Origin of the sequence: Streptomyces sp. NRRL S-920, assembly GCF_000717945.1 — a bacterium.
GTDB lineage: Bacteria > Actinomycetota > Actinomycetes > Streptomycetales > Streptomycetaceae > Streptomyces > Streptomyces alboniger.
In genome coordinates, this window is sequence record NZ_JODF01000046.1 from 1 (window position 1) to 54,962 (window position 54,962).

Sequence of the window (54,962 nt, forward strand, 5' to 3'; positions counted from 1 at the left end):
ATCGACCGATTCAACTGCCCTTGAGCAGCGCGAATACACCTACACGTCAGTGACATACAACGCCGAACATCCCAGTGACATCACGGCCGAACCTCACAGGTGAGCTTGAAGAGCGGCGCAAGACCCTGCTGGACGCCCCCGAGGCCGGGATGGTGTGGGAGCCGGGCGAAGAGGCATGGGAGAACAAGCTCGCCGTGCTCCGGTCCTACCACCGGGCTACCGGGCACCTCGCACCCCGTCAGGACGCGGTATGGGGCGAGAGCGAGGCCAAGGGCATGGTGCCCATCGGGCAGCACATGGCCAACCTCCGCCGCAAGGACGGCCTCGGCAAGGACCCCAAGCGGGCGGAGGAACGCGCGAAGCAACTGGCCGCGATCGACCCCGACTGGAACTGCCCCTGGCCACTCAACTGGCAACGCCACCACCGCCACCTCACCGACCTCGCCGCCGACGAACCCAACGGCCACCTCCCCCACATCGCCCCCGGGGTGCTGATGGACGGTGATGATCTCGGCAGGTGGCTCCAACAGCAGAAGCAGCCGAGCACCTGGAAGCAGCTGTCGACCGAGCAACAGCAGCGACTGACCAAGCTGGGCATCACGCCGCTCGAGGCGCCTCCTGCCGCCGCGGCGGCCACGCGTGCGACGAAGGGGCAGAGCAAGGCCCAACAGGCATTCCATCGGGGCGTACAGGCCCTCGCGCAATGGGTGGAACGGGAAGGCGCAGACCGTCCGGTGCCGCGCGGGGCCAGCGAAGAGATCGCGGTCGACGGCGAGGCGGAGCCGGTGACCGTGAAGCTGGGCGTATGGATCTCCAACACCAAAACGAGGAGAGACCGGCTCACGGCGGAGCAGCAGGCCGCCCTCGCCGCCCTGGGCGTGCCGTGGGCGTGACGCTCGCGTCGGCGGGTCGTTGAGCCGGTCGGGCATCCCAGAGCACCGAGAGACCCCGGGCCGCAGAGGCCCGGGGTCTCGTGTCTGGCCAGTGGCGAGGGCCGCTCCCGCGGCACGGGTCAACGCCGTTCGGCGGTCTGTCCCGGGGTGGCCGCCCTGTTGCGCGCGGGCTTGCCTTCGTTCCTCTTCTCCGTGCCCACGAGAGCCGGGTTGGCGAGGGAGTCAGTGAGGCTGGGCGGAGGTGGTGGCGGAGGAGGTGGGGCTGGGTTCCCCTGGTTCTGTGTGTCTGTCATGGCCGCCAGTGTGCAGCACGAGACTGACAGTGGAGAGGACGATCGCGGCGGCGACAGCGGCCAGGGCGACCGTCCATCGTTTGGTCTTCCGCTGGTGCAGGCGGGCGTTCTTCTCGAACATCCCCACACGCGTTCCGGCCAGGGCCCCCAGCGTCGCGCCCTTTTCCGAGCGTGCGTAGGTGTCCAGGACGTCCCGCGGCTTGATGTCCTCGTACTCGGCGAGGTTGAAGACCGAGATGCCGAAGCCGGCGGCCACCGCGTACGCCGCGAAGGCCGCGGTACCGGTGAACAGCTCGAAGCTCCGGGAGGCCAGGAACTGGGCGCCTGTGGCCGCGAAGCCGACCAGGAAGATCGCCTTCGTGTCCACCTTCACGCCCGACTCCGACTGGCGTGCTAGACGCGCCGCGAGTTCGCTGTTGATCAGCTCCAGGGTCTCTTTCTGATCCTCAAGCTCTTGCGGCGTCATCGTCATGTCCTGAGCGTATGTAGTGCGGAGCGTCCGTTCAGGGTGCCTCGATGAACGGCAGTCCGACTGCGGCGAGCTTCGTCTGGAGGTTGATGTCGTCGCTGGCCACGTAGACGGAAGAGCCGGGATGCCGGGACTGCAGCAGCAGGGTGGAGGCCACCAGGCGGTCATCAGGCACGTCTAGGTCCAGCCAGTTCGGCAGCCCGTCGCCCTTGGGTTCGATGTGCTCGAAGACGGCGTGCACGTCGCCGGCGACTCGGACGCCACGCCGCACGTCGCCGTTGGTCCGCAGTCCCTTCAGGCGGCGGTCGGCCTTCTTCGCCGCATCTCGGACATCGGGGTTGCGTCCGGCGCGCTTGTGGTCGTCCAGTTCCCGCAGGACAGCGGGCATCAGGTGAACCATGTACCGCTTTCCCAGCAGCGGCGTGTAGATCGCCACGTCGGGGTCGTCCAACAGCACGTTCGTGTCGACCACCAGGCGCACCGCCCATGGGTCAGAGGGCAGCAGCTCACCCAGTTTCCGGAGTGTGGTCACTGCGTCGCGCACGTGGTCGGTGGCCTTGTCGATGGTGGCCGGCACCGTTTTGTCACGCGGGCGCTCAAGCCAGCGCCGCAGTAGGTCAAGGTTCTCCTCAAGGCGCTTGGTGACCTCGGGAGTCGGATGCGGGAAAAGCAGGCGGAACAGCGGCTCCCAGTCCCGCACGCGCCCCAGCAGTTGCATTCGTCGCGCCTCGAGTTCGGGGCTGCTGGGCACCCATCCCCATTTGGGAGCGCCAAGGTGCATCACGTAGTCGCGTCCGCGGTTGGGGTCGGTGTTTCGGATCTGTGAGTCCGCGAGGATCTGCACGAAGTCCGCTTCGATCAGGTCCAGGTCCGTCCGGAGGCGATCCAGGTAGGTCGGTGGAGCTGCTTGCGTGGCCATCTGCCGATGATGTCGCACGCCACTGACAGCCCTCACCGGTCGGATGTCCCAGAGCACCTCCGTCGCCGGGCTGACGGGGGCGCGGCGGGGCGCGGCGGCACTGGCCGACGCGCAACCGGGCTGGGCGCGCCCCGATCCCCGGCCGCGACCGCGCCGCCCATCCCGCCCGTCCCTTCCTCCTTCACTCCAGCCAAGGGACATGGGCAGAGCAGCCGCAACGGGGATGTCAGCGATCCGACCACGGCAAAACAGCGTGGTGACCTGCGCGGACGCGGGGACGATCCTGCGGGCCGCGCAACACCTAGCGCAACATCCAGCGCAACAGATAGGCGCAACCCTTGGCGCAACCTCGTGCTCCTGGTCGACCGGGGCGACCGCTCACGCGGAGCGTCCTCTTCGACTACAGCCCGAACTGGCTCATCAGGTCCGCGCACAGTTCGTCAGCACTGCTGCGTCCTTCGTCATCCGCCGCCGCAGGGGAAAGCACGGTGTGAGCGGGCTGGAGATGGTGGGGCCTGCGGGTGTACGGCAGCTCCGTCTCCGCCCCATCTCCCCAGGTTGAGGTGAGCGGTGTCATGGCCCTGGGTCCGTCTGGAGAGATGATCAGCGAAGTCAGTTGCAGGGTGCTGTCCAGGCGCAACTTTCGCTGGTGCTCCTGCGCGGTGCCGATGAAGTCGTAGCAGCATGCCGTCACCAAGCGCTCGGATACTTGGAGGACGTCGTCCTGTCCTGGGAGCTCCTCGCCCCCCGCGCGGATGAAGGACAGATTGGCGGCCATCACCACAGTGCCGTCGTAGTGCAGCTCAGTGATGATCTCTCGGTTCATGGGTGACTGGAGGTTGTTGCACACCCAGCGGCGCAGGCCGGGGCGCGGGTTGAGTCGGGTGTCCGGCCCCATCCCGACCAAGGGGCCTGGCACCAGATCTCTCGCGTGCAGAACGCGGGCTCGCATCTTGGCGGCCTCCAAGACCTCCCGTGCCTGATCCCGGCTCATCGTGTAGGCCCCGCGTGGCAGGGGCCTCTGGGGTCGGGAGACCGCGATGAACCAAGCTGAGGGCACGTGGGCGTGCGCGGTGACGGTCTGGGTGGTGAAGTCGATGTGGCGCTGGATCTCTTCTTCTGCCCGGCCGACGCGGGCGAAGCGGTCGCGGTAGGCCCGCTCGATCTGGTGCTCTGCCATCCAGGCGGTGTGGTCCTTGTCCCGGTAGGGGACGACCGCAGCCTGCTGTTCCTTGTCGCGTGCTGCGCCGCCGTACACGAAGTGCGGTGCCATCTCGCTGGCCGGCACATCGACGACCAGGACCGTCTTCGTCCCGTCGGTCAGCTCGAATATGTCCAGGTCCGGCAGGTAGGGCTGGACGTGGTTGCGGATCCACTGGGCGTACTGCTGCCGGTTGACCCCGTCGGGGTCGATGCCCGTCAGGACGGTCGTCTTGTCCTGGACCCCGAAGATGATCAGTCCGCCACGAGTGTTGGCCATGGCGGCGACGTCCTTGGCGAACTCGTTCCACCGACCGTCCCGGGGCGGCTGAGGAAGCATCTCCTTCCAGTCCAGGTCGTCGGACTCCTCCAAGTTGTCCGCTGCGGCCTGGCGGACCATGTCGAAGGTGAGGGGACCGGGCGGGCATCCGAGGTGTTCGTGGAGTCTTGTCCATGTGTGTGCCATGCGCGGCAGCGTAGAGGGCGTATCGAACCCTGTCAGAGACGCTTTCCCCCTCGCGATGGCGGTCGGTGATCAACCACGCCAGGAAACCCGCCGTCAGGAACAAGGCCGTCGTGCTGCACTTCGCCCAAGCCGCGCAGGGTCCAGAGTCCCGCCCGGGGCCTCAGCAACCGATCGCCAAACGTGAGGTCAGATCCTGGTCGACGGCAACGTACGCCGATAGCGGCCCGTTGCTGACGTAGCTGAGTTCACCCCGCAGTACGGCGGACTGAAGGTGTGCACGCACGGTCTTGCGGTCGCGCTGCGCAACGACGGCCGCGTCACCAGTCCGTAGCCCTGCGGTGCCTTTTGGTCGGTCCAGGCGAGGACGGCCTTGACGAGGCTCTCGTACGGTTCGCGATCGAGCGGGAGCCCGGCTTCGATCAGGCCGTCGGGGTCATGCAGGACCGTGTGGCTGCTGGTGTGCATGGCGGGCCTCGCTGCCGGGAGCGTCGTGTGCGGGTGGCCTGCGGTCACCGCTGGGGGTCCTCGCTGCCGTCGGCTCCGTCGTCCTGGTCCTCGCCGTGCTGGCCGAGGAACGGGTGAACTCCGCGGGCAGGTCGTGTCCGAGCGGGGCCAGGCCGACCACGCCGTTCCGCAGCACAGCCTGCAGGCATTCCTGGACAGCGCGCACCACTGGTCCCTCGCGCGGCCTGCCACCGTTCCAGTACGACTGACAGATGGGGTCGGTGCCCTGCACTGGAACCAGCGGCGGTCGCGCAGCTCGGCAAGCCGCAGCTCATCGCGGCGGGCCAGCGGATCGTCGGCGCGCAGGACAACGCCGACCGGATCGCTCCGCAACGCACGCACGGTCAGGGCGGTCTCGTTGAACGGCGCCCGGGTGAGAGCGACGTCGACCAGCCCAGCGCGCAGTCCGCACGTCGGGTCAGTCAGATCGGTGTCGCGGATACGGATGTCGACTCCGGGGTGGTTTCGGCGGTAGGCCGCGGCCAGCCTGGCCACTCCCGGATCGGTGCCGTCGCCCAAGATGCCGATGGTGATAGTCGCGACGCCGGCTGCTGCGCTCACGCGCACCCGGACACGGTCGGCGTGGTTGAGTAGGGCTCGCGCCTCGTCGCGCAGCACCGCACCCACCGGAGTGAGCGTGACGCCGGTGGTCGAGCGGGCCTCGAAGTCGGCGGGCAGGTCGTCCTCCGGGTTGCGCCACCGGTTCGCGCCCTCCATCCAGATCTCCCGCCGGCGCAGGGCGTCCCGCAAGCTGACCAGCACGCGCAGCTCGTACGGGATGCGCTCCACCCGGCCCTTGTCGTCGACCACCGCCGCCCGCCACTGCTCGGGCACCACCCCCTCCAGCGGCACCGTCTCCGCCGCATCGAAGAAGGCGCCCTCCTTCAACGGCTGCTCCAGATACCGCTTCAGCAGGTCGATCGCGTCCATCACCGGCCGGTAGGCGGTGTTGTTGCACTTCAGCTCCAGCGCCCGCAACAACGGCGACGGCATCCGCCGCCAGTGCGCCGAATACAGGGGCGGTCCACAAGTTGTGATTGTGGGCGCTCCGCTTGTTCAGGCGGCGGGCGCATACGACGCCCGGACTCCCCCGCTCTCGGACTAGTGGGCACCGCAACGGAGCCTGCACCCGGGCGGAGAGCATGCCAGCGTCCTCAAGCCCTCCGCGAGTACTGGCCGACGCGCTGTGCGGACGTTTCGCTGATTGGCCTCGCTGCGATCGGTACAGCAAGTTGGCTCCGTGCTGTGGTTCGCCGCAGCCTCAGCGCACGCCCCGCATCAGGACGCCCAGTCGGCGGGAGCAGAGGAGGAAACAACCTCCGGCGATCAGCGCAACGACCGCCCACAGCCCGTAGTAGGCAGTGTCTCCCATCGGTTTGTTGAGCTGAGTGACCCAACCGTTGATCGCATGCCCGGTTGCCCCCGCCATGTACCACACGCCTAGGAGCTGGCTGACGAAGGCTGCGGGCGCCAGCTTAGTGGACAGTGCGAGACCCACAGGTACGAGACACAGTTCGCCGATGGTCTGCAGAAGATAGACCGTCAGGAGCCACAGTACTGACACCTTCGCCGCCCCGTTACCTCCTGCGAACCATCCGGCGACCGCCATGACGCCGAAGGATGCGCCGACTAGCAAGAGCGCGACGCTGAACTTCGTCACCGTGCTGGGCTCCTTTGAGCGTCGTGCTGTCGAGACCCAAAGCGCGGCCAGAGCCGGGCCCATCAGGATGACGAGGGCGGGGTTTACTGACTGGAACCAGCTGGCCGGGAACTGCCAGCCGCCGAGGTTGCGATCGGTCTCGCCATCTGCGAAGAGGGACAGGAGCGATCCGGACTGGTCATAGATCATCCAGAACAGAACGGCGACGCCGAAGAACCACATGTACGCCTTGATGCGTGGTCGGTCCTCACCGGCGAGCCCGCCGTTTCTTAGGATCGAGGCGAAGTACAGCACGGGGATTCCCACTCCGAGGATGGGCATCACGTTCACGATGTGGTCGATTCTGAACGCCCCGCTTGCCATGTCTACTGCAAGGAGGACGGCGGCCCCTGCTACCCAGATGCCTGTCCGGCGGAACGTGGTGTTTCGCTGGCGCGGGTCCAAGGGGGCCGAGGGCCCGCCGATGCCCGACAAGGGCTGCCGGTTGAGGAGGAGCGTCAGCAGAGAGACCAGCATGCCGGCACCGGCGATCGCGAACCCCATGTGCCAGTTGATCTTCTCGGCGATGGTGCCGACCACGAGGGGCGCGGCGAAGGCACCGATGTTCACTCCGACGTACAGGGCGGTGAAGCCGGCGTCCTTGCGCTCCGCCATGCCGTTCCGCTCGTACAACTCGCCGATCATGGCCGCAATGTTGGGCTTGAGCAGGCCCGTTCCGACGGCCACTAGCAACAGGCCGCAGCAGAAGGTGGCGATGGTGGGAACGGCCATGGAGAAGTGCCCAAGGGCGAGGACCGCTCCGCCGAGCAGGACCGCTCGGCGGGGACCAAGCACCCGTCCGCCGAGCCACCCGCCTGGTACAGCCAGCATGTACGCGGCAGAGTTGTAGATTCCGTAGATAGCTACGGCCGTGGCTGGGGTTATGGCGAGGCCGCCGGATGAGACGAGAAAGAGGACCAGGATGCCGCGCATCCCGTTCCAGCTGAACCGTTCCCACAACTCCGCGAAGACGAGGGGGAGAACCCCCTCGGGATGGCCGACTGCCCCGCGGCGCAAGGGCTCCGTGCCACGCTCGGTTGTTCTGTTCACCGCGCCCTGGGTCACGGAGTTCTCCTGACGTGGGTCACGGGGAGCAAAGGGCGCCGTCGGCGCTCGTACTCCTCGATGTCGCTGGTGTACGTGAGGGTCTCGGTCACCGAGTCTTGGCCGGCCAGCAGGCGGCGCCGGGCGCCGGGGTCGAGGGTGAAGGACTGGGTGATATCTGCGCAGCGCACTTCCAGGTGCTGGACGTCGACGCTGAGGGGGGTGGAAGGGTCGTTTTCGATCACGCCCCACAGCCGCTCGACTACGTCCTCGGGGACGGTGGCCGTGACGACGCCCCGCATCAGTGCATTGCCGGTGAATATGTCGCCGAAGCGCGGGGCGATGACCGCCACGAATCCGGCGCGCTGCAGGGCCCAGACAGCCGACTCGCGCGAGGAGCCGGTGCCGAAGTCGGTGCCAGAGACCAGAACGGTCGCCCCTTGGTACTGGGGGAGGTTGAGTACGAACGAGGAATCGTCACGCCAGTCGGCAAATAGCGCATTGGTATGCCCGTGCCAGCTGAAGTACGGCACGTAACGTGCGGGGATGATCTGGTCGGTGTCGATGTTGCTGCGGCGTAGTGGCATGCCGGTGCCGGTGTGGGTAGTGAAGGGTGTCATGGCGTTCCCGAGGGCTCAGAGGTCGGCGGGCTGTGCGAGGTGACCCGAAACTGCGGTGGCGGCCGCGACGGCCGGTGACACGAGATGGGTGCGCGAACCCTTTCCCTGGCGTCCCTCGAAGTTGCGGTTGCTCGTGGAAGCGGCCCGCTGCCCGGGGCGCAGTCGGTCCTCGTTGAGCGCGGCGCATAGTGAGCAGCCGGCCGCGGGCCGGAAGTCCGCGCCCGCGCGGCGGAAGATCTCGTCCAGGCCCTCGGCCTCGGCTCGTGCCCGGACTCGAGCCGAGCCGGGAACGATGAGCAGGTGTACGCCGGGGTGGACGCGCCTTTCGCGCAGGACGTCTGCGGCGGCTCGGAGATCCTCGATGCGGCCGTTGGTGCAGGAGCCGATGAAAACGGTGTCCACGGCGACGTCTCGCATGGCCGTGCCGGGGGTGAGCTCCATGTAGTCGAGGGCTCGTGCGGCCGCTGTCCGGTCGGCCGGATCGTGGAAGTCCTCGGGGCTGGGGACGTGGCCGTCCAGGGGCACGCACTGGGCGGGATTTGTACCCCAGGAGACCTGGGGGGCCACAGCGGAGGCGTCGATCGTGACGCGCCGGTCGAAGACTGCGTCGTCGTCGGTGGCCAGGGAGCGCCAGTAGGCGACCTCGTGCTCCCAGTCGTCGCCCGTCAGCATGCCGGGGCAGGCTGCCAGGTAGTCGAACGTGACTGCGTCCGGGGCGATGAGTCCTGCCTTGGAGCCGGCCTCGACGGACATGTTGCACAAGGTCATCCGGGCTTCCATGGACAACTCGCGCAGAGCCTCTCCCTGGTACTCGATGATGTGGCCCTGCCCGCCGCCGGTGCCTATTTGCGTGATGAGCGCCAGGACAAGGTCCTTGGCGGTCACACCTGGGTTCAGTCGACCCGTGACGGTCACGAGCATGTCGCCAGGGCGGCGTGCCAGCAGCGTCTGGGTAGCGAGAACATGCTCGACCTGGGCGGTGCCGATCCCGAACGCCAGTGCGCCGAAGGCACCCATCGTGGTGGTGTGCGAGTCACAGCAGACAACGGTCATGCCGGGGCGGCTGAGCCCGAGTTCGGGGCCGATCACGTGGACGATGCCCTGGTCGGCCTCGCCGAGCCGATGCAGTGGGATGCCGAACTGTTCACAGTTGCTGCGCATCAGGGTGGTCTGCCGTCGGCCGGCGGGGTCCTGGATCACCTTGTCCAGGGCGACGGTGGGGGTGTTGTGGTCCTCGGTGCCCAGGTTGAGTTCGGGCCGTCGCACGACCCGGCCGGCGGCCCGCAGGTCGTCGAAAGCTTGCGGCGTGTTGACCTCGTGCAGCAGTTGCATGTCGACGTACAGGAGGTCGCTGTGCTCGTCAATGGACCGCACGATGTGCGCGTCCCAAATCTTGTGGGCAAGGGTCTGGCCCATGGGATTCCTTCACGTGTTCACTCGGCGCCACTACCGGGCGCGTTCGGGCATCGCGACGTGTTTCGCGCGTGCCTGTGCCGGTGTGCTAGCAAGGGCCTATCCGGTGGTTCGCCCGGTGTCGCACGCGTGCGACACCGGGCCGTGCTCCCGTACGTCAGGCAGGCGGGCAGCACGGTGGCACGGCTCAGTCGGCGACGAGGCCCCGGACCCCGTCCACCCAGGTCCCCTCGTGGTGCCTTGCCTTGCTTTCGTCACGGAACGCGTACGTCTTCAGCAGCCAGCGGCTCTTGGCGCGCTGTGCATCCTGTACGTCGATCTTCTCCCGGTTGTGCAGGCCGTCCTGGTTGGCGAATGAGAAGAGGTCGCCGACGAGGATGCGGTGCCGCTTCTTCTCCGCGCGAGCGAGCGCGTTCTTCAGTGCGATGAGCGCGTCCTTGGCCTCCACCGGGCTGTCGGGCGCGACGGTGGTGTGGCTGTCCAAGTAGCGGAAGCTGTGTTCGTTCTCCAGAATCGGGTGCGTCTCGGAGACGGTCAGACTGCCGTTGTTGTGCTTGGAGAATACGTCGAAGGGGGTGACGAACCAGGGGGTGCGCAGTGCCTGCTGTTCGTCTGCACTGAGGTGGGCAAGCAACGCCCGACCTTCCACGAACCCCGTGTATACGAGCTCCTCGCTCGGGCAGCGCATGCCCAGCAACGTGATGTAGTCGGCTCGGACGCGGTGGGCGGTGCGGTCGTTGTGATAGACGAGTTCGCCGTCGCTGAATCCCGTCTGCTTGCCGCTGTAGCGGTTGATGGCTACGACGTCGGTGAAGAAGTCTCCGTTGAAGCGGGAGGCGTACGCGAGCAGGGGGGTGCCTGTGAGCTGAGAGAAGAGTTCCATCAGCACTTCGCCGATGAAGGTCTTCTTCTTTGCATACTTGTCGGCGAGCGGGTCGTCGTGATCCAGGAAGGGTATTTCTGCGTCCAAGGGGCAGTTGCGCAGGGCGTGCGCGTCCGAGACGCCGTCTTCCCGTTCACGCTGGATGGTGTGGCAGGCGCCGATGAAGGCGGAGGGAACTAGCGGCCCTTCACGCAGGTCGGCGACTGCCTTGGAGAAGGCGGTGTAGTCCGCGTACGGGTTTTCGGTGACCGTCTGCAGAGCGGTGAAGAGTTCGTCGCGTTCGTTGTCGGTGAGGACGTAGGTGGGCTGCACGATGCTTTCCTTTGGTGAGCGATGGGTGCGGGGTGCGAGTGCCGGTCAACCGGGCCTAGGACGGGCAGTAACGCCGCCCGGGGCAGTCACCAGGTGACCGGCAACCGTGTGACGCCGGTGATCGACTGGTCGTTCTTGAACTCCAGTTCGGTAAAGGGCACCGCTAGCCGCAGGGTCGGCATTCTGCGCAGCAGGGTGGCGAAAACCACTTGCAACTCGACCTTGGCGAGCAGGTGTCCCAGACAGTGGTGGGGCCCGTAGCCGAAGGCGAAGTGCTGGCGGAGCTTTGCGCGGGTCCAGTCGATGGTGTCCGGGTCAGCGAAGTAGGCTCCGTCGCGGTCGGCGGACGAGGTCAGGGCGATGACGCCTTGCCCCTCGGGGATGACGACTCCGCCGATCTCGACCTCCTCCGCGGTCACGCGCACGGCGGTCTGATGCACGACGGTCAAATAACGCAGCAACTCCTCTACGGCATCGGGTAGTTGAGTCGGGTCTGCCCGTAGTGCCGCCCACTTCTCGGGATGCTCCAGCAGGGCCAGCGTGCCCATGCTGATCATGCTTACGCTGGTCTCGTGGCCCGCGACGAGCATCAGCCGGGCGGTCGCGTTGAGGTCCTCGCGGTCCAAGTCGCCCGTCAACAGGTGCTCGTGGACGAGACGGCTGAGCATGTCGTTCTCGGGCTGTTCCCGCTTGGTGTCGATGAGACGGTCGAGGTAGGCGATAAGGCCCTCCACCACCTCTTTGGTTTCCTCGGGCGTTGACTGGGTCGACATGTACCGGGTGGTGAGGTCGCGGAAGTAGGCGCGATCGTGCTCGGGGATGCCGAGCATCCAGCAAATGACCCGGGTGGGTATCTCTTCTGCGATCTTGGCCACCAGGTCGAACGGTTTCCCGTCGCCCAGGAGCCGGTCGATGATGCCGTCGGTCAGCGTCTGGATGTCGGGCCGCCAACGCTCTACCGCCTTAGCGGTGAAGTCCTGAGCGACCATCTTGCGCAGCCTGGCGTGCTCAGGTCCGTCCATACGCATGAAGTTTCGGCGACCGACAGAGCGGAAGGCGAGCCCTACTGAAGGGCGCATGAGAGGGAAGCCCTCGCGTGTGATGTCTGCGCTGAAACGCTCGTCGGTAAGGACCGTACGCACATCCTGGTAGCGGCTCACCGCCCAGATGCGCTGGCCGCTCCAGAGGGTGACCTGGCGTACCGGGTCTTCCTCCCTCATCCGCCCGTATTCGGCAGGAGGGCTGAACGGACAGCTTCGTGTTGGCGGAAACGTCCGCTCCTGCTGGTTATGAGTGCTCATCGCTCCTTCTCTCGTCTTTCCGGCACGCTGGCTCCTTCTGCCTCAGGGCCCGGCGTGGGCCGGCACCGGGTCGTCAGTACGGACACCGGACAGGACGCTCCGTGCCACGTCGTCCGCGTCCTGGTCGAACTGTGACCAGAAGCCTGGGCGGCGACCGCCCACGGTCATGAACCAGCGGGTGTGCTCGGTCGGAATGCCAAGTACGCAGATCCCTTCGTCCGTTTCCCCGTGCGTCGACAACGGGTGGTATGGCGCCTGGCTGACGTCCACGCCTCCGGTCTCGAACTCTTCGCGCGGAGCGTCAGGGGGCTCCCACGCGTTGCGGTACGGCCGGATGACGCCGCGGGCGTGAAGGTTCACCATCAGCGGTGAACTGTCCAAACGGACGTCGGTTGGCGGTACCCGGGCGTCTACCACCGTGTCCAAGAGCACGCGCGAGCCCGTGACGGCCATGGATTCCCCGGCGAACCGGTCGTGAGCGGAATCCATGCTGAAGCGGGTGTCTGGGCCAAGTACGTTGAGCACGCCGCAGTCCATCAGCGCAAGCGCCTGACGCAGCCGAATCCGCGGAGGGCCGGACACCAGGAAGGCGCTGCGCTGCGCGTACCAGCCAATGAAGTCCCGCTCGTGTGATGAAGGCCGGAGCGCAGCGAAATCGACGAGGGCACAGATCAGCCAGCGCACGTCCCGCAGCACGTCGAGTGCAGCTTTCCGGGGTGAGAGGAGATTGCCCCGGTCGGCTTCGCGCAGGTCAGCGTCGATCACCTCCGTGAGCGTGCGCCGGAAATGCTCCGTGTCGGTGAAGAAGTGTCCCCGGAACGGCTGGGCCAGCGCGTCAAGGTCGGGGGCTGGCATGGGGGACAGCCCGTGCTGCTGCGCCTGGGAGGCGACGTCAGGGAAGGCGCGTTCGGCCTCGGCTGCCACAGCGCGCACAAAGGTTTCGCGCTGGGCTGGGCCGGTGGTCGCACGATTGTGTGCCACGGTGGCGACGAGGTCCATCTCCGCGCGGAGCCAGGGGAAGACGTCGCGGACGAAGTCCAGCCTCGGGCCGGCCTTGAGTCGGGCGACACGGGACTCGGTGAAAATGGCGGGGGCGTACACCTGGTCCGGTGGTTTGTGGTTGACGCCGCGGCCAGGCATGAGGAGGCCGCTGCGCGATCCGGCGAACAACCGTGGTTCGTCACCTGAAGGCCGGTAGGCCAGTGACCCGTTCGCTGTCTCGGTGAATCGGCCGCCGCGGCCTATCGTGAGGGCCGCCATTACGTCGTAGAAGGTCAGCCCAAGGCCTATGACGCCCACGGCGGAACCGCCGGGGAGCTCGTCTAGGTGCATCTCCGCCGCCGGACCGGCTGGAACGTAGCGCAGGTGTGGGCGCCGTGCCACGAATTCTGAGCGTTCCTGGGCTGGGCCGGTCAGCCGCGTCCGGGCGTGACCCGTGGTGAGGACAACGCGATGCGCAGCCAAGACGGAACCGTCTGCCAGCTCGAGCTGGTAGCCGTGGTCTCGGTCGCCCTGGAGCCGGGTCGCGGCCTGGCGTCGGCGCACCAGACTGACTCGTTCAGGGAGCTCCGCCTCGACACAGTCGAGCACGAAGTGCAGGTAGCGGCCGTACAGGGCTCTGGGAGCATATGAGTTGGGACCGGGATAGTCTGTCGCGTACTGCTGCCACCATTGGGCCAGCGACGGCCCTGCTCCGGGGCGCCCCCGCGTGCCGGGCACGCGGGGGCCGGAGAACATAGAGATCTCGTCGGCCACAGTGTTCATCAGCAGGTATGCGGGCTGGTCGGTGCGCCAGACACGCCCGCACCCCACCTCGACGGCGTCGATGAGGTGAATGACCACCGGGGTGCGCGGCGGTGACTGGGCGAGACGCACCGCCATGCGCTCCAGGACACTGAGACCGCGCGGGCCGCTGCCGATGATGGCGACGGTCCAGGGATCGTCGCCCGGCAGGGTGTGCTGCGAGGCCAGGGAAGGGTGCATGGGTGCTGTGTCGCCAGTTCTGCCGAGGTGTTGGTAGAGGGGGCTACTCTTCGAACCGCTCAGATACCTGCCATCTGCGGTCGCGGGCGAGCGGATCGTACGACTTGGTGCCTCGGGTAGCTGCCCAGCACGTGGACGGATGTCGCTCTGCGCCGGACGGCCGCGACGGCTTCGGACACCGCTGGTTCCCGGATGTGTCCGTCCAGGTCGAGGAAGAAGTAGTAGCTGCCCAACCCCGATCCGGTGGGCCAGGACTGGATGCCGGTCAGGTTGACCCCGCGTGAGGAGAACTGCTGCAGCAGGTCGACGAGGACACCCACCGCCAGGCCTTCGGCCGACACCACCAGGCTGGTGCGGTCGTCACCGGTGGCCGGCTGGAATGTCCGGCTGTTGGTGACGACGATGAATCGTGTCACCGCGTGGCTACGCTCGCCGATATCGGAGGCGACCAAGTTCAGGCCGTAGGACTGTGCCGCGGCGTCGGACGCGATCGCTGCCACGTGGCGCTCACCGCCTTCGGCGACCGAGCGGGCAGCCGCGGCAGTGGAGGTCGAGAAGACAGTGTCGGCGCCGGGCACGTGCAGGTCCAGCCACTTGCGGCACTGTGCATGCGCGTGCGGATGACTCAGGACCGTGGTGACATCAGCCAGAGATTGCCCCGGCGGGATCATGAGGTGAAAGGTCACGGGGAGTTGCACCTCGGCACCGATGTGCAAGGGGCTTTCACCACTGACGAGTTCCTCCAAAGTGGCGGGAACGACGCCCTTGACGGAGTTTTCCAGCGGGACCACGGCGCAGTCGCTCTTGCCGGAGCGCACGTTCGCGAGTGCCGCGGGCACGGTGGCACGGGGCTCCGCGCGTATCTCCGAGGAGTTGGGCAGACTCCGGAGGGCCGCTTCGGTGAAGGTTCCGCGCGGGCCCAGATAGGTGTACTTCATGTGTCCGCGCCCGCTAGCCAGCGTGCCGGGGTGTCAAGAGAGCCTCGCGCTTCCCGAGTTCGAGTGCAAGCCGACGGCGCAGCACGGCCAGGTCCTCGCAGTCGCTGCCGCGCCGCTCCGCTATGTGCCTGAGGTAGAGGTCGTCGACCTCGCTATCGGTGAGGTGTGCGCCCAGGTCGTTCAGCAGGTGGCGCAGGATGCTGCGGCCGGAATGGCGCCCGATCAGCAGCGAGCGCCTGCGGCCGAAGATGGACGGTTCCACGTACTCATAGGTCGCCGGGTTGCTGAGGATGCCCTGTTGGTGGATGCCCGCGACCGTACCGAAGGCGTAGGTGCCGAAGATGGGCTTGTTGCGGGGTTCGACGAGCGAGATCATCTGGCGGAGCGCCGTGTAGGCCTCGTGCATGCCAGCCAGATGTATGTCGGTGTGCATCTTGTAGAAGTCGCCCTTGTAAGCGAGGACCGCGGCGAGTTCCTCCAGGGGTGTGTTCCCGGCACGTTCGCCGATTCCCCCGAGAGTGACCTGTACTTCGTCTGCGCCGTACTCGAGTCCGGCCAGGGCGTTGGCCAGGGAGAGACCGAAATCGTCATGGCAGTGGGTGGAGACGCGAATGGGGTCGGGCACCCAGCTGCGGATCTTGCCGATGAGCTCGCCATACTCCTGCGGAAGCATGCACCCAGTGGTGTCTGCCAGAATGATGCAGGTGGCGCCGGATGTGACTGCGGTATCGGTAAGTTCCTTGAGAAGTTCGTCGTCGCTGCGGCTGGCATCTTCGATGCCCACGGAGATGTGGGTGATGCCGAGCGAGGCTGCATGGGCGACTGCGGTGGAGACCTCGGCGACGGCCTCGGAGCGGGTGACCCCGCGTTTGTATTTCAGGTGAATGTCGCTGCCTGTTGCCACCATCTGCACTTCGTGGTTCTCCGTGCCGCCAGCCTCTACCGCAAGGTCGATGTCCTCACGACGGGTCCGGGAGAAGGTGGCGAATCTGGCGGTGGTGAGGGCGCGGGAGATTTTGCGGGTGGCCTCGAAGTCGCTGGGCGAGGAGGCAGGGAAGCCGGCCTCCACGCAATCGGCTCCCAACGCCTCGATTCGCAGAGCCATTTCGAGTTTCTGGTCCGGGGTCATCCCGTTCGCCGGGGCCTGTTCCCCGTCGCGCAGCGTCGTGTCGAAGATGCGGATCCTCTTGGACGTCGACTGATGATGCATGCTTCCTCCGTGCGGGCAATGGGGTGCGGAACCAGGCGCTCAGCGGAACGTGGAGAGGGCATCGCACAGGCGGTTGAACCCCGCTTCCACCGTGGCGGTGGGCGGCGCCAGCGACAGCCGGATGTGCCCCTCGCCACCGGGACCGAAGGCGGATCCGGGTGTCACGACGACGCCCGCCTTGTCGATGAGCCACTGGGCGCAGGTGTGGGAGTCGGAAAATCCGAGCGCGGATATGTCGGGGAAGAGGTAGAAGGCGCCTTCCGGTAGCGCACATTCAATCCCGGGAACCTGATTCAGCATTCCGTGTGCCCATTTCCGGTGGCGATCATACTGCTCTACCATGCGGCGCACAGGAGCATCATCGCCGAGTAGTGCGGCCACTCCTCCCCGCTGGATAAACGATCCGGCTTCCCCGACGGAGTGTTCCTGCACCTTGAGTACGGCGTTCACGAACTCGCGCGGGCCAGAGACATAACCGAGCCTCCACCCGGTCATGGCGAAACTTTTAGAAAATCCACTGACGGTGAGCGTCCGTTCAGCGCACTCGGGAAACGCGGCAGGTGATCGGTGAACTGTCTGTCCGAATACAATGTCCTCATAGATTTCGTCCGAAATCACGACGAGATCATGCGCGGCGACAACTTCAGCAATATCACGCAGCTCGGGCATACTGGCTACTCGGCCGGTTGGGTTAGTGGGGTAATTGAGGACGATGGCCTTTGTCCTCGGCGTCAGCTTGGCTTGTAGGCGTTCGCGCGAGAGCGTGAAATTATCGTCGGCGCACAGCCGAACGGGTACCGGCTGGCCACCGGCCAGCCGCACCATCTGCACGTAGCTAACCCAGCTCGGTGTGGGGATGAGGACTTCGTCGCCGGGGTCGAGCACGGCCATGAGAGAGGCGAAGACCGCATGCTTCGCCGACGGCGTGATGATGACTTCGCGGTCGGGGTCGCGGGTAACCCCTAACTTGCGTGAGAGCCGATCGGTCACGGCTTTTCGCAGCTCAGGCAGGCCGCGGCTGGAGGTGTAATGCGTGAACCCCTCGTCGAGAGCGTCCCGCGCCGCCTCCAGGACGTGCGCGGGCGTGCCGAAGTGGGGATCACCGCCGGCGAGGTTGACGACCTGGCGGCCGCTTTGCCTCAGCGAGCGAGCCTGATCAGCGAGCGCCATCGTGGCGGAGCGCTCGACACGGGCGAGCTTTCGCGCAGTGCGATGTTCCACAGCGATGCCTTTCGAGTTTCCAAGAAGATTGGCGATAAGCCGCCGTGGGGGCAGCAGGGGCCCATGCCGCATCTGCAAAGTCCCGGTCGCGCGTCCACCAATTCATTGGCCGGAAGCCGTCCCAAGGACACCCGAAGACGATCACCCGCCGCAACCCTCTGTCAACCACTGCGGAACCCTCCGTTCGCCCCGCCTGCGAATATATGTCCACTTTTAGGCAACCTTTTTTGCTTTCCGTTGACCACCCTTTTGGGGTCCGGTGGCTTTACCTGGATCGAATACGCGACTGTCGGCCACCTATACGAAAGAAGGCTTAACAAGACGCCACTGACCGTCGAAAGTGGCCTGCGTCACACCCCGTTGCGGCAGGCGAGTGTGGTGTGAAAGGGTTTTCAAGCGAAATATATTGATGCTTGAATTAAGTGCGGTCACAGTCGCGTAAGGCATCCGCGAATCCTGACGTGTTCGGCAACCGCTGGAGGCGTCGGCCGCAGCGGTAAGAGGACCTTCTATGCACCAACGAAGAAGCCCCGCACGGCCCCGTGCTCTGCGTCTCCGCCCACAGATGAAGCAGGCCTCACCGGCCAAGCCGGTGCCCGATCACCATCTGGCCCGGAGCTGCTGCATGTAGTAACTCGGCCGTGCCGCTGGGCCCCTTGCGCGGTGCCCCAGCCAGGCCAGTGCTTCCCCAAAGCCCCCGTGCCGTCAGCCCGCTTACTTCAGCGACGAGGGCGACGGTCTCGGTCCCATGCCGGTCGAGGTGCGCCCGCTCCGGCGACATCGAATGCTGCTGCGTTCTCGGACGCTGTCACCGTCGATGCTCGCCGCTGCTTGCAAGCCACACGCGGCCCCCCATATATGGCGCCTCGCCCCTGACGGATTGGCAGTTCACCTCCATGGTCAGACTCCCCCTGCCGGCTGACCGCAACGCTCGGCTCCTGGCCTTCGTGTCGCTGGCGAACGCGGTTGGTCGCGGAGCGTTCGTCACCGCCTCAACGCTGTATTTCACGCGGATTGTGGGGCTGTCGCTCGCCGAACTCGGCACGGGGCTCACGGCGGCGGCCGTCTGCGGCCTGCTCTCCGGAGTTCCCTTCGGATACCTGGCCGACTGGCGGGGGCCGCGGGTAACCGCAGCGATACTGCTGGCCCTGGCGGCCTTTGTCAGTATCTGGTACCTCGTCGTGGACTCCTTCTGGCCCTTCGTGGTCTGCGCGTGTCTCATCTCCGTGTTCCAGGGCGGCGGCAGTGCCGCGCGACAAGCGGCCCTGGCCAAAGTCGTTCAAGGAGCGGAGGCAGTCACCACGCGCGCCTACCTACGCGCAATTGGCAACGTGGGCATGGGGGTTGGCAGTGGCCTGGCGGGCATCGCCCTGGCCTTTGACACTCGCACTGCCTACCTGTGCGTGATGGGGCTCAACGCGCTGTGCCTCACTCTGTGCCCTCTGATCATCCTCCGGCTGCCCCGCTCGCTAGCCGACGCGCCGGGGAACGCGGCCCGGCGCCCGGCCCTTCCCCCGCTGTCCGTGCTGCGCGATGCCCCCTACGCGGCCGTCACGCTGATCAACGCAATAATGATGGTGCACTTCCAGATCACCGAGATCGCACTGCCGCTGTGGCTGGCCCGCCATACCCAGGCCCCGGCCTCCATGGTGGCGGCCCTGGTTCTGCTCAACACCGCGTCCGTGGTGATCTTCCAGGTGCGGGTCAGCCGAGGTATCACCACGGTGGCTCACGCCGTGCGCAGTTGGCGCCGATCAGGCCTGACACTCTTGCTGGCCTGCCTCGTCTTCGCCGCATCTGCGGCCGGATCAGCCACGACAGCCGGGGGCATCCTCGTGGTCGCGGCCGTTGCCCACGTGTATGGGGAGATGGTGCAGTCGGCTGCCGCCGCTCTCCTTAGTTACGATCTCGCGCCGGCCGACCAGCACGGTCAGTACCAGGGCTTCTTCAACACCGGTATGTCCTTCTCGCAGATGATCGCTCCGGCGGTACTGATCCCGCTCACCGTGGCGTGGGGCGTGTACGGGTGGGTGGTCCTCGGAGGCCTCTTCCTGATCACAGGCCTCGCCATGGGTCCTGCTGTGCGGTGGGCACAGCGTCGTCAGACCTCAGCTTCCACCGCAAACTCCGAGGCCCCCGCGTGAACGCTGCTATGCCGAACGAAAGCACCTTACGCACGCCACCCCCTAATGAGGTTTCCTTGCCCCAACACCTGCGCAGCCCACATCCCTTCATGGAGCACCGACCGCTTCTGGTGGGCTTCAACCGCCTACTCGTCTCCGATATCGATGCCATCCTGCCGCCCGGAAGCCTGACCGTCGTCGAAGAACCCGACGTCTACCGCAAGAAGGACCTGGCCCGGGCCCGGCAGTCGCTGACCTGCGTGGGAGAGGTGATCCTCGCCCCTTACCAACAGTCCGACGAGTGCCTGGATCCGGTCCTGGCCGCCCACGCGCAGAGGCCGTTCACCGCGGTAGTACCCGGCAACGAATACGCCGTGGCGCCAACTGCACTGATTGCCGAACGCCTGGGGCTGCCAGGCGCAGGAACCAAGGCCGCCAACACCCTCTCCGACAAACTGTCGCTGCGCCGGGTGACCACAGCCGCTGGCATGCCCGGCCCTCGTTTCGAGGAGGTCCGCAGCCTCGAGGACGTCACAGCGTTCGTCGCCCGGGCATCCGGCCGAGCGGTGCTGAAACCGTCAAACCGCCAGGCCAGCCTGGGTGTCACCCTCATCGACAGCGCTGACGAAGTGGCTTATGCCTGGAAGGAACTCGTCAGCGCCGAGGAGCCCCGTCAGGTGGCCGACCGCCCGTGGAAGCATCGCTACCTCGTCGAAGAACGCCTCACCGGACCGGAGTACAGCGTTGAAGCGCTGGCGTCCGAGGGAGAGCTGATCTTCTTCAACATCACGCAGAAGACCGTCGCCCCCGGCCCGCACCCCGTCGAGACCGGGCACCTCGTTCCCGCCCCTATTCCCGCGCCCGTGCGGGAGGCACTTCTGGATTCCATGCGCCGCCTCGTCGACGCCGTCGGCTACCGCACCGGGATCCTGCATGCCGAGTGGATCGTCCAGGACGGCCAGCCGATGGTCATCGAATGCGCCGGCCGCGCGCCTGGCGACAGTATCAGCGAACTGATCAGCCAGGCCTACGGTTTCAACTTCGTAGGGGCGGCTTGGAAACTGCTCGCCGGGGACGCCCCCGAACCCCCTTCGCAGGCCTTGCAGGAAGCTGCCATCGCCTTCCTCACCTCCGCTCCCGGCATCGTCACCAGCGTCACCGGAACTGACGAGGCCCGTGCGGTTCCCGGCGTCGTGCAGGTCTGTCTCTCAGTTCGGGAGGGCGACGCCATCCCCAGCCTGCGTAACAGCTGGCTCGGACGGCAGGGATACGTCCTTGCGGTGGCACCCCCCGGCTCCGCGGCCGGAGCAGCAGCAGCAGCGGTGTCCCACATCACCATCACCACGTGCGACGGATAGGGCCGGCGATTGGCGCCCAAGCCGCAGGCTCACCGCTACTCATCAGCCTGAACGTCACTGCACCCTTAAACCCGCGGCGTCGCGCGCGGCACTGTCCGCCACCCACGACGCATTCCGTCCCGGAGATTGCACCATGCTCCTCGCAACCCCACCGGTCCCACCGCTGCCTTCCCACCAACTGTTCGTGTTTCTGCTCCAGGCCGGACTGCTCGTGCTGCTCGCCGTACTGTGCGGTCGCCTCGCCACCCGGCTCCGGATGCCGGCCGTGGCCGGCGAACTGTGCGTCGGAATCCTGCTCGGGCCGACCGTACTGGGCAATGTCGCCCCCTCGGCCGCCCACTGGCTCCTGCCCCAGGACGCCGGCCAGTTCCACCTGCTCGACGCGCTCGGCCAGATCGGAGTGCTGCTGTTGGTCGGCATCACGGGCATGGAGATGGATCTCTCGCTCATACGACGCCGTGGTTCCACCGCTCTCAGTGTCGGTTTCGGTGGCTTGGTCCTGCCCTTCGGCCTCGGTTTCGCCGCAGGTTGGGTGGCGCCTACCCGCCTGCACCCCGACGGCGTCGACCGTCCCGTCTTTGCGCTCTTCATCGCTGTGGCGCTGTGCGTTAGCGCGCTGCCTGTTATCGCCAAGACCCTTGCGGACATGAACCTCATTCACCGAAATGTCGGCCAACTCACTTTGGCCGCAGGCATGGTGGACGATGTCATCGGATGGATCCTGCTGTCCGTGGTATCGGCGATGGCCGTCGGCGGCGCGGGAGAAGACAGCATCATCAGGCCCCTCCTCGCCACAGTTTTGGTACTGGCCATCACCTTCGGCCTGCTCAGACCTTTGGCGAACCGGGTCATGAAGGCGGCCGAGCGCACCTCAGACACCGCGTTCGTCGTGGGCAGCGCGACTGCCTTCGTCATCCTGTGCGCTGCGGCCACGCACTGGCTGGGGCTGGAGGCCATGTTCGGAGCCTTCCTAGCGGGCATGCTCATCAGCGCAGGCCCGCGGAGCGTCCGTGCGCGGCTTGCGCCCCTGCGTACCGTCGTCCTTGCCGTGTTCGCGCCGCTCTTCTTCGCCACCGCAGGCCTGCGCCTGGATCTGGGTGCCCTCGCTGATCCGGTGACCCTCGCTGCCGGTGCAGCCCTTCTGCTGGTCGCCGTCATCGGGAAAATCGTCGGTGTCTTCGCGGGTGCCAAAGCAGTCGGCATCGGCACCTGGGAGTCTCTTGCACTGGGCGGTGCCCTGAACACCCGCGGCGTCATCCAGCTGGTCATCGCAGCCGCAGGACTGCGCATCGGTGTGCTGAACGCTTCCTCGTACACACTCGTCGTCCTGGTAGCCATCGTCACATCGCTCATGGCGCCTCCGATCCTGCGATGGACCATGGGCCGCATCGAGCACACGGCTGAGGAGCATCTCAGACAGCAAGACCGCTCGATACTCGACTGGCAGCCTGCCAAACAGGCCCCGGATGCCCATGTCTGAAGGGCCTTTCCCGCACGCTCACCAATCCCTGCGCATCCAGGTACGACCGCTTCTCTCGTAGGCACTTCCAGGCTGCCCACGCGCGCCGCTACCTATCTGCGTGCAGATCTCCTGACGGCATTGTCAGGGGTCGCAACGTTGTTGCAAACCCGCACCTGAACGACCGTTTCACAGAACTGATTCATCTTGAATGGGTCACGGGTTGACATGGTCTTGAATGGCTGTGCAGGATCAATTCCGAACTTGAGCCGTCGAGTTCAGCCTGGCAAGAAATCACCATAAGGTTACTCGTCAGGAGTCGGCAGTTTCCTGCTGTCTGCGCCAAAGGCTGTGCGCTCACGCACTTCGCCGTCCAGGCCGCTTCCTCACAGCCCAAACCGAGTGGCAACCGGCCGACGGCCATGGAAGCTCTCGCCCACCTTCCAAGTTCCAAGATGCGGTCCCTCCTCAGCGTGGGCCTGCCAGGGCTATACGTGCTTGACAGAAAGAGAGTAGATCTCGTGAGCAAGAAGCTTGAAGTGCTCGTCATAGGTGGAGGGCCGGCCGGATCAACGGCGGGTTCGCTTCTGGCTAAGGCGGGCATGTCCGTGAAACTCCTCGAGCGCGCCGTGTTCCCTCGCTATCACATAGGCGAATCGATCACGACGTCCTGCCGCGGAATCCTCGACTACCTCGGCGCGCTTGAGAAAGTCAACTCTCGCGGCTACACCTCGAAGTCCGGAGCGCTGCTGCGCTGGGGCAAGGAGGCCGACTGGGTCATCGACTGGACTCAGCAATTCGGCCCCGACATGCGCTCATGGCAGGTCGAGCGCGCCGACTTCGACCACGTCCTGCTCGAGCATGCCAAGGAGAGCGGAGTCGACGTCGTCCAAAACGCACGCGTCAAGAGGGTCCTCTTTGAGGGAGACCGCGCCATCGGCGCCGAGTGGATTGACCCCGAGAGCGGCGAGACCCTTACCACACATGCTGACTTCGTCCTCGACGCATCCGGTCGCGCCGGACTGATCGGTGCACAGCACCTCGACAACCGTCAGCCTCACGAGATCTTCCGTAACGTGGCGATCTGGGGCTACTGGGACGGGGGCGAGCTGCTTCCTGACAGCCCCAAGGGTGGCATCAACGTCGTCTCCTCTGACGATGGCTGGTACTGGGTGATCCCGCTCAGCGGCGACCGCTTCAGCGTGGGCTTCGTTACCCACAAGACCAACTTTGTCGAGCGCCGCAAGGAGTTCGGCTCTAGCGAGGACATGCTCCTCGCCATGATCGCCGAATCTCCCACAGTGAAGGGCTTGGTGGCGTCCGGGACCTTCCAGGGCAAGGCGCGGGTGGAGCAGGACTTCTCCTACGTGGCCGACCGGTTCTGCGGCGACGGCTATTTCCTCATGGGCGATGCCGCATGCTTCCTTGACCCGCTGTTGTCCACTGGCGTCCACCTGGCCATGTACAGCGGCCTTCTGACCGCGGCATCCATCTCCGGCATCGCCCACGGCGACGTCACGCCGACCGAGGCCCAGTCCTTCTACGAGACCCTTTTCCGCAATGCCTACGTCCGACTCTTCACGCTGGTGTCGGGCTTTTATCAGAAGCACGCCGGTAAGGACCGGTACTTCGCCCTGGCTGACTCGCTGGCTCGTGACGAGGCCGTGTCGGAGGAAACCGCCGACGTGGCATTCGGGGAGATCATCTCCGGGGGCACCGACATGCGCGAGGCTGCGGACGCCAGCGGCAAGGCCAGCGAGTCCATCAATCAGGTGATCCTGGAACAGAAGCAGCAGAAGACACCGGTACGGGAGTTGCTCGACGCCGCCGCAGAGGCGGAAGAGCGAGCCCGCGTGGCTGCCGACCAGCAGGAGCGCCTGACTCCCGACACCGCCATCGACACCAATGATCTCTACGACGTCAGCAACGGGTATTACCTGCGCATGGAGCCCCGCCTCGGTGTGGGCAAGGTCGGTGCCGACGCCTGATCGGGCGCAGGCCGGGTGCGGAGCGACGCGCACCCGGCCCATCCTGATCTACACGTCCGGCCCGCGCAGGCCCCATCGCCGGCGGCCTTGATCCGACCTGCAGGCCACCGCTATCCGCCACGGCCCATCTGAGGCACACCACAGGAGCACAAGTGGAAAATCTGATACTCAGCAATCTGAAGGTGCTCCTGCGCAGCACGCCCGAGGAATGGCTGGCCGCGACGGAGGGTACAGCCACCCTCGTCACCGGCACTGATGCCCATCACGACACGGAGTGGCTGGAACGGCACTACGGATCCGCCTTCTCCAAGATCCACGCCTTCCCGAACTACACCATGAACGATGGGGTCCTGAAGTATGTGGACAAGATCGTGGCGGAGGGCAGCTTCCGGCGCATCATCGCAATGTCCGAAGCGGACGTGATGCGTGCGGCCCTCTTGCGCGAACGGCACGGGATTACTGGCCCCAACTGGGGCGAAGCCCTCCACATGCGTGACAAGTACCTCATGAAGCAGCCCCTGAAAGAGCTGGGCATTCCGGTGCCACGAGCCCGGAAGGTGCAGAACGCGCTCGATGTCACCGACTTCATTGCAGAGGTCGGTTACCCCATCGTGCTCAAGCCTGTGTGCGGAGCCGGCTCCACGCATACGTACGTCATCGAGACGGAGCAGGAGTTGGACGACCTCCTCGAGAGAGGCTACTTCTCCGGATTCATCGTCGACAAGATGCCAGTGCTCTTGGCCGAGGAATTCATCCACGGACAGCAGTACCGTGTGGATGGCTTCTACGCTGACGGAAAGTGCCAGTACATCACTGCGGCACGTCTGATCGGAACCAATCTCGAATTCCTGAGCGGCCGACACTTCGCGAACTCCCTGCTGGACGCAGGGAGCGAACTATCCAAGAAAATAACCTCCTTCGCCAGGAACGTCTTGGAGACCGCGCTGCCCTTCGGCCCCGAGGGCATGTTCCATATGGAGGTGTGGCAGCGGCCTAACGGTGAAATTGTGTTCGGCGAGGTAGGAGCGCGACTGGGCGGCATCTCCATCTTCGAGGAGAACCGTTTCGGGTTTGAGGTGGACTACAAGATGGCCGCCGTGCGCGCACTGTGCGGTCTGGGCACGCCCAACTGGCCTTCTGCCGCAGAGCTGCAGAAGCGATTTGCCGGACACGTTGTCATCTCACCGCAAGCAGGTTTCCTCGAATCCGTCCCAGAATCCTGCCCCTTTGAGTGGGCCGTCGATTACAAGTACAAGCCCGCAGGGCAGCGATACACGCTGATGCGCGGCTCCAACGATGAGGCTGCCATGATCATGGTGACCGGATCGAGCGAGGAACAAGTCGAGAAGCGCCTGCAGGAAGCCGCGCAGTGGTTCTACGACACAGCAGTGTGGAGCGAATAAATCCATGCCATTACGCAGCCCCGCACACAGCATCGAGAAGAGAGAAGCGAAGCATGACCAGTAAGCACCTCCTGATCATCACCGGGGCGAAGAACAAGCCCGATCTTGCACGACGGGTGTCCCCGGGCGTACGCATCAGCCTCATCACCCGACAGGAGATGTGGCACAGAGTGTGGGACATGGAGAAGTTCGAGCGTGTCATCGTGCTTCCAGATGACACTGATGAAGCTGAATGGCTGGCCCTGGCGCGGACGATCCACGCTCTGGACCCGATCGACGCTATCGGCAACTTCACCGAGAAGGACCTGGAGAAGGCTGCGGCCATCGCCGCCGACCTCGGCATCAACTGGCATAGTGCCGAGGCCGTGCAAGCGGTAGGCGACAAGTTCACCATGCGGCGCAGGCTGCAGGAAACAGGCGTTGACGACACTCCGTGTGTGCTCGTGACGTCGCCCGACGAGCTGCGCGCGGCAGCCGAACGTCTGGGCTACCCGCTGATTTGCAAGCCGCGCCGCGGCATTTCGAGCCAGGGCATCAGTCGCCTGGTCGGCCCGGAGGACCTCGATGGCGCCTTCACCTGGAGCTCTGAGGGAACTCACGACCTCGACTCGACCGACCTCATCGTCGAGCGTTTCCACACCGGCGACGAGTACAGCGTCGAGTGCCTCAGCGAGGACGGCCGTCACCTGGTCGTCTCCATCACGAAGAAGTCCGCAGACCAAGAGCACTTCGTCGAGCTCGGGCACGTCGTGCCTGCGCCGCTCGACGCTCCCACCAGGAGCCGCATCTCGGACACCGTCACACGCATGCTGGACGCGCTGGGAGTGCGAGACACTGCGACGCACACCGAAATCATCGTGACTGGCGACGCCGTGCGCATTGTGGAGACCCATCTGCGCCCTGGCGGCGACCGAATTACCAACATGGTGGCAGCCGTGACGGGCGTCGACATGCCGGACGCGGCGGCGCGACGCTACCTCGGCCAGTCGGTCCTGGCCGCGGCGGAGCAAGCCGTGGCGGCGTACGAGACTGCCTCCGACAAGCAGTGCGCGGCCATCCGATACGCGATGCCCTCAACCATCGGCCGAGTGAGCGCGGTCGAGGGCGTTGAGGCGGCCCGCAAGCTGCCTGGAGTCCAGGAGGTCACTGTGATGAAGGAATCCGGTTCCGAGCTCACGCAGCTGACCGGCTCCGGCGCGCGCGCCGCCTTCGCCTGGGCGCTCGGTGCCTCTCAGGAGGAGGCAATCGCGCGTGCGCAGGCCGCCGTGGACGAACTGCGCTTCGAGGTGGAGGCCCTCACCTCGCAGTCGTAGGTCAGCTGAGCCGGGCCACCGGGGCATGAACGCCGACCTCGGTAACGATGGCTTTCTCCGGTCGTGAACATTCGCTGAACCTGCCCGTCAGCATGGGCCCCGTAGCGGGCCCATGCATGGTTGCGTACCGGCGATGGAGCGGCTGCTGCTCGATCAGCTCCCAACGGATCGGCCGCGTCAGCGAGGCGCCGAGTGCGGGCCAGCCGGGTGGTGTGTGGTCCGGGCGGGACATGCGGATGCGGCCGATGCTCTTCAGCCGCGGCAGCAAAAGGAAGTTGAGCATTCGGTGAAGACGAGCCCGACGACCGAGGCGCCGTGGGTGTCGACGTACTGGGACTCGATCTCGGCGTCGGTGCCGTGCCGCAGCAGTTCTTCGATCATCGCCGCGACCTCGGATGACGAGCAGGACTTGAGATGGGAGTAGATGCAGACGTTCTTCCGCTCGACATGCCGATGGTGAGGACCAGACGTCAAAACGGGACCGTCAAGCCGCCCTCGCGCAGGCGGATCAAACCCCTGCTCAGACACTCTCCGGCCGACGCACCATCGGCCCTCATGCCACGAGCCAACGGGCCGCCACCTGCAGTGAAAGTCCATACAGGCAGACCAGCTTGAAACCGCTCAGCATCGACTCTGATCATGGCGCCGACGCCTTGTTCACCAAGCCACTCCAAGATGAGCAGCACCGCATCCTCCACGCCGCTATCCGGGTCAGTCTTCGGCCATCGGCCCTTCGAATCAGTCACGGTCATGACCCTACTCAGCGCCCCTGGACGCGCTCATCGCTCCCCATCCTTCCCTCTCACTTCAAGATCTAATGAAGTGAGGAGACGAGCGGCTCTGGCCGTTTCCAGAGATCCCCATCAGAGGCCGGTGCGCACTGGATGCAGCCTGGGCCCACCCACCGAATCGGCTCCCTCGGCGGTCTCGCGGCGAGCGAATCAACACGGTCATCACGATTGATCACGCCGGGATCCGACAAGAGCCTCCCCAGCCCGCCGCGACGCGACTCCCGCTCAAACCTCGATAGCCACATCGCCGACCGCATGCACATGCTGCAGCCGCTGTCCTGCCCCGCCTGGTCCGGCAAGTCGACGACTCGTGGGCCGCGGCCGCCGGAGTACCCCCGCAGCATGCGTCGCGGGGCGATCACGCAACCTCGCTCACCCCCGAGCCGGTACCCCCGCGATCAAGACAGTGGGAGTCGACTGCGGCTGAGACATCGTCCTCGACGACACCATCCTCGCGGATGCTGCGCCAACACGGGCCGCATCACGAGCGGGTGGGCACTATCTCCCCGGTCGCCTGAGAGCGGGGGGGCTTCGACCCAGCCTTGCCGGCTGCCACTGTTCGCGGGTCGACGGCTTCCAGGGGCGAGCCCACACGGTAGGGGCACTCGGGATCGTCGGGCCGGTTGGGACGGTCGTGCGGCAGCAAGTAGAAGGTGCGGCGGGCGAAAAGGCCGCTGTCGGCGCTGCGCGGCGCGTCCGGTGTCAGGTTGGAGTAACCGATCATGCGGCCGTCGCGTTCATAGCGCGGGCAGGTCGCTGCGGGCATAGCCGCGCGGCGGAGCGCGGAACGGCCTATGGGGCTGTGGGCCGAAGCCGGGGAGAACCTTCTGCGGATCGTGCCGCTGATCGGTCCGGATGCGCCGCCGGCGGACGAATTCGAGGACTGCCTGCTGTGCCCTGGCTGCTACAGGCCCGTCTACGAGAGCTCTTCCTCGCACACCTTGATCGGTGCCGGTCCGATGCCGGTGATCGGGCTGTGCAGGCTGTGCGCCGAAGGTGCCACGCTTCGCTCGCTGCGCCAGGCCAACGTTCCCGTCGACCCGCAGCAGCGCGCCGTCCTGGAGACCGTGGCCGTCGCTATGGCGTAGCCGGGCGACCAGCTCCGGGGCAAGCCACCGTTGTGAGGTGGCTTGCCCGACCCTGTCAGCGGCCTATTGGCTCGGGGTAGCACTCGCGGCGCCCGTCCGGGCCGTCGACGCCGATCTCGTACCAGGGATCTCCGCGCTGGAGCCGGGGCAGGGTGTTCACCCAGACCGCGACGGCGATGCCCTTCACGTCGTCGGCGAGCGCCCGGAGGCGGTTGTCTAGCAGGTGCTCCTCCTTGCCCGCCAGGACGACATGCAGGCGCGGGAAGGTCTGGGAGCGGGTGTAGCGGTGGCGCTGCCAGAACGGGAACGTGTTGCCGATCGTGCCGCGGGCGCCTTCCCAGACGCGGTGTCCGGCGTAGCGCTCGTAGTCCCAGACCTCACGTGCGAGCCGAGCCTGGGACATGGTGCCGTTGTCCAGCTCGAAGAGGCGCACCTCGCTGGTCTTCGGCGGCAGCGCGAAAACAGCGTCGGTGTTAAAGCTCAGACCCGTCTCCTTGATGGCGTGGGTGACCTCCACCTGCCAGCCGGTCAGATGCTTGCCCCGTTCGACAAAAACATCCGAACCTAGAACACCGCCCGCGCCATGGGACTCAACAACCTGTCCGTACCCGAACTCGCCACCCTGTTCCGCGCGAAGGCGCCTTACCCACCCACTGGCGCCCCGTCCTGCGCACCCACCCCCTCAAAACCGCACTCCCTACCCCGACCGCCACTCCAACCGGCGCTGCTCCCTCGCTCCAGAGTCCCGCATGCGCTGCCCGGTCGGGAGTCCACCTGTCCCCCGTTATCGCATGTCTGGAGGCGTATGCCCCCTATTCTGGCTCTCGGTGCAACTCAACTACGGGGGAGGAAACTTGAAGGTCACCTTGCAGGTTGTCGGCGGCACGGACGAGGGAGAGGCGCGGTCTCTGCACGAATGGCTGCTCCTCGACCGGAAGGTCCGCAGCACCGCGCAGCTGAGCCTGACGTCCTCGGCGCAGCCCGTTCCCGGTCAGCAGGGCATGGTCTTCGACATCGTGTCGCTGGCACTGGGCAGCGGCTTCAACGCCGCCGCGCTGGGAGTGTCCATTGCCTCGTGGCGGGCCACCCGGCCCCAGCCCCCGGCCGTCACGATCGAGCGTGAAAACGGCGCCAAGGTGACCATCACCGGCACCTCGCCACAGGAGGCCCAGCGTCTGGCGGAGCAGTTGCTGGGCGAGCAGTAGGAGGAGCGCCCGTGTCCAGGCTTCCTGTGTCCGACAGATCCCAGGCCCTGTTCATCGGTGTGGACCGGTTCGACGCTCTGGAGGATCTTCCGGCGGTAAGCCGGAACCTGTCCACGCTCGCTGATCTCTTTGCCGGCGAGGTGTGGGGGCTGGGCCCGTCCCGATGTCACCAGCTGCTCAACCCTGCGTCAATGCGGGAGGTCAACGACCTCATCTTCCGCACGGCCCAGGACGCGTCGGACACCTTCCTGCTTTACTACGCCGGGCACGGACTGCTCGACCTCAAGGGCCGCCTCCATCTGGCCATGCCCGACAGCGACCAGGCATCAGTCCATTCGACGGCCTTCCCCTACGACTGGGTGCGCATGGGCCTGGCGGCGAGCCCCGCCCAACGGTGCATCGTCATCCTGGACTGCTGCTTCAGCGCTCGCGCCATGGGCGTGCAGGCCTCCGGAGCGGGCATGGCGGAGCTCGCCGAGGCGGAAGGCACCTACGTGCTGGCCGCCGCGGCCGAGAACGCTGTCGCCCTGGCCCCGCCAGGGGATCCGTACACGGCATTCACCGGTGCTCTCGTACGCGTGCTGACCGACGGCATCTCCGATGCCCCGGAGCTGCTCGACCTCGACACCGTCTTCATGGGCATGCAGTCCATCCTGAGACGGCAGGGACGCCCCGCCCCCCAATGCCAGGGCCGCAACCAAGTGGGCCGCACGTTCTTCGTCAAGAACCCTGCCTATGTAGCAGAAGAGGAAGAGACATACAGCCTGCCTGGCCCCTTTGAGGACCTTCACCAGGCCCGGAATCTGGCGGACACGCTGCAGGCCGTCGCCGACGGCGTGGTCAACAATCTTGGCTACGAGATAGCCAGCGTGCATCTCGTGCGTCCCGATGGCGATCTCGTCGTCGCCGCCTTTGCGGGCGACACCGCCGCCGAGGCGCTCATCATCGGCCGCGTCGGTTCCCGGGACGCCTGGGAGCTCTGGCTCGCCACAGCAGAGAAATGGGGTGCCCTCCGCTTCATATCGCACACCGCGGCCAGCAAGCTCGACGCTGAAGCCATCCCCCTGTGGCACACGGAGGAACAGTTCGCGCACCAGGGAGAGAAGGCGTGGCAGCCCTTAGATCGACTCTTCGCTCCCATGTACGTTTCTGGAGCCACAGGCCGGGAGCTGCTCGGCGCGATCTGCACGGACCGGCCCCGCAACGGTCGCAGGCCCAGTCCGGACCAACAGGCCGCCCTACAGTCCTATGCCTTTCAAGCCCAGATTGCGATCAGCAACGCCCGGCTCCGCGCCAACATGCAGCGCGCCTTGGTCCGCCTGGAGCGCGAACAGCAGGCAATGCGGGCCAGCGAGGAGTCCTTCCGCCAGGCCTTCGAGTACGCGCCCTCCGGCATGGCCATCGCCGAGATGGGCGGCGACCAGAATGGGCGGATCCTGCGGACGAACGACGCGCTGTGCCGCCTGCTCGGCCGCCCCGCATCCGCGATGCGCCGCTACTCCTTCTCCGACCTCGTCCACCCCGAGGACATCGGCACGCTCCTGCGCACCTCCGCCGAAGGCGGCCGCGCCGAGCTGCGCCTCGCGCGGCGCGACGGGACATACGTCTGGGCCTCCCTGCGCAACTCCGTCGTCGCGGACACCGCCGACGGACCGCGCTTCCTGCTCACCCACGTCGAAGACATCGAGGAACGCAAACTCCGCGAACTCCAGCTTCTCCACCAGGTCAGCCACGACGAACTCACAGACCTGCCCAACCGCAGCGAACTGCGCCGCCGCCTCGACGCGCGGATGTGCAGCGGCCCTCCCGAGACTGCAGAAGCAGACGAGGAAGACAGCATCGTCCCGCACAAACACCTCCTGCCGCCGCAGGATCACGGCAACCAGAACAGAAGCGGTCTGGCCGTCCTGGTCTGCGACCTCAACGGCTTCAAATCCATCAACGACCGCTTCGGGCACCACACCGGAGACGCAGTTCTCATCGAGGTCGCCCGCCGGCTCGTCAGCGCAGCCCCGCCCACCGCTAACGTCGCCCGGATCGGCGGCAACGAGTTCACCGTCCTCGCCGACGACCTCAACTCCACCAGCGCCCGGGACCTCGCGACACGGCTGCGCAACGCGATCATCCCGCCGATCAGGGTGCACGACCACGCGATCCGCGTGGGCGCCAGCTTCGGCATCAGCTGGGCCCACTGCGGCACGACCGCAGACGACGTACTGAAGGCAGCCGACGAAGGAATGTACGCCGAAAAGAGATCACGTCCCTTGCGGCCTCCACACTCACTGTGAGGCACCCTGCCCCACAGCCGCACCAGGTGCGCCCACATGCCAGCCCAGGTATACGTCACGAAGCGGCCCGACACCTCACATCATTGCTCATCCAGCCCCAAGATCTTGGCAAGATCTTTTGCAGACCCTGCCTAGGGCTGGGCTGCTGCGGGGCGGTCGCCCCGCAGGTGTGTGCGTAGTGCCGCACGCAGTTGCGGAAGCTGGGTGCGGGCACCCAGCGTCGCGAGAAAGTCCGGGACCGTCCAGCGGATCAGAGTGCCTTGGCGGGCGAGGTAGAAGCCGACTTCGCGGATGCCGTAGCGGTCGTCGTAGTCGAGGAGGAGATATCCAGCGAGCTGCTGTACCTCTTCTCGCCCTATGCGGTGGGGGCGGGTGAGGGCTTTGCAGTCGATGAGGAACCCGTTAGCGATGAAGTCTGCGTCGGCCTTCACATCAGCGCTTCCTGCGAAGATCGGCCCGCATACGCGCTGCTGGGCCGGCAGGCTCCGCAGGGGGGCGAAGGGCTCTTCTGCGAGCTTCATCTGCTCGTCGATGTCGTCGAGGACGTAGCTCGGCACGGCACTGGTCACGCCTGTGACGGTGGTGTGCTCGTCTACCTGGGCGAGGAGGTTGCGCTTGCGGGAGAAGGAGCCGTTTCGGTAGACGGCTTCGAAGAAGCCGGTGACGAAGCACAGTCTGGTCAACTCGTCGTCGTCGAGTTGTCGGGAAGCGTCTGTCAGGTGTGCATGGAGGCGGCCCAGAACGCTGGTGCCGATCATGTGGAGATTGGCGCGCACCGCGCGGGCAGGTGCTCCGTTAATGGGGAGGTCGCTGCCGATCAGTTCGACGCCGGCGATCGCGGCGGGCCCCGGGTCGGAGCCGAGGCTCAGGCGCAGCCGGTAGTCGATAGTGTGGCCGAGAGCGGCGTAGTCGGGGCGGCGTTCGTTCAGCGGCTGGACGGGGTGTGGCAGACCGCGGATGTGCTGGAGGTAGGAGGCGATGATGCGTTCTGGGTGGGGAAGGTGGCGGGCCAGGAACGTGGAGATCGGGGAGCGTGGGTACTTCAGCTGTCCGGTAAGCGGAAGCCGGGCCAGTGCGATGCCTTCGGGGGTGGCGTCTGCTGTCGCGGCGGTGGCGTGGGTCTGGAGCCGTTTGATGCCGGTGATGTCGAGTTGGGTGCGGGCCCGGGTGACGGCTACGTAGATGAGTCGGGCGGCGGCTGGGTGCACGTTGCGAGGGGAGTCGTCCTCGGGCGGAGTGAAGCCTGCTCCGATCCGTACGCGGTTCCACTCCCGGCCTTTGGCCTTGTGCACCGTGGATACGACGACGCGTGCCTGTGTTTCGTGGCTCATGCGTTGGACTGTGCGGATGATCTGCTGGGGGCCGTAGGTGTCCACGAGTTCCACGATGGCTTTGAGGTCGGCGGCGGCGGAGTCCTGTTCGGCGTACTCCTGCACTTCGCCCCAGGAGGAGAAGAGCGCGAGGTCGTGGTGTGAAGTGCGGCGGCCGGCCTGCAGGTCGATCGCTGCCTTCGCGATGTTCAGCAGGGGTTTCCCTCCGCCTGCCAGGGCGACGGGCACGCCTTGGTCCAGGAAGCGCAGGACCTCGGCGAGGGCGTCGGCGTTGCCTCGGCACAACACCGCGTCGGGGATCTCCACCTCGGTCAGTGTGGACGGTTCGGCGGCGTGGCCGGTGAGCTGCATCGTCGAGGTGGCCGCGCGGAGCCAGTGGTTGGCCACCTCCGCGATGGCCGGCCCGAACCGGAAGGACTGGGTGAGTTCCATCTGAATGCCAGGAAACCCGCTCATGATGTCCTTGGCGTGACGCCATTCGTAGATCTGCTGGGAGGGATCTCCGACGCAGACACGCTGGGCGTCCTGTGCGAGGAAGATCTCCTCGAGGACCGGGTTCGTGTCCTGTGCCTCGTCCAGCAGGACGTAGTCGGCGCGCAGCCGGGGCCGGGTGAGCGCCCACATCTTGAGGTAGTGGTCGTGCTTGAACGGGAGTGTGCCGTGCTGGGAGCAGATGTTGTCCCATGCCCACCGGGCCTTGGGCAACAGGACTCGCGCAAGGTACTGCTGGCCATGCTCGTCGAGGCCGTTGACGGTACCCAGATGACGCGCTGCGACCTGTTCGTCGGTGGAGTAGCAGAAGTGCTTGACCATCTCCATCACCAGGTGAGCCAGCGTCGTCGCCTTGAGCCGGCGCCCGCCGACGGCGAGATCACGATCGACACCAAGGAGCTGCGCGGTGCGCCATAGGGGCATGTGCTGTGAGGCGTCCAAACGGGCCTTGAAGCGGCTCCCCAGCGCGCGGTAGGCCAGCCCGTGGGAGGTGCTGCAGTGTACGTTGCCGCCGAAGCGGGCCTTGGCCTCCTGCGCGATGGGCCTGTTGAAGGCGATGTACATGCCGCGGCGGGAGGTTGCAGCACCCATCATCACCAGCGTCGATGTCTTTCCCGTACCGGCACCTGCCACCAAGGCAAGATCATGACCAGCCGCGAAGCTGTCTCGTGCTGCCGCTTGTTCCTCGGTCGCCTTCAGCGCCACCCTGTCGTCCCTTTCCGCGAGCCTGCTGTTAACTCCGTCTGCCAGACGGTCTCGGCCGGACCGGCTTTGAGCTGGTGAGCAGCATGGCAGGACGCACTGACAGCTTGTCAGAGCGCTGGGAACACTCGTTTGGAGTTTCGAAGAGGTGACCGGAAGTACGGTGTCTATGGCCTCGCCATGCGCATGCCCGCTTTCCTGCGTCGAACGGAGATGCCCGTGCCCAGAGGAATCACCATCGGTATGACTCACTACCCCACCAAGGAGGCTGTCAGGAACATCTGCCGCGGTATCGTCCAGCGATACGGCATAGGTGGTGACGTCACCGACCCTAACGACGATGCCTTCTGCCGCGACCTCCTCGAACGCCACCCCGAATACGACCTCAAGCGCGGGGTCGGCATAGCTCACTTCCGCGTCATCGCCCACACCGACCACGGCCGCAAAAGCGTCGGGATCGGCCTCGTGCGGCTCGACGGCGAAGTGGCTGACTTCTCGTGGAACGCCTGCCTCACGCCGTTCAGCCAGCGCACCCAGGTGCTTGCCGCCCTGCGGCACGCGGTTGCCGATCAAGTGACGGTTGCACGCAACGCGGCGCTCAGCTCCGGACAGCCTCTGCTCTGCTCCGTCACAGGAACGCCGATCCGGTCCGCGGCCGAGCTGCACATCGACCACGCGGCCCCGGCATTCCTCGAGCTGGCGGAGGAATTTATAGCGGACAACGGTGGCGTAGACGCCTTCCGGATACTGCCCGAGTCCGGCGCCGGAGTCAGCTACATAGAGCTGGAGGACAAGGAACTCGAGAAACGATGGCAGGAACGCCATAAGGAGCGTGCGGTACTTCGGCCGGTATTAAAGCGGGTCAACCTGTCCGATCTACGGCGAGGGAATAAGCCAGGTACCGCAACTCCATGAACCTGTTGCGGCCGTCCCACAGGGCGCAGAAACCCAGGCGGTCCGCGTAGAGCAGCGATCCCCCTGCATGCTCCAGCGCACCTCGGTGCCGCAAAGCACGACAGATCGTTGGCAGTTCACCCATGCCCTGGAGCAGGAGAAGGACCGACCGGTCGGTGACGCAGAAAGGGAGCTCATCCGGCTGTTCAACCCGCTGAATGAGTGGTCAGATGCTCTTGCCACAGCTGATCGTGCATGCCCTCATCGTGCGCTCTTGTCCATCTCCTGCGGGGCACGGATCGGCGCGCTGGCCCACGCGCCGCGTATGACCTTCCCAACCAGGGCGACAAGATCGCCAAGATGCCGTGGCCTGCAACATCCGTTGGTCATCGTGGGCATCTGATCGGCTCTATGGCCGCCCGGCTCGTCGCCGCGTTTCACGCCTGCCGGCTTTCAGATGGCGGCGAAGGCAGGGTGCAGTCGAGGGTGAAGGCTGCGACGGGTACACCCTTGTGAGCTCGCTGTGTTTGGGCCTGTTGCTGCTGGTGCTGGTCAACGGAGGTGAGCGTGTGATGAGTTGCGGGGCAGGATCGCCGCTTGGTAGCCGTCCAGCGGTCGCAGTCAAAGTAGCCGGTCAGCAGGACGCCTGCCGTACGCGGGGTGTTCAGGTAACGGCCGACGAGTTGGTGTTCCAAGGCTGTGGGCAGTGTGCTGTTCCAGCAGCCTTTGCACTCGATCACCAGTCTGACCGGGTCATGCCCACTGTCTGGCGGGGCTGGGACCTCGATCTGGATGTCGGTGCGGCGGCCGGCCAGACCCGGGCGGTCGAGCTGGACTTCACGATTGACGACGACGCGGTAGCCGCCGATGTCCTGCAGGAGGAACGCGGCAAGGATGTCGCTGAGATCTTCCTCCCAACAGGGCCACCACTCGGCTTGGGCTGCGGAGGACTCCGAGCGGTTCCACAGGGCGATGCTCAGGCCGTTGGGACGATGCAGGGCGTGTTGGAAGCGGCCGAGAGCCTCCAGCACGAGCGTCAGGAGGTGTCCTTCGTCAGTGACCCAGCGGCGTTGGTGTGAGTGCTCGGCAAGTGCTCTGAGCTGAGGGGGCGTTACCGGGGCATGCAGAGACTGCGCGGCTGCGATTGCGGTCTGCCGGGCGAGGTGGCGTAGACGCCACAGCCCTGTCTGAGAGGCCAGACGGCGCAGCTGGTGGGCGGCTTGTGGCGTGTTCTTTGCCTGGAGGAGCGGCGGAATGGATCGGATCAGCTCGCCGCAGTGGTCCTCGCCGATCCAGCCGGAGCGCAAGGGCGGGTCCAGGGTTTCCGCTGTCACATGTCGGGCGAGCACGAGGTACAGCTCGGCGAGGGCTTCCTCGGACAGGCCAGCCAACTGGTGCGGCTGGGTGTAGTGGTGGACGAGGCGCTGGCCGAGTTGGTCGATGTAGGCGCGGGCGAGCACCTCGTTGTTCAGGCGTTTGTGCACGAGCGGCCACAGTTTCGGCAGTGCCGGACAATGCAGCAGGATCTGCGCTGCCATGAGCCATCGGGTCAGGGTTTCGGGTGTCGTGGCCGGGCGCGAGGGGTCAAGGTCGAGGGCCGTCTGCAGGCGGGCGGGAGCGCTGGGGTGACCGGTGAAGGCCAGGGCGCTGGTGACGCCCTGCCAGTGTCCGGGGACGCGGTCGGGGTGGTCGGCCCAGACGGTGAGAGCGTCGACGGCGTCCGGCTGTGTGTGGACGCTGAGGCGGCGGGCCAGGTCGTGTGTGGTGTCGGCGTCCGTGTGGGGATCGCGGAGCACCTCGTCAAGCAGGGTGATCAGCGCGGGGCCAGCTTGTTCAGCGCAGTAGGGCAGGAAGGCATCCCGGACGGCTTCGCCAGGGGATGTGTAAGCGTTCGTGGTGGCCAGGGCGAGAGCCCAGCCGGCCCAGTGAGCAGGCGTCGCCGAGGGGAGTTCGTCCGGGGTTCTCAATACGGCGAAAGCGCTGAGCTCCAGCATCAGGCGCGGATTGGCGCGCCCGCCGTAGGCCAGCAGGTGCGCTGGCAGGGGCGGCGCGGTGGTCAGCACCTGCCGGGCGGCAGTCCTCAGCTCCGCATCGAGGTCGCTGCCCTGACCTGGACGGGACGGGGCGTGGTGCGCCCACAGGAGCAGCGGGTCCTCCCACAGGCGAGGAGGCTCGGTTCCGTCGCGGGTGCATCTGATCTGGTCGATGACGGTGCCCCAGGCGCGGCGGATGGTCTCGGGGCTGGCGGTGTGGACGGCGGCAAGTCCTTCGCGCAGCCGGGTCTCGCTGTAGACGCGGCTCTCGTCGCGAGTGGTATCGGCTTGTTGGCGGGGTTCTGGGTCGAGGGCCGGAGCCCAACGCTCCTTGATCTGCCGGAGGGTGGGATGGGCTCGGCAGGCTGCTTCTACCAGAGCTTGCAGCTCGGGGTCGGTCGGTGGGGTGATGGACACGAGCAGCCGGGCTAGTGCGGGTGGCACGTCAGCGAGTTGTTCCCAATGCTCCATCCAGTAGAACGCGTCGTCGTACGTGGTCAGGCCTCCACGTGGCACCGCGCTCCAGACGCGGAAGAAGTCCTTCTCGCCGAGGTGGCTGAGCAGATGGAGTGTCAGGGCGCGGCGCAGGCTGTGCTGGGCGCGCAAGGCGTCGCCCAATGCCTCGTGTTCGGTCCGTCCTTCAACGCTGTACAGCAGATCTCGGTGGTTGGCGAGCGCGATGAGGGCCTCGCTGATGAGGGTCTCGGGGCAGGGCAGTCCAGGCAGTCTGTCGGTGCCGGCCAGGGTGACCGCCCGGCTGATCAGGCTGATGGCCAGGATAATGCTGCGCCCTTGCAGCGGCTGCTGAATCGTGTCGCGGGCCCACCGCAGAGCCTCAGTGGTCTGGACGGCGGTCAGCTGGGCGGGGATGTCCGAGCGCAGCACCCACGCATGACCGTAATAGTCGTCGGCCGGATCGCGAAAGAAGTCGAGCCGTTCTCGCAGGGACAGGTGGCTGGGCCACAGTCGGGATAGGGCGGCAGCGACGACTTCCGGTGAGGGGTCATCGGCCGCCAGTTGCCTGATCCGGTCCACTGTCTGAACGTCTTCCGGTCGGAAACCGGCGAGGGCGCGCAAGGCAAGGGCGCGTAGCTCCTGGGACAGGCTGGTGGTCTCGGCGACCTGCAGCAAGGCATCGTTCAGCCCTGGATCGGGACAGCTCCGGGCCACGCGTAGCGCCGTGTACACCACCAGCGTATCCGCGTCCGGTCGCAGGCGGGACAGGAGTTGCTGCGGCAGTCCGGGGTGTTCGAGACGGTGCAGCGTGGTGTGGTCGATGTCGATCGTGTCGTCTTGTTGGACCAGGCTGAAGATGGCTTCGACGACTCGGGCCCGGTCGGCGGCTGGCCGCGCAGGCAGGTCGGCCAGGAGGAGCACCAGCGGATCGTCGCGCAGGAGGTCTTCGAAGAGGGTGCTGTCGGTGCCGCTGCGCCAGGCGGCCACTTCGCGGTGGGCCGGGTAGATGTGCCGCGCTGCGCCGTCTCCGACCCACAGCAGGCCGGCCTGGGCGCGTGGGTCGACCTGGTGGGCATGCAGGTAGTGGGCGGCCAGGAATTCCTGGTAGCTACGGTGTGTGAAGGTCCACCGCAGCAGGCCGACAGGGTCGAGCAGATGGGACTCGGTGAGCCGGCGCAGTTCGTCGGTCGTGCACCGGACCTGGCCGTCCAGCAGGCCGGGCTCAAGTCCGCCTTCCAGTTCGGCCAGGGTGATCTCCCTGCGACCTGAGCGCTGTGGGGAGGCATCGCTCAGCACGTTGTGTGTACCGAACTGCATCGCCGCCGCGACGCGGGCGGCGACCGGCAGCAGACGCTGCCCCGTGGGCTGAGCCCGCAGTTCACGTATGTCGGCCGGGCGCCGGGTCTCGGAACACAAGAGTACGCAGGCCTGCTGGTAGGCGTCTGCCGCAGTGGCCGGCGGGGCCCCTTTGACGCGCTGGTATTCGAGCAGTTGCAGGAGAGTGACGGGAGTCCTGGACAGCTGCGTCAGGCCCCGCTCGCGCAACAGGGTGCTGAAGGCACCAGCATCCAGACCGTAGTCTTCAGCGGCGACGGCAACATCGTGGCCGCTGAGCGGGGCCAGGGTCATGTGCCGTACCTGCAGCGCCGATTGCCAGTACCTCGTGAGGGTGTCCTGCAGGACGTCGGGCCAGCGCCCCGTGCGGCAGCTGAACCGCAGCCTCATATTGCTTCGCTGTTCCACGGTGAGCGAGTCGATCCAGTCGGCAATCAAGCCGCCCAGGGCAGGCAGGACGTTCAAGCCCTCGTCGACACTGTCCAGGAACACCCACCACTCCCCCGCCACCCGGGCAGCGGCCGTGGCAGCCAGAGCTGTCACAGCCTGGGACTCTGTCTGGTGCCGCCCCAGGTTCACCCACCACGCCTCGGCACCCGCAGCCTCCAGGGCCTGGTACTCCTGAACAAGCGCCACTGACTTGCCCGCGCCCCGCTCTCCGAACAGGGCGAGCACCGGCACATCCCGTAGCTCCTCCAGCCGCCGGCCGTGGTCCCCTTCCGAGGCAGGCGCGCTGCTCCGGTCCCGGCCGGGTGCCCAATCTCCCAGCGGCACAGTCTGCCGCGCCCAGGGGTAGACCACTCCGGACAAAGATGCTGTCGTCACAGTCCAGAGCGTAGAGGGATGCACTGACATCGCCGGTGACGGAGTTCGTTGGCCATCACCGAGAAGCTGCCGTGTGGAGTCGCGGATCGCGAACCCACCGCCGACAGAGCCGACCACGCCCAGCAGCTGAGCCTCTTCATGTTCAGCGCCACAACCTCTAGGCGGACCAGGCGGGCGAAGCCCCGGTTCACAGGTGGACGGTCGATGCGGCGAGCCCTCGCGGGCTGCCGAAGACGATGGTTGGCTGGCTGTCCTGGCCGTGGGTCTCGGGCGGAAGCACGGCAAGTGAAGTGACGGGTGCTGCGGTGATCAGTCGCAATATCTCTTCGCCGGTCTGGCAGTCCCAGGCCCGGATGGTGGTGTCGTCCGTGCTGGCGCTGATCAGCAGGGGCTGGGAGTGGGCCGGGTGGTGGAGGACGGTCAGGGCGGTCACTTTCCCTCGGTGGCCTTGTAGTACAGGCAGGGCTTCGCTGCGCGGTGCGGTGGGGTTCCACAGTCTGATAACGCCGTCGGCGCCGCCGGTTGCGAGGAACGGGCCTGGTGCAGCGGGCAGTGTGATGAAGGCCAGGCTGTGCGTACCGCCGATGCGACGGGGCAGGCGGGCGAGGGGCGGTTGGCCGGGGCGCAGGAACGAGACGGTGCGGGTGGCCATGGCCAGCAGGGGTGATTCACCGGCGGTTGCCGCGGCCAGGGCGCGGACCGGACCGTCGGTGTGCAGCATGTCCGTGTCTGGGCCGTAGCCGTCGTCGAAGGGGTAGTAGACGAGACAGGAGTTGCTGAATCCTGCGGCCAGGACAGGGGGTTGGGATGGTGTAGTCGGCAGGAAGAGCAGGGTGCGTGCGTGGCTGCGACGGGTACGGTCGAAGGGTGCCCGCAGGATATGGGAGTCGCCTTCTTCTGTGAGGAGGCGAAGGCTTCCATCGCTGTAGCCGACGGCGAGGGGCGTGGGATGGCGGCGGGAGGCATGCTCCGGGGCGGCCAGGGCGGTGATGTGGTGGCCGGGAACGTCGGGGGCATCGTGCGGGTACGGCGTCGGCCACCCGGTTGTGGGGGAGATCTCCGTGACGGGGCTCGCTTCAGAGCCGCTGATGAGGCGGGGCGGGCCGGCCTGCTGCGGAAGGAGGGTGACGTGTTCTGCGTGCCGGTCGGTGCTCGGGGTGTTGTGGGTGTCGTCGCGGGCGGGATCCCAGAGCCGGATGGTTCCGTCCAGGGAACCGGACACGACGAGTGGTTCCGTGCCCGTTCGCAGGACGGCCAGACCACGGATGGTCTTGGTGTGTTCGGCCGGCAGTGTGTAGAGCTGTTCTCCGTCGTCCGGGTCGACCACGGTGATGCTTCCGTCCACACCGCTGCCGAGTACCAGCAACGAGCCGTAGGCACGGTCGGGGAAGTGGGCCATCGAGGCCACTGACCGGCGGATAGGCGCGTGGGGTTGTGGTCGTCTGGTGACGGGGTCGAAGATCCGCACGCCTTTGCCCGAGCGGGAAGCGATGGCCAGACGAGGCTGGCCGTGCCGGTCGGTGAATGCCTGCAGCGCTGAGGTGCCCATGCCCAGGCCGGGCAGCCGGCCGGTGCTCTGGAGGGTGTGTGCGTCCAGGAGCGGGACGTGCGAGCCGTCTTCTCCGATGGCCAGTAGCGTCTGGCCGTCGGGCAGGGCGATGGTCTCCAGGGCGTGGACGGTGGGGGGACGGCGTTCGGGCGTGTGGGGGCGTTCGTGCACGATGACTCCGTTCTGGGGGTCCATCGTGAGCACGCCCTGCGGCGTCGCAACGGCCAGCAGGGTGCCCCGGTCCGGGTCGGTGAAGGAGGTGAGGGCTCTGATGCGGCCGCCCATCATCTTCTGGACGCGTCCGGTATCCGGGTCGCACTGCCACAGGCCGGCATCGCTGCCGGCCACGAGGAGCGAGGCGGTTTTCCTCCGGCGGCGGGCCTTCAGGACAGTCATGGCGCGGACATAGGGTCCGAGGTTGGTGAAGGGTGCGCCGAAGGGGACTCCGGTGCGCGCGTCCCACATGGTGATGGAGCCGTCGATGTGGCCGGCGGCCACGATGGTCGATTGGTCTGCACTTCGGAAGGTGACGAGCTGGCAGATGCCGCTTGGGGTGCCCGCGAGGATGTTGTTGGGCAGGTGGAGGCGGTTCCAGCGGGGTCCCAGTGATGGCGGCCGGGGCAGGGTGTCGGCGCGCGGCACGGGTTGGGCGCTGTCGGCCTGTTCGGCCAGTGCCAGGCTGTCGGCTCGGGCAGCGGGCGGGGCGTCGGCCAGGAACGGCTCGATGCGGGACCAGGCCGCCAGGCGTCGGGTGCCGGCCTGAGCGGTGGCGGGAAGTCCCAGGGCGCCGCGGATGCGGCCGTGGGTTTCGAAGGGCAGGAACGATGCGGGGATGTGCGCGTCGTCGAGGACACCGCCCGCCTCGGCGTGGGCGATCAGGTGACGGCGCAGGTAGGGATGCGGCGGCTGGGGTGCGTCGGCGAGCAGACGGGCAAAGGCCCGGGTCAGATGGGCGTGTACCTGGGTGCTGCCGGTGTCGGGGGTGTCGCCGAAACCGGGCAGGGTCTGCTCAATGAGCAGGGTCTGGGGGGCGGTGCGCAGGGTCTCGCTGACGCGTTCATGGATGGGCCGGTAGACGGTTCGGCCGTCTTCGACAGCGGTCGTCAGGTATCCGGTGAGGCGGCTGTTGCGCACCAGCCGGATCGTCGCTTCCGGGGCGTCGCAGCCGGGTTCGAGGCCGCGGACGGCAGCCGGCCACACGGTCGCCCAGGGCAGTCCGGCGCCCAGTGCGAACGCCGTGGCGCGCAGGGCAGCCAGGAGGTCCTCGGGTCTGGTGCGGGTGTGCTGGGCGACGTCCGCGAGGTCTTCTCGCAGCAGTTCCTGGGTGCCCTCGCGCAGCTGGCGGCGCCATGACACGTCGGACGGCGCGGGCAGAAAGGTACGGGCGTGCAGTTGCTGAACGGCCAGCCGGGCATCCAGGAAGGAAGGGGCAACTTCCTGTGCGACGACGGCGGCGACGGCGGCAATGGGCTGGTTGCTGCGGTGGGCCAGCCGGGATCCCGTGGCGGGTTCGGCGTGCAGCAGGGCTGCGGTGTAGGCGGCGATGTCCTCTTGGGCACTGTCGTCGTCGGTGCGCAGTGGGGCGGTTGCGTGGGTGGCCTGTCGGAGCAGGTCGAGGAGGCCCCGTTCGGCGTGTGTGTCCCTGGCCGGGAGAGTGTGGCGGGAGGGGGGTGGTGAGCTGCGGATGCCGAGGATGAGCCGGACTGCGTTTTGGCCGTCGCTGTGCAGGGCGGCGAGGGGGCCCAGGACGTCGGTGATGATGCGACGCGGGGTTCTCGCTTCGTCGATGCCGTCGACGACCACGGTGAGCGGCCGGCCGGTGCGGGCCAGGGTGGTGCGGGCATGGCCGCGCAGCAGTTCGGAGGCGTCCGTGCCGGCCGGCACGGGCTGGCCGGTGAGTGCCTGATAGAGCGCGGCGGACAGTTCCAGTGGGTCGGTGTTGCGGGCCAGCACCGCGGCGCCGATGGCGCCGATGGGCACCCGCAGTTCTTCTGGGATCGCCTCCAGGTAGGGGCGGTAGGCGGGGTTGTCGCAGAAACGCGGGTCGCTGAGGGTGACCAGGCGGGCGAGCAGCGCGCTTTTGCCGGTGCCGGCCTGCCCGGTGACGATGAGCGTGCTGTCGCTGCCGGCGAGGAAGGCGTTCATGCGGGTGACGAGTGCGGTGCGGCCGGTGAAGTACCAGCCCGCATCACCGGACATCTGGCCGCTGGCCCTGGTGATCCAGTAGTCGTCGACGTCGGGCCGTGTCCATCCGAGTTGGCTGCGGGCATCTTCCAGCAGGGTGGTGTCGGTATGGCCGGGGTTGGGCAGGCAGGGGCTCAGCTCACGGGCGGCGAGGCGACGGCTGACGCTGCGAGGCGGCCACAGGACGTGAAGGTCGGCCATCTGCGCCGGATCCCACACCGTGTCCAGGATGGTGTGGAAGTCTTCCCAGCTCAGGTGGGAGCGGGCGTATCCGTTGGCTTCGTCGGCGCAGTGGGCGTGGACGGCCGCCAGGGCGGCGGTGAAGGCGCGCAGGCGGGGTGTGCTGTCTTCGTTGCCTGCGGCCAGGACGACCAGCGAGCTCAGGGCGTGCCGGTCGGGGTGCAGGGCCTTGAGGGTGCGGTCGAGTTCTTCGGCGAGGCGGCCGGAGAAGCAGGAGTCGACCATGACCAGCACGTGTTCGGCCGGAGAGTCGAGGGCCGCAGCGATGAGTTCGGCTGTGGGGAATGCGGTGGCCAGGGGCCGGTCGGTGTGGGTGTCGGGCAGCCGGAGGAAGTGCTGTGGTCCCGCAGGGGCCAGGCCGTGGCCGGTGAGGTAGATGACGAGGGCTTCGTCGTCGGATGCAGCGATGAGGTTCTCGTCGATGAGGAACGTTCTCAGGTCATGGACGCTTTGCAGGGGTTTGGGCGGGTGGGAGGGTGTGAAGCGGCGCTGGTCGTCCAGGCGAGGGCTGTTCCACCAGTCTTCAACGACGGCGACCTGGGCGTCGATCCCGTCGCGGAAGGTCCTGCGTTTGGCCGGGGTGCCGTCGTCGTAGTCGCTGACGGCGATCACGAGGAGGCGGCGCTCGGAGGTGGCGGGGGCGTGCTCGTCGGTCATGACCAGGTGTCGGTGACGGCCCGGGCGACGGGGAGGGTACGCAGGTACTTGACGGCGGCATGCGGGTCGAGGTGGCCGTTGTCGACCTCGACGTCTCTGACCTGGTCCGTCGTCAGGGCCAGGCCGGCGGCGCCGGTGACGGCATCGTCCGGGTCGAACACGTTGATCCACCGAAGGTGGGACGCGATCTGTGTCAGCCGCCCGTCGGTGATGCCCATGCCCCGCTGGACCGTGGGGATGGCCAGGGGCGAACCGCAGGTGATGAGGGTGTGCACGGCCCCACATGCCGTGCCGGGCGCGGCGATCTCCTCGTGGCGGAGAAGGTCGTAGGCGATCACGCTGCCCAGGGAGTGGCCGATCAGGACCGTGGTGTGCCCGTCGGCGCTCTCCAGGACGTGTTTGCGGACCAGGCTGGCCAGGTCCGGTTCGGTCAGGTAGGTGTGGACCTCGCGCAGGGACAGAATGAGTTTGCTGGCCCGGCCGCCGGGCTTGCGCCGGTCATAGGCGATCGCACGCCGGGTGATGCTCGGCGGCACCTTGGGCAGTCCGAGGGTCGTGGGGTCGACCTGCGCAGCGTAGGCGCGTTCCTGCGGGGTGAGCAGGTCGTCCAAGGCCTGGACGATGAAAGCCTCCTCGTCCGCGGTGAACGGCGTCACCTCGTCAGGGAATGCCTCCCTCGTGCTCAGCCCGCCCCCGTCATCGACCAGGAGAGCCGACCAGTGCGGCACCTTCAGCACCGGCGCCAGCATGCCCTCCGCCATGGGCGTCGCGCCGCCGTGGAGAAGTTTTACACCGCGATCGAGGGCATCGCGCCAGCTCTTGGTCAGCTCCCGCTGTGATGTCTTGCCCTGCCCGATGCCGTGCACCCCGAGCACATGCTGCTGCCCCACCCGCTCCCCCACCCTCTCCCCTTGGCCTGCTGTGCCGAGAGGACACTCTACGGGTGCGACCGCATCCCAACCGGAGCACCAACCCCTCCCCATGGGGAGTTAAAGCACGCGCGGCTTCGTAGAGTGTGTAGCCCTCCCCCGCCAACGAGCCCCACGCGCCGACTACCACCCCCAGCTGGCGGACCAGCGCACAGGTCCGGCGCACCCACTCGCAAACCCAGAGCCGGCGCACCGAGGAAGATGAACCTTGTACACGACGACCCCAGCTCCATCGCAGCGCTGCTGCGAGCGAGGTATCGACGACGTCTACCCGCCAGCCTGAACGAGCTGGTCGGACCCGAGCACGGGATGGTGGGCCTGCCGCTGCACATCGCGTGGTCCGGACTGCGCACCCTCGATCTCGACCTGCCGCGCCAGCGCATGAGCCTGTACAGAACGTCCTCGCCGAAGGCATGCGTGACGACCTCTGCCGCTTCCTCACCGGGACATCCTGCTTGAGCTGTGGCCAGTGCTCCACAGGCTCATCAGCAGGGGCGTCAAGGACATCTGGGAGGAGGCATTCCCTAAACCGCGTCCATGATCACCTTCCTGGGTGCTCCCCCAGCACGCCGCAGTAGGCGTTCTCACCACAACTGCGGCAGGCGCACCCAACTTGCAGGACCGCAGGTCAAACAGCCCGAGCAGGGTCCAAAAAACCGTCGCGATCCATCTGCGGCACCGCAGGATCAACGGCGCAACAACGGTGCGACCTCACACACGCTCCGCACGGCGCCTCGTTACGCCAGCACGTCCACGCGCAATGAGTTCACCTGCCGCACCTGCACAGCGATCCTGACACACCGTTGGGGGCGCCCTGCGGGTCACCGCCTGCGGCCACGCAGGAGGCACGGTTGGACTACTGCGGCGTATCTCACTGCCCAGCGGCGGCGTTGATCGAAGCGCTGAGGAAACGTGCGGACGAGGGAGAACAGTGAGCTACTACGGCGGCGGACCGGACTGGGCAATGATCGGTGCAAAGCGTCGAGCAGAACGGGAAGCCTCAGCCGCACGGTCGGATGCAGGGCAGTGGAAGTCACGGGCGGAGGCGTTGGCATTCCTGGTCTACGAGACGGCGGATCGGGTCTGCCCCGTTCACACCGTGGGCGAGTGCCAGTGCAGGCGGTGCTGGGAACGCCGCGTCGGCGATATTTTCGGCACAGGAAGGGCGGGAAGGTCGGGCACCGCCGCGAACGCAGAATCAGCTGGTTCATTCTGGGACCTCGTCAACAAGATCGCCAGGGAAGCAGAGGAACGTCGCAGAACGACATGATCTAGCCCGTGGCTTGCATCGGGAGGCAGCTTTCGAGCAGTGTCGTGCCGCCCGCGGTGTGGTTTACACGGTCCGCACACCGCCAGGTAGCCGCCGCTGTTCGTGCGCAACTTCTGTGCGCTGTAGGAGAGGGCAGGGGGCAGGTGAAGTGGCGAGGGGGCTTTTGCCCCTTCGCCACTGCCTCCTGGCCCTGCAGCGGCCGATCAGCAGCAGCCACTGGACCGGCGGTGCCATCGGGAGCACGGCGCGCCGGAGGCCGTGTCCTGAGTCTTGGCACCGGTACCGGCCCCGTGTTCAGCGCCCGAGCGCCTGTACGGCATGTGCAGTTCGGGCCGTGCTGTCGGCGGTTGGGCGCACTGTTGTTGGGCGGTGGGGGACGTCGTAGCCGCGGCTTGATCCGGCTGCCGCCGGGCCCGCCAGGTTCAGGTGACGGTGAGTGTGCGCTGGTCGAGGTCGAGGTGGACGGTTCCGCCGTTTTGCTCGCGCAGTTGGCGCCATGCGGCATAGCCGGTGAGGATGGCCTGCTCCCAGTCCGCGGCGCGGCAGATGCTGGCCTCGAGGTGGGCGGTCATGTTGCCGATGGTGGCGAGGAGTTCGTGGTCGATGTGCTTGATGTCGGCGAGGTAGCGGTGGCGGGCGGCGTAGGAGAAGACGAGGGCGGAGATGCCTTCTTCGATGGCGATGGCGCGGCCGCCGTCTTCGGCTTCGTCGGCGCGGGGGTCGCTTTTGCGTTTGCGGCTCAGCAGGAAGCGGGTGACCGGGGACCAGCCCAGCACGGTGGCGTGGGCGAGGTGGAAGATGTCGTGGAAGCGGTAGCCGTCTTCGACGTGGGAGGCGCTGGTGAGAGGGTCACCGGCGGGAGTCCCGTCTTCCCGCGTGAGGATGATGACGGTCCGGTCGTCGTCGGTCTTGGTGGGCGTGAAGGTGAGTGAGGTCTGCCGGGGCAACTGTTCGTGCGCGGGGAAGTCGGCGTCGAAGGGGGCGTGTTCCTCTTGGGGGGTGGTGCGCCAGCGGTCTTTGACCTTCTCCAGGTTGGCGGCGGCTACGTCGTCGAGGTCGAGTCCGAAGCGGTGGGTGAGGGCGGCGATGTACCACAGGACGTCGCCGAGTTCTTCGCGTAACTGGTGTTTTCCCTGTTCGTAGGCAGGTCCGTCGCGCAGGAATTTCTTGTAGGCGGTGGCCAGGGATCCGACTTCGCCGGCGAGACCGAGAAGAGGGACAAGGACTGGGTCGGTGTCCTCTGCGGGGGGTTGGAGGGTTTTGATGGCCGCTTGCTGGTAGCGATTGAAGTCCACACGCTCACCTGTCTGATCTTGGGACAACCCCGTTGGCTTTCCCGACAGTGTGTCGTATGCTACGACAGCGCTGTTGAATATGCAGACGATTGGGGAGAGTTGTCGAACACAGGCACACCGAGCATGGACGACATCACCTCGGTCGTCATCGACTTCCTCGCCGAGTACGAGGGCGTCTCCCCCGGCGACCTGCGCTCCGAACTGGAGCAGGGCGGGCGGGAGTTGCCCGTGGACTCCCTCTTGGTGGTCGAGATCCTCACACGCATCGAGGAGCGTTACCACGTCGCCATTCCCGCAGACCGGGAAGCGGCCCAGGCGACCGGGTCTGTGCGGGCATTCGCCGCGGCGGTCCTGGACGCGATCGAAGAAAGGCAGCAGTCATGACCCCTCCCGCCTCCGACAGCCGTGAGCGCGATCCTGAGCTGGTGCGGCTCGGCGAACGGCTGAAGAAGACCCGCGACTACTTGAACATGTCCCAGCAGTTCGTGTCAGACTCCACCGGAATCCCCCGCTCGGCCATCAGTGACATCGAGCGCGGCGAGCGGCGTGTGGACAGTCTGGAGCTGAAGAAGCTTGCGCGCCGGTACCGGCAACCGGTCGCCTATTTCCTGGCCGAGGAGAAGGACGCCGACGCCAGCGAGTACTCGCTGGCGGGTCTGCCGCGAGCGCTGGCCCAACTCACCGACGGGGATGCCAGGACCGTGCTCGAGTTCGCCGAATACCTCACGCTGCGACGCGCGGCAGAACGCGAGGAACAGGACGCCGACGGCGGGAGCCCGACGGCGTGAACTGGGGCTTAGCACACCGGATCGCGTCGATCGCAGCCGTCCAGGCGCACCGCGATCTCGGCATCGACCGCACGCAATACGTTCACGTGCACCGGGCGCTGGGGGCGGCGGAGGTGATCGGGATGGCGCAGCCGATGCCCCGGCTGTTCGGCGTGTACTTCTCGCCCGCCGACAAGGGGCCGGCGGTGATGCTGAATGCCTCGCTGAACGCGGTCACCCAGCGGCACACGGCCGCGCATGAGCTGGGGCACCACCGCCTTGGCCATCGCACTGCAGCGGACGAGGAGTTCGATCCCGCGTTGCGCTGGGGCAACGGCAGCTGGCCCGAGGAGGAGAAGACGGCGGAGGCATTCGCGGCGTGGTTCCTGATGCCTCTTCCGGCGGTGCGGGCGGCCCTGGAAAGGATTTGTGGCGGCCGCCCGTCGTCTCCTGAGCACGTCTACCGTGTGGCGCGCGAACTGGGCACGTCCTACGCCGGGACCGTGCGCCACCTGGTCAACCTCCGGCTGCTGGACGCCGGCCGGGCCGGCCGGTGGGCCAAGATGCCTCCTGCCGGCTTGCGCAGCTCGCTCGCGGGAGGGGCCTCATTGCCCGCGCACGCCCAGGTGCACGTGATCACGGCGGCTTCCGCGGGGCAGATGGTGTACGCCGATGCGGGCGATGTGCTGGTGCTGCATCTGGACAACGCGCTCTTCGACGTACTGCCCAAGGGGCTGGAGCGGTGGACCAGTGATGGCACGACGCCGCTGGCAAGCGCCGTGGTGACCGACGAGCTCCCCCCGGGCGAGCAGGGCCTGATCGAGGTCGCGCTGCCGGTGCACGACGCCGCGCTGCGGCTGACGGTGGTGCGCGAAGCCCCGCGTGCCGGGGTCGACGAGACCTGGCCCGCCTGAGCCCGCCCCCCCGGATCGCACCTGCATGTGTCAGGAGGACTGATGCACACCTACACCGTGACCGAACGCGACGTCACCCAGGCCTGGGTCGCCGCCTGCAACAAGCTGGACCGCAAGGACAATCCGGACCGGACCGGCCTGCACACGGTGGTGCGCATCGCCGACCCGACCAGCGACGACCCGGCGTTCCGCGCCGAACTGGACCGGCTGCGCAGCGCTCGCGGGCTGTGGCCGCTGGAGACCGTGGCCAGCACCCTGTTCCCCGCGGCCCTGGCCGCACGGAGTGCAGGCTCGGATGAACTCGCCGAGCGCTACCGGCAGATGTATCAAATAATCAAGCGGTACCCGGGCAACCACCGCGGCACCTACTTCGGCCGCCTGGTGTCCTACCCGGCGGTGTCCAAGAGCGGTGTCGACCAGCTCGGCACCGTCATAAACCGGCTGCGCGCCCAGGCGGCGGGCACCAAGATAGCCGCCGCGTACGAAATCGACCTGTCCGCGGCCACGGACGCGGATACGGATACGGATACGGATACGGACACGGGAGAGGCTGGCGCGGACCTGCTGGTCCACACTGCCGGGAAGGACAACAGCTACATCGGCTTCCCCTGCCTGAGCCACATCTCCCTCCAGCTGGACCGCGACCGGCGGGTGCACGCCGCCGCCCTGTACCGCAACCACTTCATGTTCGAGCGTGCCTACGGCAACTACCTCGGTCTGGGCCGCCTGCTGGCCTACATCGCCCAGCAGGCCGAACTGGCCTGCGGTTCCCTGACCGTGGTGGCCGGCCACGCCCGGCTGGACGGCCCCATCACACAACTGCGCCCCCTGCTGACCGGCACCAGCCGGTTCGCAGCATGACGCCCGTACGGCGGTGGGCGTCGCATGCGGCAGCCTCAGTGTCCGGGCGAGGGCGGGCTGTTGAGCTGCCACTTGGGCGGGAACCAAGCAGGCATCGCATCGGTCTGCTGGCGGTAGGTCTGCTTGATGCGGCTGCGGCCGCTGATCCCGGCGATGTCCGGATGAGCGACCCGGGCGTACTTGTCGACCTCGCAGAATAGGTTCTGGCAGTCGATCAGCTGCAGCGGCCGCCCGCGCAGTCCCGTAAAGGCAAGGCCCAGGCGGACGAAGTGCTCGTCCTGGGTGTCGGCCATGTAACGGATGATGTCCGCCTCAATGCCGTCGGCCGCCGGCCCGAAGCACTTGCGGATGCCGTCGCGCGCGCCGGGCCCGGGGACGACGAAGGCCATCTCCGAAAACGGCATCTCGGCCGCATAGTTGAGGTCGATCACAAACTGGTAGGCCAGGAACGGCCCGATCGCCGGGAAGCCCAGCAGAACCTGGTAGGCGCCCTGCAGCGTCGGCGCGGACAGCACACGATGCGGCGCGTCGGCCGTCATCATCATCTCCAGCAGCCGCAGATGGTTCTGGTGCTTGCGCTGCTGGCCGAGCTGCGGCGGGGGCACGATGTAGGCGGCCGAGTACAACCGCTGCCCCGCGGCGAAGGCCTGGGAGAGCACCCGGTCAAAAGCGCGGTAGTCGTAAGTGTCCCACCGCACCTCTCCCAGCTCGGCGTTCAGCAGCCGCCACGTCGAGGTCTTGTTGAAGATCTTGAACAAGAGGGTCCGGAAGAAGACTTCCTCCCACCCCTGCTCACCCCGGTAGATCACGCCGCCGATGAGGTCCTGGCTGACCCGGTCGGCGGCCCGGAAGCAGTTGGTGAAGCGGTACCGCTGCAGGATCGGATCGTCCGTGAACGGTCCCGCTCCCCCGGCAAGGCGTGCCTCGTAGACCTTCTGGCGCGCCGCCGCGAAGCGCCAGTATGTATCGAACACCGGCGTCGGGGTCAGCGTGCGGCCCGCCACACGGATCTTCTCCGCCGGGCCGCGGCCTAAGTCCCTCTGCTCTGCACGCTCTTGCAGCACCGTCACCATAGCCTCAATATATATTCAATATAGATAGATGTCAGCGAGGGGGACGTGTGGAATTGCTGTGGCAGCGTCCACGACGCAAGACGCTGGTCGACTGGCCCGAGGACGTGGACTCACGACTGGACGTCCTGGTCCGGGCCGCGGCAGCGGCGGGAGAGCAGACCTCTCGTTCACAGGTGCTGGCCGCCCTCGTGACGGCAGCCGAGGCCAATCCCTCCGTCATCGCCGAGCTCCTCCATTCCTATCGCCAGATGCCCGCCGATGCCCTCGAAGCGGGCAACGCGCGTGACGACCTGCCCTCCGTGCGCTCTCCCGGGCGTAACCGCAGCAGGGGGTAATCCAGGTCAGTCCCGTCCCGCCCCAGTGCCTTGATGAGCCGCTCAACGCCGCACACACACAAAGGTCACGGATAGGCGCGTAACCCCGTCGAAAATGCGCAGAACGGGCACCGACTGCCCTGCCGGCCTGGGCCGGGAACATGCGGTGCCTACAGGATGAAGAATTGTGCACCTCCTACATACCAGGCGGCGCGCGTGTGTACGGCAGGACGCGCTCCCTTGGCATCGCCTCGCCCCTGGCTGCAGCTACGCCGGGGCCAGGTCTCGGTCGACTCCACAGTCTGCCGAGCCCACCAGCATTCCGCGGGGACCCGGAAAAGGGGGCTGCCCGTTCGGGCTGCACGTCCCCGGATGGTCTGGCCGGCGAGCCGGACGACCACGGCCTGGGCCGCTCGCGTGGTGGCCTGAGTACCAAGCTCCACCTGGCCGCCGACGCCGCCGGGCACGTCCTCGCCGTCGTGATCACTGACGGACAACGTGGCGACGCACCCCAGTTCATCGAGGTCATGGACCGCATCCGAGTCCCCCGATCCGGCGGCGGACGGCCACGTGTCCGACCGGATCACGTGCTCACCGACCGTGCGTACTCTTCCCGCCAGATCCGCGAGTACCTGCGCAAGCGGCAGATCGCGCACACCATCCCGGAGAAGAGTGACCAGGCCGGACACCGCCTCCGCCGGGGCTCAGCGGGCGGACGGCCACCCGGTTTCGACCGCGAAAAGTACAAGGCCAGACACAAGGTCGAATGCCGGATCGGACTGCTGAAACAGGCCCGCGGCGTCGCGACGCGCTACGACAAGTTGGCCGTCCGCTACGAAGCGACCGTCCAACTCACTTTGATTCGGCAGTCCCTGTGACCTGGCCGCAACTGTCTCCTCCGTTACGCCATGGGCCCGCTGGCACCAGGGCGCTGAGCACTGCCAGTAGCTGTGGCGGCTCGACCCGGTCTGGCAGATCTGACCACAGCACCCACGCGTGCGAGTCGAGGTTGGCCTGTTCCTCGGGAAGTAGACCGGCGCGTTCCAGCGAGGGCCGTTCTTCGGTGGAGCGCGCCACGAAGAAGTCCTCTGTGCCGACGTACTGCATGCCCTTCCATCGCACATTTCGTTCGACCGGCACAGACCGCTCCAAAATCGCCTCGGGGTCCAGACCGGTCTCCTCGACCAGTTCGCGCCGTGCCGCCGTCAGCGGCGTTTCACCAGGGTCAATGCCGCCACCAGGCGGTTCCCACAGCCACGTTCCGTCGACTGGATCGCGCCAGCGCAGCAGAAGCACGCGGTCAGAGGCGTCCAGGCAGATCACGCGTGCAGCGGGGCGATGCATCGTCTCCATGGCCTTGACCCTAGGCGCGCTGGAGGCCCCGATCGAGGTTTCCGGCGCTCCAGTGATCAACATTTCAAACACGCCCTAGATGGTTCCTGATGGCTGACGCGCGTGATCCCACGTGAGTTCGACGGTGCGGCGGAGGTAGTCGTACATGTCGCCTCGCCGGTACTTCTTGACAGGGCTCAGCTGTCCGTGGCGGATGTCCTCGTATTGTGTTAGATAGACGACGCGATCGGTTAGAACGATGCGGGCGATGTGGGGTTGGCTGTACAGGCGCATCTCCATTCGCCCCGAGGCTGAGTGAGCTGCCAGGTAGGAAATATTCTGCCGTATCTGCAGGCGGAGAAGCCCGCTCTGATAAGCCTGGTCGAAGCATCCGGTTTCGATCTCCCGGACGTCGATCCAGTCCGGCGGGCCGACGGCATCAGGGTCTGGAAGCAGTATCCGTACGCGTTTGGTGCCTGCAGAGGCTGCGCGCAGCGTATCTGCGAACACATGGCGTTGCAGGTCGTTACCCCGGCTGGTCATCACCGTCACCCACCTGGCTCGGGCCAACTCAGCCTGGAGATCCTCAGCCACGTGCGCTGCGTCCTTGAATGACTGTTCCAAGTCCAGGCCGAGTACGCGGGTGACGATCAACACTGTGGCATGGCGAGCAGTCCTGGACAGGACCCAGACCAACATGAGAAAGATGGCTGACCCTGCGACAGAGATCACTAATTCGCGAAGAACCCCCATGTCAGAGAAAGGTAACAGCGGTCCAAGCGCTCCCGTCAGTAGTCGACTGCAACCGCAAGGGCCTGGACCGTGCTCGTCACCACCAGACGCGCTCCGCACACCCCAGGCCGGTACGGCTGCACTGGGCGGCGACAGCGTCATTGGCCGTGCGGCCGCCTTCATCTCGCTGCGTGCGCTGTCGAACAGCGGTGAGGCCTCGGACCGACGCCGGCGTCGTGACGCACCATCGCCAATGTCGCCCTGCAACGTGTGGCCAGGCACTGCCGGTTAAACGTGAAAGCTCCCACGAGTGCCTCAACGAAGGCCAGGGACAGCGCGCGGACGCCGCACTTGAAGGCCGAGATGGTGAACTGCAACGCACCGTCCCCCCCC

At 66.7% G+C, this 54,962-nt stretch carries 41 protein-coding genes and 5 pseudogenes; 19 read left to right on the plus strand and 27 right to left on the minus strand.

Annotated elements, in window-relative coordinates:
- Window positions 1-98: 98 nt before the first annotated feature.
- Window positions 99-893 (plus strand): annotated as a pseudogene (locus IG54_RS0127155) (helicase associated domain-containing protein); the annotation flags it as partial.
- Between the two features lie 222 nt (window positions 894-1,115).
- Here the strand turns inward: IG54_RS0127155 and IG54_RS0127160 are convergent.
- From IG54_RS0127160 to IG54_RS0127220, 14 genes and pseudogenes are all read right to left on the minus strand, one after another.
- Window positions 1,116-1,658 carry a hypothetical protein gene (locus IG54_RS0127160; RefSeq protein WP_030789909.1) on the minus strand — a complete coding sequence of 181 codons (543 nt, stop codon included), beginning with the start codon at window positions 1,656-1,658 and terminating at the stop codon, window positions 1,116-1,118.
- 31 nt (window positions 1,659-1,689) lie between these two features.
- Window positions 1,690-2,574 (minus strand): PIN domain-containing protein, encoded by an 885-nt coding sequence (locus IG54_RS0127165; protein ID WP_030789912.1) that lies wholly within the window; start codon window positions 2,572-2,574, stop codon window positions 1,690-1,692.
- A gap of 400 nt (window positions 2,575-2,974) precedes the next feature.
- Window positions 2,975-4,240 (minus strand): helix-turn-helix domain-containing protein, encoded by a 1,266-nt coding sequence (locus IG54_RS0127170; RefSeq protein ID WP_030789915.1) that lies wholly within the window; start codon window positions 4,238-4,240, stop codon window positions 2,975-2,977.
- A 186-nt stretch (window positions 4,241-4,426) separates the two neighbouring features.
- Complete coding sequence (locus IG54_RS43125; RefSeq protein ID WP_158708933.1) at window positions 4,427-4,705, minus strand: hypothetical protein; 279 nt, start codon at window positions 4,703-4,705, stop codon at window positions 4,427-4,429.
- A 118-nt stretch (window positions 4,706-4,823) separates the two neighbouring features.
- Window positions 4,824-5,461 (minus strand): annotated as a pseudogene (locus tag IG54_RS38325) (LysR family transcriptional regulator); the annotation flags it as partial.
- 544 nt (window positions 5,462-6,005) lie between these two features.
- Window positions 6,006-7,508 carry a peptide MFS transporter gene (locus tag IG54_RS0127180; protein ID WP_037897814.1) on the minus strand — a complete coding sequence of 501 codons (1,503 nt, stop codon included), beginning with the start codon at window positions 7,506-7,508 and terminating at the stop codon, window positions 6,006-6,008.
- Window positions 7,505-8,107 carry a 3-isopropylmalate dehydratase small subunit gene (gene leuD, locus IG54_RS0127185; protein WP_030789922.1) on the minus strand — a complete coding sequence of 201 codons (603 nt, stop codon included), beginning with the start codon at window positions 8,105-8,107 and terminating at the stop codon, window positions 7,505-7,507. The genes IG54_RS0127180 and leuD overlap by 4 nt, the downstream gene beginning before the upstream one ends.
- A 15-nt stretch (window positions 8,108-8,122) precedes the next feature.
- Window positions 8,123-9,523: a 3-isopropylmalate dehydratase large subunit gene (leuC, locus tag IG54_RS0127190; RefSeq protein ID WP_030789925.1), complete on the minus strand. Its 1,401-nt coding sequence runs from the start codon at window positions 9,521-9,523 to the stop codon at window positions 8,123-8,125.
- A gap of 184 nt (window positions 9,524-9,707) precedes the next feature.
- Window positions 9,708-10,715, minus strand: a complete 1,008-nt coding sequence (locus IG54_RS0127195; protein WP_030789928.1) for a TauD/TfdA family dioxygenase — start codon at window positions 10,713-10,715, stop codon at window positions 9,708-9,710.
- Between the two features lie 86 nt (window positions 10,716-10,801).
- Window positions 10,802-12,016 carry a cytochrome P450 gene (locus tag IG54_RS0127200; RefSeq protein WP_030789931.1) on the minus strand — a complete coding sequence of 405 codons (1,215 nt, stop codon included), beginning with the start codon at window positions 12,014-12,016 and terminating at the stop codon, window positions 10,802-10,804.
- Between the two features lie 42 nt (window positions 12,017-12,058).
- On the minus strand, window positions 12,059-13,999 hold the full coding sequence (locus IG54_RS0127205; RefSeq protein WP_051820022.1) for an FAD/NAD(P)-binding protein: 1,941 nt from the start codon (window positions 13,997-13,999) through the stop codon (window positions 12,059-12,061).
- A gap of 59 nt (window positions 14,000-14,058) precedes the next feature.
- Complete coding sequence (gene pheA / locus IG54_RS0127210; RefSeq protein ID WP_051820024.1) at window positions 14,059-14,937, minus strand: prephenate dehydratase; 879 nt, start codon at window positions 14,935-14,937, stop codon at window positions 14,059-14,061.
- Between the two features lie 13 nt (window positions 14,938-14,950).
- Window positions 14,951-16,147 (minus strand): LeuA family protein, encoded by a 1,197-nt coding sequence (locus tag IG54_RS0127215; RefSeq protein WP_051820028.1) that lies wholly within the window; start codon window positions 16,145-16,147, stop codon window positions 14,951-14,953.
- Between the two features lie 39 nt (window positions 16,148-16,186).
- Window positions 16,187-17,368, minus strand: coding sequence for a pyridoxal phosphate-dependent aminotransferase (locus IG54_RS0127220; RefSeq protein WP_030789943.1), 1,182 nt, complete (start codon window positions 17,366-17,368; stop codon window positions 16,187-16,189).
- Between the two features lie 947 nt (window positions 17,369-18,315).
- On the opposite strand from IG54_RS0127220, the gene IG54_RS0127225 reads away from it, so the two are divergent.
- The 6 genes from IG54_RS0127225 to IG54_RS0127250 all read left to right on the plus strand — a co-directional run bounded on the left by IG54_RS0127225 (window position 18,316) and on the right by IG54_RS0127250 (window position 27,012).
- Window positions 18,316-19,512, plus strand: a complete 1,197-nt coding sequence (locus IG54_RS0127225; protein WP_234336362.1) for an MFS transporter — start codon at window positions 18,316-18,318, stop codon at window positions 19,510-19,512.
- A gap of 89 nt (window positions 19,513-19,601) precedes the next feature.
- Window positions 19,602-20,849 carry an ATP-grasp domain-containing protein gene (locus IG54_RS0127230; RefSeq protein ID WP_030789949.1) on the plus strand — a complete coding sequence of 416 codons (1,248 nt, stop codon included), beginning with the start codon at window positions 19,602-19,604 and terminating at the stop codon, window positions 20,847-20,849.
- Window positions 20,850-21,033: 184 nt separating this feature from the next.
- The gene (locus IG54_RS0127235; protein ID WP_234336363.1) at window positions 21,034-22,329 is read left to right on the plus strand and encodes a cation:proton antiporter; all 1,296 of its coding nucleotides are present in this window, start codon (window positions 21,034-21,036) and stop codon (window positions 22,327-22,329) included.
- 500 nt (window positions 22,330-22,829) lie between these two features.
- Window positions 22,830-24,296, plus strand: coding sequence for an NAD(P)/FAD-dependent oxidoreductase (locus IG54_RS0127240; RefSeq protein WP_030789956.1), 1,467 nt, complete (start codon window positions 22,830-22,832; stop codon window positions 24,294-24,296).
- Window positions 24,297-24,448: 152 nt separating this feature from the next.
- On the plus strand, window positions 24,449-25,699 hold the full coding sequence (locus IG54_RS0127245) for an ATP-grasp domain-containing protein (protein WP_030789959.1): 1,251 nt from the start codon (window positions 24,449-24,451) through the stop codon (window positions 25,697-25,699).
- A gap of 53 nt (window positions 25,700-25,752) precedes the next feature.
- A complete protein-coding gene (locus tag IG54_RS0127250; RefSeq protein WP_030789962.1) occupies window positions 25,753-27,012 on the plus strand; it encodes an ATP-grasp domain-containing protein in 1,260 nt (419 codons plus the stop codon).
- A 1-nt stretch (window position 27,013) separates the two neighbouring features.
- On the opposite strand, the gene IG54_RS41495 is transcribed toward IG54_RS0127250, so the two are convergent.
- The 4 genes from IG54_RS41495 to IG54_RS43130 all read right to left on the minus strand — a co-directional run bounded on the left by IG54_RS41495 (window position 27,014) and on the right by IG54_RS43130 (window position 28,569).
- Window positions 27,014-27,295, minus strand: a complete 282-nt coding sequence (locus IG54_RS41495) for a Tn3 family transposase (protein ID WP_106977097.1) — start codon at window positions 27,293-27,295, stop codon at window positions 27,014-27,016.
- Window positions 27,265-27,486 carry a Tn3 family transposase gene (locus tag IG54_RS40580; RefSeq protein ID WP_158708934.1) on the minus strand — a complete coding sequence of 74 codons (222 nt, stop codon included), beginning with the start codon at window positions 27,484-27,486 and terminating at the stop codon, window positions 27,265-27,267. The genes IG54_RS41495 and IG54_RS40580 overlap by 31 nt, the downstream gene beginning before the upstream one ends.
- Window positions 27,483-27,758 (minus strand): hypothetical protein, encoded by a 276-nt coding sequence (locus IG54_RS40585; RefSeq protein ID WP_078594572.1) that lies wholly within the window; start codon window positions 27,756-27,758, stop codon window positions 27,483-27,485. Before IG54_RS40585 ends, IG54_RS40580 begins: the two co-directional genes overlap by 4 nt.
- A 526-nt stretch (window positions 27,759-28,284) precedes the next feature.
- Window positions 28,285-28,569, minus strand: coding sequence for a DUF6009 family protein (locus IG54_RS43130; RefSeq protein ID WP_267883673.1), 285 nt, complete (start codon window positions 28,567-28,569; stop codon window positions 28,285-28,287).
- A 28-nt stretch (window positions 28,570-28,597) separates the two neighbouring features.
- On the opposite strand from IG54_RS43130, the gene IG54_RS0127265 reads away from it, so the two are divergent.
- Window positions 28,598-28,891 (plus strand): hypothetical protein, encoded by a 294-nt coding sequence (locus tag IG54_RS0127265; protein WP_234336365.1) that lies wholly within the window; start codon window positions 28,598-28,600, stop codon window positions 28,889-28,891.
- 55 nt (window positions 28,892-28,946) lie between these two features.
- Here the strand turns inward: IG54_RS0127265 and IG54_RS0127270 are convergent, their stop codons facing one another.
- Entirely contained in the window at window positions 28,947-29,423 is a 477-nt protein-coding gene (locus IG54_RS0127270) for a replication-relaxation family protein (RefSeq protein WP_051820035.1), read from the minus strand.
- A gap of 322 nt (window positions 29,424-29,745) precedes the next feature.
- On the opposite strand from IG54_RS0127270, the gene IG54_RS0127275 reads away from it, so the two are divergent.
- From IG54_RS0127275 to cdgB, 3 genes and pseudogenes are all read left to right on the plus strand, one after another.
- A complete protein-coding gene (locus IG54_RS0127275; protein WP_051820037.1) occupies window positions 29,746-30,096 on the plus strand; it encodes an effector-associated constant component EACC1 in 351 nt (116 codons plus the stop codon).
- A gap of 26 nt (window positions 30,097-30,122) precedes the next feature.
- Window positions 30,123-30,773, plus strand: a pseudogene (locus IG54_RS43135) (caspase family protein); the annotation flags it as partial.
- An 87-nt stretch (window positions 30,774-30,860) separates the two neighbouring features.
- A complete protein-coding gene (gene cdgB, locus IG54_RS0127280) occupies window positions 30,861-32,384 on the plus strand; it encodes a diguanylate cyclase CdgB (RefSeq protein WP_420712288.1) in 1,524 nt (507 codons plus the stop codon).
- A gap of 131 nt (window positions 32,385-32,515) precedes the next feature.
- Here cdgB and IG54_RS0127285 read toward each other — a convergent pair whose 3' ends face one another.
- A complete protein-coding gene (locus tag IG54_RS0127285) occupies window positions 32,516-35,161 on the minus strand; it encodes a UvrD-helicase domain-containing protein (protein ID WP_420712287.1) in 2,646 nt (881 codons plus the stop codon).
- Here IG54_RS0127285 and IG54_RS43870 point away from each other — a divergent pair.
- The gene (locus IG54_RS43870; protein ID WP_030789983.1) at window positions 35,153-35,824 is read left to right on the plus strand and encodes a DCL family protein; all 672 of its coding nucleotides are present in this window, start codon (window positions 35,153-35,155) and stop codon (window positions 35,822-35,824) included. The two genes, IG54_RS0127285 and IG54_RS43870, sit on opposite strands and share 9 nt — an antisense overlap.
- A gap of 416 nt (window positions 35,825-36,240) precedes the next feature.
- Here IG54_RS43870 and IG54_RS0127295 read toward each other — a convergent pair whose 3' ends face one another.
- From IG54_RS0127295 to IG54_RS0127305, 3 genes are all read right to left on the minus strand, one after another.
- Complete coding sequence (locus tag IG54_RS0127295; RefSeq protein WP_030789987.1) at window positions 36,241-40,308, minus strand: hypothetical protein; 4,068 nt, start codon at window positions 40,306-40,308, stop codon at window positions 36,241-36,243.
- A gap of 331 nt (window positions 40,309-40,639) precedes the next feature.
- The gene (locus IG54_RS0127300; RefSeq protein WP_030789990.1) at window positions 40,640-45,082 is read right to left on the minus strand and encodes an AAA family ATPase; all 4,443 of its coding nucleotides are present in this window, start codon (window positions 45,080-45,082) and stop codon (window positions 40,640-40,642) included.
- Window positions 45,079-45,972: an endopeptidase gene (locus IG54_RS0127305; protein ID WP_037897822.1), complete on the minus strand. Its 894-nt coding sequence runs from the start codon at window positions 45,970-45,972 to the stop codon at window positions 45,079-45,081. The genes IG54_RS0127300 and IG54_RS0127305 overlap by 4 nt, the downstream gene beginning before the upstream one ends.
- A 240-nt stretch (window positions 45,973-46,212) precedes the next feature.
- On the opposite strand from IG54_RS0127305, the pseudogene IG54_RS40590 reads away from it, so the two are divergent.
- Window positions 46,213-46,552, plus strand: a pseudogene (locus IG54_RS40590) (hypothetical protein).
- Window positions 46,553-47,703: 1,151 nt separating this feature from the next.
- On the opposite strand, the gene IG54_RS0127310 reads toward IG54_RS40590, so the two are convergent.
- Window positions 47,704-48,576: a nucleoside triphosphate pyrophosphohydrolase family protein gene (locus tag IG54_RS0127310; RefSeq protein WP_030789997.1), complete on the minus strand. Its 873-nt coding sequence runs from the start codon at window positions 48,574-48,576 to the stop codon at window positions 47,704-47,706.
- Between the two features lie 123 nt (window positions 48,577-48,699).
- Between IG54_RS0127310 and IG54_RS0127315 the strand changes: the two genes are divergently transcribed.
- Genes IG54_RS0127315 through IG54_RS0127330 form a run of 4 tightly spaced genes read left to right on the plus strand, consistent with a single transcriptional unit; the run spans window position 48,700 to window position 51,118 of the window.
- Complete coding sequence (locus tag IG54_RS0127315) at window positions 48,700-48,960, plus strand: acyl carrier protein (protein WP_030790001.1); 261 nt, start codon at window positions 48,700-48,702, stop codon at window positions 48,958-48,960.
- Window positions 48,957-49,364: a helix-turn-helix domain-containing protein gene (locus IG54_RS0127320; protein ID WP_030790004.1), complete on the plus strand. Its 408-nt coding sequence runs from the start codon at window positions 48,957-48,959 to the stop codon at window positions 49,362-49,364. The genes IG54_RS0127315 and IG54_RS0127320 overlap by 4 nt, the downstream gene beginning before the upstream one ends.
- Complete coding sequence (locus tag IG54_RS0127325) at window positions 49,361-50,257, plus strand: ImmA/IrrE family metallo-endopeptidase (protein WP_030790007.1); 897 nt, start codon at window positions 49,361-49,363, stop codon at window positions 50,255-50,257. The genes IG54_RS0127320 and IG54_RS0127325 overlap by 4 nt, the downstream gene beginning before the upstream one ends.
- Before the next feature lie 42 nt (window positions 50,258-50,299).
- A complete protein-coding gene (locus IG54_RS0127330; RefSeq protein WP_037897825.1) occupies window positions 50,300-51,118 on the plus strand; it encodes a hypothetical protein in 819 nt (272 codons plus the stop codon).
- Window positions 51,119-51,153: 35 nt separating this feature from the next.
- On the opposite strand, the gene IG54_RS0127335 is transcribed toward IG54_RS0127330, so the two are convergent.
- On the minus strand, window positions 51,154-52,191 hold the full coding sequence (locus tag IG54_RS0127335; RefSeq protein WP_199809599.1) for a nucleotide kinase domain-containing protein: 1,038 nt from the start codon (window positions 52,189-52,191) through the stop codon (window positions 51,154-51,156).
- Between the two features lie 47 nt (window positions 52,192-52,238).
- On the opposite strand from IG54_RS0127335, the gene IG54_RS0127340 reads away from it, so the two are divergent.
- Both IG54_RS0127340 and IG54_RS40595 read left to right on the plus strand, forming a co-directional pair.
- Window positions 52,239-52,526, plus strand: a complete 288-nt coding sequence (locus IG54_RS0127340; RefSeq protein ID WP_030790017.1) for a hypothetical protein — start codon at window positions 52,239-52,241, stop codon at window positions 52,524-52,526.
- Between the two features lie 261 nt (window positions 52,527-52,787).
- Window positions 52,788-53,383: pseudogene (locus IG54_RS40595) on the plus strand (IS5 family transposase); the annotation flags it as partial.
- Here the strand turns inward: IG54_RS40595 and IG54_RS40600 are convergent.
- Both IG54_RS40600 and IG54_RS0127350 read right to left on the minus strand, forming a co-directional pair.
- Window positions 53,358-53,858 carry an NUDIX hydrolase gene (locus IG54_RS40600; protein WP_078594575.1) on the minus strand — a complete coding sequence of 167 codons (501 nt, stop codon included), beginning with the start codon at window positions 53,856-53,858 and terminating at the stop codon, window positions 53,358-53,360. The pseudogene IG54_RS40595 and the gene IG54_RS40600 overlap by 26 nt on opposite strands.
- Window positions 53,859-53,933: 75 nt before the next feature.
- Entirely contained in the window at window positions 53,934-54,494 is a 561-nt protein-coding gene (locus tag IG54_RS0127350) for a hypothetical protein (protein WP_158708936.1), read from the minus strand.
- Window positions 54,495-54,962 lie beyond the last annotated feature (468 nt).

Coding starts and splice junctions, on each gene's coding strand:
- IG54_RS0127200 (WP_030789931.1), bottom strand. CDS start 12,016: ATGAGCACTCATAACCAGCAGGAGCGGACGTTTCCGCCAACACGAAGC.
- pheA (WP_051820024.1), bottom strand. CDS start 14,937: ATGAAGTACACCTATCTGGGCCCGCGCGGAACCTTCACCGAAGCGGCC.
- IG54_RS0127165 (WP_030789912.1), bottom strand. CDS start 2,574: ATGGCCACGCAAGCAGCTCCACCGACCTACCTGGATCGCCTCCGGACG.
- leuC (WP_030789925.1), bottom strand. CDS start 9,523: ATGGGCCAGACCCTTGCCCACAAGATTTGGGACGCGCACATCGTGCGG.
- IG54_RS0127230 (WP_030789949.1), top strand. CDS start 19,602: ATGGAGCACCGACCGCTTCTGGTGGGCTTCAACCGCCTACTCGTCTCC.
- IG54_RS0127315 (WP_030790001.1), top strand. CDS start 48,700: ATGGACGACATCACCTCGGTCGTCATCGACTTCCTCGCCGAGTACGAG.
- IG54_RS0127265 (WP_234336365.1), top strand. CDS start 28,598: ATGGGGCTGTGGGCCGAAGCCGGGGAGAACCTTCTGCGGATCGTGCCG.
- IG54_RS0127320 (WP_030790004.1), top strand. CDS start 48,957: ATGACCCCTCCCGCCTCCGACAGCCGTGAGCGCGATCCTGAGCTGGTG.
- IG54_RS0127335 (WP_199809599.1), bottom strand. CDS start 52,191: ATGGTGACGGTGCTGCAAGAGCGTGCAGAGCAGAGGGACTTAGGCCGC.
- IG54_RS0127160 (WP_030789909.1), bottom strand. CDS start 1,658: ATGACGATGACGCCGCAAGAGCTTGAGGATCAGAAAGAGACCCTGGAG.
- leuD (WP_030789922.1), bottom strand. CDS start 8,107: ATGACACCCTTCACTACCCACACCGGCACCGGCATGCCACTACGCCGC.
- IG54_RS0127215 (WP_051820028.1), bottom strand. CDS start 16,147: ATGCATCATCAGTCGACGTCCAAGAGGATCCGCATCTTCGACACGACG.
- IG54_RS0127205 (WP_051820022.1), bottom strand. CDS start 13,999: ATGCACCCTTCCCTGGCCTCGCAGCACACCCTGCCGGGCGACGATCCC.
- IG54_RS43130 (WP_267883673.1), bottom strand. CDS start 28,569: ATGCCCGCAGCGACCTGCCCGCGCTATGAACGCGACGGCCGCATGATC.
- IG54_RS0127170 (WP_030789915.1), bottom strand. CDS start 4,240: ATGGCACACACATGGACAAGACTCCACGAACACCTCGGATGCCCGCCC.
- IG54_RS43870 (WP_030789983.1), top strand. CDS start 35,153: ATGACTCACTACCCCACCAAGGAGGCTGTCAGGAACATCTGCCGCGGT.
- IG54_RS41495 (WP_106977097.1), bottom strand. CDS start 27,295: ATGCTCAACTTCCTTTTGCTGCCGCGGCTGAAGAGCATCGGCCGCATC.
- IG54_RS0127330 (WP_037897825.1), top strand. CDS start 50,300: ATGCACACCTACACCGTGACCGAACGCGACGTCACCCAGGCCTGGGTC.
- IG54_RS40600 (WP_078594575.1), bottom strand. CDS start 53,858: ATGGAGACGATGCATCGCCCCGCTGCACGCGTGATCTGCCTGGACGCC.
- IG54_RS0127250 (WP_030789962.1), top strand. CDS start 25,753: ATGACCAGTAAGCACCTCCTGATCATCACCGGGGCGAAGAACAAGCCC.
- IG54_RS43125 (WP_158708933.1), bottom strand. CDS start 4,705: ATGCACACCAGCAGCCACACGGTCCTGCATGACCCCGACGGCCTGATC.
- IG54_RS0127300 (WP_030789990.1), bottom strand. CDS start 45,082: ATGACCGACGAGCACGCCCCCGCCACCTCCGAGCGCCGCCTCCTCGTG.